The sequence below is a fragment of the Rhizobium sp. AN5 genome (genome assembly GCF_900215255.1).
Taxonomy (GTDB): Bacteria; Pseudomonadota; Alphaproteobacteria; order Rhizobiales; family Rhizobiaceae; genus Agrobacterium; species Agrobacterium tumefaciens.
On the sequence record NZ_OCMJ01000003.1, the window covers coordinates 1686076 to 1743565 of the forward strand.

Annotated in this window: 48 protein-coding genes and 1 pseudogene (1 of these 49 cut by a window edge); 29 read left to right on the forward strand and 20 right to left on the reverse strand. The window is 59.4% G+C overall.

Translation table 11 applies throughout. From position 1 onward, the window contains the following. Positions 1-1192: the 5' portion of an ATP-dependent helicase gene (locus CRP02_RS11160; protein WP_097171091.1), read on the reverse strand. The gene continues 875 nt to the left of window position 1, outside the view; the window shows 1192 of its 2067 coding nt (coding positions 1-1192); its start codon is at positions 1190-1192; the stop codon falls past the left edge of the window. Between the two features lie 287 nt (positions 1193-1479). Between CRP02_RS11160 and CRP02_RS11165 the strand changes: the two genes are divergently transcribed. From CRP02_RS11165 to CRP02_RS11195, 7 genes are all read left to right on the forward strand, one after another. Next, entirely contained in the window at positions 1480-2217 is a 738-nt protein-coding gene (locus CRP02_RS11165; RefSeq protein ID WP_097171092.1) for a prolyl oligopeptidase family serine peptidase, read from the forward strand. Between the two features lie 212 nt (positions 2218-2429). Beyond that, the gene (locus tag CRP02_RS11170; protein ID WP_097171093.1) at positions 2430-3500 is read left to right on the forward strand and encodes a LacI family DNA-binding transcriptional regulator; all 1071 of its coding nucleotides are present in this window, start codon (positions 2430-2432) and stop codon (positions 3498-3500) included. 5 nt (positions 3501-3505) lie between these two features. Then, positions 3506-5107, forward strand: a complete 1602-nt coding sequence (locus CRP02_RS11175) for an FAD-dependent oxidoreductase (RefSeq protein ID WP_097171094.1) — start codon at positions 3506-3508, stop codon at positions 5105-5107. 49 nt (positions 5108-5156) lie between these two features. Next, entirely contained in the window at positions 5157-6428 is a 1272-nt protein-coding gene (locus CRP02_RS11180) for an ABC transporter substrate-binding protein (RefSeq protein WP_097171095.1), read from the forward strand. 10 nt (positions 6429-6438) lie between these two features. After that, positions 6439-7371 (forward strand): carbohydrate ABC transporter permease, encoded by a 933-nt coding sequence (locus CRP02_RS11185; RefSeq protein WP_004431155.1) that lies wholly within the window; start codon positions 6439-6441, stop codon positions 7369-7371. After that, complete coding sequence (locus CRP02_RS11190; RefSeq protein ID WP_060642606.1) at positions 7361-8203, forward strand: carbohydrate ABC transporter permease; 843 nt, start codon at positions 7361-7363, stop codon at positions 8201-8203. The genes CRP02_RS11185 and CRP02_RS11190 overlap by 11 nt, the downstream gene beginning before the upstream one ends. An 18-nt stretch (positions 8204-8221) precedes the next feature. Next, on the forward strand, positions 8222-9274 hold the full coding sequence (locus CRP02_RS11195) for an ABC transporter ATP-binding protein (protein WP_097171096.1): 1053 nt from the start codon (positions 8222-8224) through the stop codon (positions 9272-9274). A gap of 108 nt (positions 9275-9382) precedes the next feature. On the opposite strand, the gene CRP02_RS11200 is transcribed toward CRP02_RS11195, so the two are convergent. The 4 genes from CRP02_RS11200 to CRP02_RS11215 are packed head-to-tail and all read right to left on the reverse strand — an operon-like array spanning position 9383 to position 12873. Beyond that, positions 9383-10120: an ABC transporter ATP-binding protein gene (locus tag CRP02_RS11200; RefSeq protein WP_025594968.1), complete on the reverse strand. Its 738-nt coding sequence runs from the start codon at positions 10118-10120 to the stop codon at positions 9383-9385. Further along, entirely contained in the window at positions 10117-10962 is an 846-nt protein-coding gene (locus CRP02_RS11205) for an ABC transporter ATP-binding protein (RefSeq protein WP_025594967.1), read from the reverse strand. The genes CRP02_RS11200 and CRP02_RS11205 overlap by 4 nt, the downstream gene beginning before the upstream one ends. Beyond that, positions 10949-11848, reverse strand: coding sequence for an ABC transporter permease (locus tag CRP02_RS11210; protein ID WP_038495294.1), 900 nt, complete (start codon positions 11846-11848; stop codon positions 10949-10951). Before CRP02_RS11210 ends, CRP02_RS11205 begins: the two co-directional genes overlap by 14 nt. After that, entirely contained in the window at positions 11845-12873 is a 1029-nt protein-coding gene (locus CRP02_RS11215; RefSeq protein WP_004431168.1) for an ABC transporter permease, read from the reverse strand. The genes CRP02_RS11210 and CRP02_RS11215 overlap by 4 nt, the downstream gene beginning before the upstream one ends. A gap of 205 nt (positions 12874-13078) precedes the next feature. Between CRP02_RS11215 and CRP02_RS11220 the strand changes: the two genes are divergently transcribed. From CRP02_RS11220 to ligD, 9 genes are all read left to right on the forward strand, one after another. Continuing rightward, positions 13079-13792: a FadR/GntR family transcriptional regulator gene (locus tag CRP02_RS11220; protein WP_097171097.1), complete on the forward strand. Its 714-nt coding sequence runs from the start codon at positions 13079-13081 to the stop codon at positions 13790-13792. A gap of 67 nt (positions 13793-13859) precedes the next feature. After that, a complete protein-coding gene (locus tag CRP02_RS11225) occupies positions 13860-14840 on the forward strand; it encodes a mannonate dehydratase (RefSeq protein WP_013761138.1) in 981 nt (326 codons plus the stop codon). 117 nt (positions 14841-14957) lie between these two features. After that, on the forward strand, positions 14958-16496 hold the full coding sequence (locus tag CRP02_RS11230) for an ABC transporter substrate-binding protein (protein WP_370953851.1): 1539 nt from the start codon (positions 14958-14960) through the stop codon (positions 16494-16496). A gap of 245 nt (positions 16497-16741) precedes the next feature. Continuing rightward, complete coding sequence (locus CRP02_RS11235; protein ID WP_097171098.1) at positions 16742-17845, forward strand: hypothetical protein; 1104 nt, start codon at positions 16742-16744, stop codon at positions 17843-17845. Between the two features lie 185 nt (positions 17846-18030). Then, positions 18031-20370, forward strand: a complete 2340-nt coding sequence (locus CRP02_RS11240) for an EAL domain-containing protein (RefSeq protein WP_097171099.1) — start codon at positions 18031-18033, stop codon at positions 20368-20370. Between the two features lie 206 nt (positions 20371-20576). Then, a complete protein-coding gene (locus tag CRP02_RS11245; RefSeq protein ID WP_097171332.1) occupies positions 20577-21470 on the forward strand; it encodes an SDR family oxidoreductase in 894 nt (297 codons plus the stop codon). A 19-nt stretch (positions 21471-21489) separates the two neighbouring features. Continuing rightward, complete coding sequence (locus CRP02_RS11250) at positions 21490-21774, forward strand: hypothetical protein (protein ID WP_097171100.1); 285 nt, start codon at positions 21490-21492, stop codon at positions 21772-21774. Further along, positions 21771-22601 carry a Ku protein gene (locus CRP02_RS11255; RefSeq protein ID WP_097099399.1) on the forward strand — a complete coding sequence of 277 codons (831 nt, stop codon included), beginning with the start codon at positions 21771-21773 and terminating at the stop codon, positions 22599-22601. Before CRP02_RS11250 ends, CRP02_RS11255 begins: the two co-directional genes overlap by 4 nt. Before the next feature lie 3 nt (positions 22602-22604). Then, complete coding sequence (gene ligD, locus CRP02_RS11260) at positions 22605-25097, forward strand: DNA ligase D (RefSeq protein WP_097171101.1); 2493 nt, start codon at positions 22605-22607, stop codon at positions 25095-25097. A gap of 3 nt (positions 25098-25100) precedes the next feature. Here the strand turns inward: ligD and CRP02_RS11265 are convergent, their stop codons facing one another. The 3 genes from CRP02_RS11265 to CRP02_RS11275 form a co-directional block, all read right to left on the reverse strand. Next, positions 25101-25892 carry a Ku protein gene (locus CRP02_RS11265; protein ID WP_097171102.1) on the reverse strand — a complete coding sequence of 264 codons (792 nt, stop codon included), beginning with the start codon at positions 25890-25892 and terminating at the stop codon, positions 25101-25103. A 97-nt stretch (positions 25893-25989) separates the two neighbouring features. Next, positions 25990-26994: an inorganic phosphate transporter gene (locus tag CRP02_RS11270; protein WP_004431194.1), complete on the reverse strand. Its 1005-nt coding sequence runs from the start codon at positions 26992-26994 to the stop codon at positions 25990-25992. Beyond that, positions 26994-27638: a DUF47 domain-containing protein gene (locus tag CRP02_RS11275; RefSeq protein ID WP_004431197.1), complete on the reverse strand. Its 645-nt coding sequence runs from the start codon at positions 27636-27638 to the stop codon at positions 26994-26996. Before CRP02_RS11275 ends, CRP02_RS11270 begins: the two co-directional genes overlap by 1 nt. A 114-nt stretch (positions 27639-27752) precedes the next feature. Between CRP02_RS11275 and CRP02_RS11280 the strand changes: the two genes are divergently transcribed. Further along, the gene (locus CRP02_RS11280) at positions 27753-28295 is read left to right on the forward strand and encodes an NUDIX hydrolase (RefSeq protein ID WP_097171103.1); all 543 of its coding nucleotides are present in this window, start codon (positions 27753-27755) and stop codon (positions 28293-28295) included. A gap of 7 nt (positions 28296-28302) precedes the next feature. Here CRP02_RS11280 and CRP02_RS11285 read toward each other — a convergent pair whose 3' ends face one another. Continuing rightward, positions 28303-31449 carry an efflux RND transporter permease subunit gene (locus CRP02_RS11285; RefSeq protein WP_097171104.1) on the reverse strand — a complete coding sequence of 1049 codons (3147 nt, stop codon included), beginning with the start codon at positions 31447-31449 and terminating at the stop codon, positions 28303-28305. A gap of 1 nt (position 31450) precedes the next feature. Next, positions 31451-32599 carry an efflux RND transporter periplasmic adaptor subunit gene (locus tag CRP02_RS11290; RefSeq protein ID WP_097171333.1) on the reverse strand — a complete coding sequence of 383 codons (1149 nt, stop codon included), beginning with the start codon at positions 32597-32599 and terminating at the stop codon, positions 31451-31453. A gap of 189 nt (positions 32600-32788) precedes the next feature. On the opposite strand from CRP02_RS11290, the gene CRP02_RS11295 reads away from it, so the two are divergent. The 3 genes from CRP02_RS11295 to CRP02_RS11305 all read left to right on the forward strand — a co-directional run bounded on the left by CRP02_RS11295 (position 32789) and on the right by CRP02_RS11305 (position 36101). Then, positions 32789-33463 carry a response regulator transcription factor gene (locus tag CRP02_RS11295; protein WP_097171334.1) on the forward strand — a complete coding sequence of 225 codons (675 nt, stop codon included), beginning with the start codon at positions 32789-32791 and terminating at the stop codon, positions 33461-33463. After that, positions 33460-34794 (forward strand): sensor histidine kinase, encoded by a 1335-nt coding sequence (locus CRP02_RS11300; RefSeq protein WP_097171105.1) that lies wholly within the window; start codon positions 33460-33462, stop codon positions 34792-34794. The genes CRP02_RS11295 and CRP02_RS11300 overlap by 4 nt, the downstream gene beginning before the upstream one ends. A 326-nt stretch (positions 34795-35120) precedes the next feature. Continuing rightward, positions 35121-36101: a DUF535 family protein gene (locus CRP02_RS11305; protein ID WP_097171106.1), complete on the forward strand. Its 981-nt coding sequence runs from the start codon at positions 35121-35123 to the stop codon at positions 36099-36101. Positions 36102-36132: 31 nt separating this feature from the next. Here the strand turns inward: CRP02_RS11305 and CRP02_RS11310 are convergent, their stop codons facing one another. Continuing rightward, the gene (locus CRP02_RS11310) at positions 36133-37053 is read right to left on the reverse strand and encodes a hydrogen peroxide-inducible genes activator (protein WP_097171107.1); all 921 of its coding nucleotides are present in this window, start codon (positions 37051-37053) and stop codon (positions 36133-36135) included. Positions 37054-37269: 216 nt separating this feature from the next. On the opposite strand from CRP02_RS11310, the gene katG reads away from it, so the two are divergent. Continuing rightward, entirely contained in the window at positions 37270-39441 is a 2172-nt protein-coding gene (gene katG / locus CRP02_RS11315; protein WP_097171108.1) for a catalase/peroxidase HPI, read from the forward strand. 56 nt (positions 39442-39497) lie between these two features. Here katG and CRP02_RS11320 read toward each other — a convergent pair whose 3' ends face one another. Continuing rightward, positions 39498-39674: a hypothetical protein gene (locus CRP02_RS11320; RefSeq protein WP_097171109.1), complete on the reverse strand. Its 177-nt coding sequence runs from the start codon at positions 39672-39674 to the stop codon at positions 39498-39500. Between the two features lie 251 nt (positions 39675-39925). On the opposite strand from CRP02_RS11320, the gene CRP02_RS11325 reads away from it, so the two are divergent. Beyond that, positions 39926-40819 (forward strand): helix-turn-helix domain-containing protein, encoded by an 894-nt coding sequence (locus tag CRP02_RS11325; protein WP_210200298.1) that lies wholly within the window; start codon positions 39926-39928, stop codon positions 40817-40819. A gap of 141 nt (positions 40820-40960) precedes the next feature. On the opposite strand, the gene CRP02_RS11330 is transcribed toward CRP02_RS11325, so the two are convergent. Next, on the reverse strand, positions 40961-43081 hold the full coding sequence (locus CRP02_RS11330; protein ID WP_097171111.1) for a TonB-dependent siderophore receptor: 2121 nt from the start codon (positions 43079-43081) through the stop codon (positions 40961-40963). Between the two features lie 222 nt (positions 43082-43303). Here CRP02_RS11330 and CRP02_RS11335 point away from each other — a divergent pair, with 222 nt between their 5' ends. The 5 genes and pseudogenes from CRP02_RS11335 to CRP02_RS11355 form a co-directional block, all read left to right on the forward strand. Beyond that, on the forward strand, positions 43304-44314 hold the full coding sequence (locus CRP02_RS11335) for an iron-siderophore ABC transporter substrate-binding protein (RefSeq protein ID WP_097171112.1): 1011 nt from the start codon (positions 43304-43306) through the stop codon (positions 44312-44314). Next, the gene (locus tag CRP02_RS11340) at positions 44311-45354 is read left to right on the forward strand and encodes a FecCD family ABC transporter permease (RefSeq protein WP_097171113.1); all 1044 of its coding nucleotides are present in this window, start codon (positions 44311-44313) and stop codon (positions 45352-45354) included. Before CRP02_RS11335 ends, CRP02_RS11340 begins: the two co-directional genes overlap by 4 nt. A 2-nt stretch (positions 45355-45356) precedes the next feature. Continuing rightward, positions 45357-46391 (forward strand): FecCD family ABC transporter permease, encoded by a 1035-nt coding sequence (locus tag CRP02_RS11345; protein WP_097171114.1) that lies wholly within the window; start codon positions 45357-45359, stop codon positions 46389-46391. After that, the gene (locus CRP02_RS11350; protein WP_097171115.1) at positions 46388-47200 is read left to right on the forward strand and encodes an ABC transporter ATP-binding protein; all 813 of its coding nucleotides are present in this window, start codon (positions 46388-46390) and stop codon (positions 47198-47200) included. Before CRP02_RS11345 ends, CRP02_RS11350 begins: the two co-directional genes overlap by 4 nt. A 33-nt stretch (positions 47201-47233) precedes the next feature. Beyond that, positions 47234-47434, forward strand: a pseudogene (locus CRP02_RS11355) (aldehyde dehydrogenase family protein); the annotation flags it as partial. A 30-nt stretch (positions 47435-47464) separates the two neighbouring features. Here CRP02_RS11355 and CRP02_RS11360 read toward each other — a convergent pair. Beyond that, positions 47465-48361, reverse strand: coding sequence for a choline sulfate utilization transcriptional regulator (locus CRP02_RS11360; protein ID WP_097099383.1), 897 nt, complete (start codon positions 48359-48361; stop codon positions 47465-47467). Positions 48362-48455: 94 nt separating this feature from the next. On the opposite strand from CRP02_RS11360, the gene CRP02_RS11365 reads away from it, so the two are divergent. Both CRP02_RS11365 and betC read left to right on the forward strand, forming a co-directional pair. Next, a complete protein-coding gene (locus CRP02_RS11365) occupies positions 48456-49409 on the forward strand; it encodes a choline ABC transporter substrate-binding protein (RefSeq protein WP_097171116.1) in 954 nt (317 codons plus the stop codon). A 14-nt stretch (positions 49410-49423) separates the two neighbouring features. After that, complete coding sequence (gene betC / locus CRP02_RS11370; RefSeq protein WP_097171117.1) at positions 49424-50938, forward strand: choline-sulfatase; 1515 nt, start codon at positions 49424-49426, stop codon at positions 50936-50938. Between the two features lie 12 nt (positions 50939-50950). On the opposite strand, the gene CRP02_RS11375 is transcribed toward betC, so the two are convergent. From CRP02_RS11375 to CRP02_RS11400, 6 genes are read right to left on the reverse strand one after another with little or no spacing between them, the layout of a single operon-like run. Beyond that, a complete protein-coding gene (locus CRP02_RS11375) occupies positions 50951-51850 on the reverse strand; it encodes a carbohydrate kinase family protein (protein WP_097171118.1) in 900 nt (299 codons plus the stop codon). Continuing rightward, positions 51847-52887 carry an ABC transporter ATP-binding protein gene (locus CRP02_RS11380; RefSeq protein ID WP_097171119.1) on the reverse strand — a complete coding sequence of 347 codons (1041 nt, stop codon included), beginning with the start codon at positions 52885-52887 and terminating at the stop codon, positions 51847-51849. Before CRP02_RS11380 ends, CRP02_RS11375 begins: the two co-directional genes overlap by 4 nt. After that, positions 52887-54401, reverse strand: a complete 1515-nt coding sequence (gene argH / locus CRP02_RS11385; protein WP_097171120.1) for an argininosuccinate lyase — start codon at positions 54399-54401, stop codon at positions 52887-52889. The genes CRP02_RS11380 and argH overlap by 1 nt, the downstream gene beginning before the upstream one ends. 4 nt (positions 54402-54405) lie before the next feature. After that, positions 54406-55248, reverse strand: a complete 843-nt coding sequence (locus CRP02_RS11390) for a carbohydrate ABC transporter permease (protein ID WP_097171121.1) — start codon at positions 55246-55248, stop codon at positions 54406-54408. Further along, positions 55245-56186 carry a carbohydrate ABC transporter permease gene (locus CRP02_RS11395; RefSeq protein WP_004431252.1) on the reverse strand — a complete coding sequence of 314 codons (942 nt, stop codon included), beginning with the start codon at positions 56184-56186 and terminating at the stop codon, positions 55245-55247. Before CRP02_RS11395 ends, CRP02_RS11390 begins: the two co-directional genes overlap by 4 nt. Before the next feature lie 16 nt (positions 56187-56202). Next, entirely contained in the window at positions 56203-57468 is a 1266-nt protein-coding gene (locus tag CRP02_RS11400) for an extracellular solute-binding protein (RefSeq protein ID WP_019566690.1), read from the reverse strand. Positions 57469-57490: the final 22 nt, after the last annotated feature.

Below are 57490 nucleotides of genomic sequence, written 5' to 3' on the forward strand. Positions count from 1 at the left end.
TTACGAAGGGAATGTTGCGGCGTGTAAGTTCAACTTCAAGCGGCCCGCTATGACTGGAGGTGCGAAACAGCACCGCCTGTTGCTTCAGCGTCATGCCGGTCTCACGATTGGCCAGCACCTGGTCGATAATGAAGTTCGCCTGCTCGGTTTCGCTTTTTACAGTCACGAGCTTCGGCCGCTCGAGTGACTGTCGTTCGGTCCAGAGGTTTTTGGTGAACCGCTCACGGGCAAGGTCGATGACACCATTGGCGGCAGCCAGTATCGGCTGTGTCGAGCGATAGTTGCGATCAAGGGTGATAATATCGGCAGCCGGGCTGAAAGATGCCGGAAAATCAAGGATATTGCGCACCGTTGCTGCCCGGAAGGAATAGATCGACTGGGCATCGTCACCCACCACGGTCAAGCCGCGACCGCCCGGCTTCAGTGCCATCAGCACCGCGGCCTGCAGCCGGTTGGTATCCTGATATTCGTCGACCATCACGTGGTCGAAACGATTGCCGATATCGCCTGCAAGGTCGGGATCGCTGACCATCTGGGCCCAGTAGAGCAGAAGATCGTCGTAATCGAGAACGTTCTGGGCCTGCTTGGCCTCGACATAGGCGGCGAATAATTGCTTGAGCTCTTCTTCCCAGCTGGACACCCATGGATAGTGCTGGCGCAGGATTTCTTTCAGCGGCGTTTGTGAATTGACGGCGCGCGAATAGATCGCAATGCAGGTGCCCTTTGTCGGAAAACGGCTCTCGGTCTTGGAAAAACCCAGCTCGTGTCGGGCAAGGTTCATCAGATCAGCGCTGTCTTCGCGGTCGTGGATCGTGAAATCCACGTCCAGTCCAATCTGTTCCGCATAGATTCGCAAGAGGCGCGCGCCGATTCCGTGAAACGTGCCGGACCAGGCCATCGCATCCGTGAGGGCTCCGGCGTTAGTGCCGATGACCTGCTTGCAGATACGCTCGACACGACACGACATTTCGGAAGCGGCACGCCGTGAAAACGTCATCAGCAGGATGCGGCGAGGATCGGCGCCATTGACGATCAGATGCGCCACCCGGTGCGCCAGCGTATTGGTCTTGCCGGAACCGGCACCGGCGATAATCAGCAACGGTCCAGCCGTGTGTCCGCCTGAAAGCCCAACGCCATGTTCCACGGCCTTGCGTTGCTGCTCGTTGAGTTTGTCCAGATAGGCAACCGCCATGCCTGCATCCTTGATATTTGCCTATCCGCACGACGACGGCATTTTTCAAAAGCACTCTTGTTGCAATGATTAGCAAAAACTCAAACAGCAGGCCAGAACAAATAATGAACGCATGTCTCTGTCCTCCACACTGCGGTGGACAAACCTGGCTGATCTATATTCGCAGCCTCAATCGGGTTCCGCATGGCGTGTCGACCGGCATGCTTTTCAAACCACTGAACCAACCCGACGGCTGATGAGTTCACCAGTCGCGTCTTGGAAGACGTGGTTGTTGGGAGGACAAAAGCATGAAGCATCTGAAACTATGCCTGATCGCTGTTGCAGCACTGGCCACATCGACATTTGCGTTTGCCGAGCAGAAGGCCATGAGGTCTGACGCAACGATCGCGTCGGACATCAATTATCTGCTTTACACGCCCAAAGACTATGCCGGTTCGGCCAAAACCTATCCTCTCGTGGTCTGGCTGCATGGCGGCGATCAGGGCGGAAGCGACGTCGAAAAGCTGCGCCGCAGCGGCCTGCCAAAACTGATCGAAGGGGGCCGTGATTTTCCTTTCATGGTGTTTTCGCCACAAAATCCGAGTGAGGAACTGCTTTATCCGATCGAGCGTGTCGCAAGCGTCCTGGCTTCCGTTGTGGGGGATCATCGGGTGGACCGCAGCCGTATCTATCTGATCGGATATAGCCGGGGAGGGTTCGGCGCCTGGTCAATGGCCGAGCAGTTTCCGCAAACTTTTGCTGCGGTCGTCCCAATTGCCGGTGGCGGCATCCGCCATTACCTCAACCGCACCAATGAAAAGACAGCCTTCTGGGCCTTTCACGGCTCAAGGGACGAGGTGATTCCTTTGTCCGATACTGTTGTCCTCGTTCAACGTCTCCAGGAACTGAAACGCAATGTGCGGCTGACGGTTTTTGAGGATACGAACCATGAAGAGGTGGAGGCAAAAGTGCTCGGCGATGAGGCGATGTGGACTTGGCTTCTCCAGCAAAAGCTTGCCGACGCAAAGACGCCTTCGGCACCCTGAACCCGCAGCGGGCACCATTTTACCGCTGGTATGAAAGCCCATAGCCCAGCGCGGCCGTCATAAGGCCGGGCTGGCCGCCTTCATACGCCTTCGTCAAAACATCTCTCCGCAAGCGTGTCTTTCCCCTCTTGACACCGAGTAGGGAAGTCGTGCTAATACGCATTAACAGCTAATACGTATTAGCAGTCAGCGAATGTCGGGGAGGGCATTGCGTGACCAGCCATAAACGCCTTACTCAGAACGATATTGCGAAGCTTGCTGGCGTCAGTCAGGCCACGGTATCGCTTGTTCTCAACGGCGCGCCGACCGCGATTGCACGTATCCCGGCTGAAACACGCGAACGCGTACAGGCGGTCATTCGCAAGACGGGTTATGTCGCGGACCCTATCGCGCGCCGCATGGCCAAGGGGCTCAATCGCATCCTCGGCGTCTTCACCTACGAGCCTGCTTTTCCAAGCGCACAGGCGGACTTCTTCACGCCGTTCCTGTTGGGCATCGAGGAAGAGGCGCAACAGCAGGCGTACGATCTTCTGCTGCTGACCAGTGCCGGCGTCGGCAACAACCGCAAGATTTTTTCCGAGGGCAACAGGCTCCGGATCGCCGATGGCTGCCTGGTCCTGGGCCGTGAATTCGACCGCAAGGAGCTTACCCGGTTGGTCTCGGAAGATTATCCATTCGTGGCGATCGGCCGACGCGACGATGCTGGCGGGCCCGTGCCCTATGTTGGCGGCGACTATGCCGCGGGCACACGGCAGCTTGTTGAAGATGCCATGATGCTCGGGCATTCCAAGCTCGCCTATATCGGCCCTGCGGGTCCGGCGGAATCGATTGCCGACCGCTGGCGAGGTTTCAGTGATGCGCTCGGCACGGCGGCGACGCTTGCATTGCACATAAAGGCGGTAAACCGGCCTGCCGAAAAGATCCTCGACGCGATCATCGAAAGCGGCGCGACGGTGGCATTTTTCATAGAACTGGCGGATGCGGTGCGCGTCGAGACTTTGGCACGGGAGCGCGGAATTGGGGTGCCCGACGTGTTTTCGATGGTCGTGCTTGGCAGCCATATTCGTGCCGGCCGCAGCCCGGTGCGTTTCACATCCTATGAAATTCCCCGTGAAGAGATGGGCCGGCAGGCGACTGCAATGCTGGTGAACCGCATCGAGACCGGCAGCCCGGGAAGTCAGATTCTACTCAAGTGCCAACCCGTCAAGGGTGAAACATTGGGGCCGGCTCCAGTGGCCTCCCCAGATAAGTTCCCAGTCAACAAAACGGATGAGACGACGTGAAAGAGATGCAAGCAGACATTCTTGTGGTCGGTGGTGGCCTTGGCGGCGTGGCGGCGGCGCTCGGTGCCGCACGCGCCGGAAAGCGCGTGATCATGACCGAGGAATATGACTGGATCGGCGGTCAGCTGACCAGTCAGGCCGTTCCATCGGACGAACATAGCTGGGTCGAGCAGTTCGGCATCACCCGCTCTTATCGCGCGCTACGCAACGGCGTGCGCCAATATTACCGCGACCATTATCCGTTGACGGAAGGCGCCCGCTCCTGGAGTGACCTCAATCCGGGCGGCGGCTGGGTCAGCCGCATCTGCGCCGAGCCGCGCGTCAGCCTTGCGGTGATGGAATGCATGCTTATGCCCTATATCGGCGCCGACCGGCTGACGGTGCTCAAGCCCTATCGGCCGGTTGCTGCCGATGTGGATGGCGATAGGGTCCGCGCGATCACCGTGCGCCATCGCGACAGCGGAGCCGAGATCGTCATTTCCGCCGACTACACTCTTGATGCCACCGAGCTTGGCGATCTGTTGCCGATGACGGGCACGGAATATGCCAAGGGGTTCGAGGCGCAATCGGACACGGGTGAGCCCAGTGCGCCGGCAAGCGCCCAGCCTGATAATGTGCAGGCCGTGTCGATCTGCTTTGCAATCGATCATGTCGACGGCGATCAGACGATCGACAAGCCCGATAATTATGACTACTGGCGCAAGTACCAGCCGCATTTCTGGGGTGGGCCGATGCTCGGTTTCACCGCGCCGCATCCGCGCACGCTGGAACACACGACCCGCTCCTTCACGCCCAATCCGGACGACGATCCGCTGCTGGTCGATGCCGACCAGCGCAAGGGCGGTGGCGATGAAAACCTCTGGATTTTCCGTCGGATCGCGGCGCGGAAGAACTTTGCGACGGGTTTTTATAAATCCGACATCTGCCTCGTGAACTGGCCGATGATCGACTATATGGACGGCACCATCATCGATGTGTCGGAAGAAGAAAAGGCGCGGCATCTGAAGGCGGCGGCCGATCTTTCCTATTCGGTGTTTTACTGGTTGCAGACAGAAGCGCCGCGCCTTGATGGCGGACAGGGTTTTCGCGGCCTGCGCCTCAGAGGCGATATTACCGGCACCGAACACGGCCTTGCCATGGCGCCCTATATCCGGGAAAGCCGCCGCATCAAACCGGTCACGCGCATCGTCGAACAGGATCTTTCCTACACGGTTCGCGGCGACAGGGGGGCCGTCCGCTATCGCGACAGCATCGGCATTGGCATGTACCGCATCGATCTGCACCCATCGACCGGTGGCGACAACTATATCGATGTGCCTTCCTGCCCGTTCGAGATTCCGCTTGGCGCACTCATACCCGAGCGCGTGAAGAACCTTATTCCGGCAGGCAAGAACATCGGCACGACGCATATCACCAATGGCTGCTACCGCCTGCATCCAGTCGAATGGAATATCGGCGAAGTGGCTGGAATGCTTGCGGCCCACTGCCTGGAAAAAGGTCTCACACCGCATCAGGTGCAGGAAGACGATGACCATCTTCATGCCTTCCAGACGGCGCTGACCCGCGAGGGCATCGAAATACGCTGGCCGGATATCGCGGCCTACTAGGACGACGAACTGTCGTTTGATCGAACCCATCTTTGGAGGAGGACTGGGAATGAATAGTCATTGGAAAATGCAAACCACAGCCTGCGCGCTGGCCCTTATCGGCTCGTTTGCGCTGGCAGGGGCAGCGGCGGCGCAGGATGCGGTCAAGCTGCGCATGACGATCTGGAGTGCCAACGAGGCGCATCTGAAGCTGTTCAACGACATCGCAGCCGGCTTCAAAAAGGACCATCCAAATGTCAGCGTGACCTATGAGTCCCTGCCGTTCGACACCTATACCACCGCGTTGACGACCCAGATCGCCGGTGGCAACGCCCCTGACATGGCCTGGATTTTCGAGACCTCGGCCTATGATTTCGTGAAGTCAGGCGCGCTCTATCCGCTCACCGACACGCTGAAGGCCGCGCAGGGTTACAATCTCGACGAAGTCAGCGCCGGGGCCACGGAACGCTGGTCGCAGGACGGAAAGCTCTTCGCCTATCCGTTCTCGACCTCGCCCTTTGCGGTCTTCGTCAACAATGATCTCATCAAGGCGGCAGGTGCAAAGACGCCGGCGGAGATGATCGTTGCCGGCGAATGGACCTGGGAAAACGCCATCGCCACCGCCTCGGCGGTCTCGAAATCCGGCAAGGGCGGGCTTGTCGTCCGCGACTTCAATTACCAGAGCTGGCAATATCTGACCTCGGTGTGGAACGGCTGGGGCGCATCGCCCTGGAGCGCGGATGGCGCAACCTGCACCATGTCGGAAAAACCGATGGCGGATGCGGTGTCGTTCATCCATGATGCCATCTTCAGCAAGAAGGCCATGCCCGGCCCCGGCGAGACAGTCGATTTCTTCGCCGGTAATGCCGCGATGACCATTACCCAGATCAGCCGTGCCTCGCTTTTGCCGAAGGACAAGCCTTTCGGCTGGGACCTCGTGCCGCTGCCGAAAGGACCGGCCGGTGAATACGCGCTGATCGGACAGGCCGGCATCGGCGTCATGCAGTCCGGCAAGAATGCGCAGACGGCGGCCGAATTCGTGGCTTACATGACCAATCCGGAAAATTCGGCAAAGCTCAGCCAGTTCTTCCCCTCGGCACGCAAGGCGCTGTTGAATGCGGAGGTGTTGAAAAAAACCAATCCGCTGCTCAGCCAGGAACAGATCGAAAAGGTGGTCATATCAGGCATCGCCACCGGCAAGGTCATGCCCGGCCACACCGGCTTTGCCCAGATCCAGCAGATCGTGCGCTCAAACCTCGATGCGGTCTGGCGGCCGGAGGCCGATGTCGCGGGAGCGCTTCAAAAAATCTGCGGTCAGATCGCGCCGCTCCTGAAGCGCTGAGGAGAAAGCCATGGCTGTCGCGCAGGAGATTACCCGTCCCCGGCATCGCCCTGCATCGGCGTTCTGGACCATCGCGCGGCGCGACAGTCTCGCTGGCTTTCTGTTCATCGCCCCGCAACTGATCGGGATCATAATCTTCGTGCTGATCCCGCTGGGGCTGGTGTTCTGGTATTCGCTGCATGAGTGGAACGTGCTCGCCAATACCTTCACCTATACCGGTGCGCAGAACTACCGGATGCTCATCGAAGACGGCAATCTTCTGGAGGTGTTGGGCGCGACCGGGATATTCTCCGCCGGACTGGTGGTGTTCAACCTGTCGCTGGCGCTGCTGCTTGCCGTGCTGCTCAACCAGAAGCTTGCCGGCATTGCGATATTCAGAACGCTGTTCTTCTCGCCGGTCGTCGTGTCGCTGGTTGCCTGGACGATCGTCTGGGGTTTCCTGCTGCAGAAGAACGGCGGCATCAACGGCATGTTGCTGATGGTCGGCATCGAAGGCCCCAACTGGCTGCGCGAGGAGACGACAGCGATGATTTCGGTCATCGTCGTGCAGGTCTTCAAGAATGTCGGGCTCAACATGATCCTGTTTCTGGCGGCACTTCAGGGCGTGCCGAAGGAACTCTACGAGGCCGCCCGCATCGACGGCGCGCCAGCCTTCAAACAGTTCCGTCGCATCACCCTGCCGCTGATCAGCCCGACGATCCTGTTGACCTCGATCATCACCATTGTCGGCTCGTTACAGGTTTTTGCTCAGATTGCGGTTTTGACCCAGGGCGGGCCGGGTCTGTCGACCACGGTGCTGGTCTACTACCTCTATCAGCAGGCCTTCCAGTTCCATTTCTTCGGTTACGGCTCGACGCTGTCCATCCTGCTGTTTCTGATTGTTGCAGTGCTGACCTTTGCCCAGTGGCAGATGCGCAAGAGGATCGTCTTTTATGAAAGCTGACCTTTCCCCCCGCATGCAGGTGGCGCTCTACGGGTTGCTGTGCGTGCTGCTTATCCCCTTCGTCTTTCCGACCTGGTGGATGGTTACCTCGTCCATCAAGCCCATCAGCGACATCTTCGCCTTCCCACCGCAGCTCATCCCGCAGAGCCACGACTGGACGACCTATGCGAAGGTGTTCGAGTTGCAGCCCTTCGTGCGGCAATATTGGAACTCCGCCTACATTGCCGCTGTGGTGACGATCGGCACGATGATCATCTCCTCAATGGCAGGCTATGCCTTCGCACGGATCCGGTTTCCGGGCGCCAATGTGATCTTCATGATCGTGCTGCTTGGCCTGCTGATCCCGTCCGAAGTGACGATCGTGCCGCTTTTCCAAATGTTCCTGAAGGCAGGCATGGTCAACACCCACTGGCCGCTGATCCTCGTGCCGATTTTCGGGGCGCCAAGCGTGTTTGCCACCTTCGTCATGCGGCAGTTTTTTGTGACACTGCCGGGGGAGCTGGAGGAGGCGGCACGCGTCGACGGTCTTGGACGTTTCAAGATATTTCGCAAGATTGCCTTGCCCCTGGCAAAGCCGGCGCTTGCTTCGGTCGCGATCTTTACGTTCCTGCATTCCTGGAACCTGTTCCTCGAACCCATCGTCTTTCTCTCCAGCGCCGAGATGTTCACGCTGCCGCAGGCGCTGACGCAATATACCGACGCCTATGGCGGGCCGATGTGGAACATCCAGCTTGCCGCAGCGACGCTTACAGCGCTGCCCGTGCTCATCGTCTTCGTGATTGCCCAGAAGCAGTTTGTCGAAGGCCTCGCCCATACCGGCCTCAAGGGCTGAAGAACCGGAAACCGATTGATGGCTCACGTTACTCTCTCTGACATCCGCAAAAGCTATGGCGCGGTGAAAACCATTCACGGCGTCGATCTCGCCATTAAGGACGGCGAGTTTGTTGTGCTTGTCGGGCCTTCCGGCTGCGGCAAGTCGACCCTGCTGCGGATGATAGCCGGTCTCGAAACCATTACCGGCGGAGAGCTCAGGATCGGCGAACGGGTCGTCAACGATCTCGATCCCAAGGACCGCGATATTGCCATGGTGTTCCAGTCCTATGCCCTATATCCGCATATGACCGTGGCCAGCAATATGGGCTTTTCGCTGGAGCACCGCGGTTCGAGCAAGCAGGAAATTGCTGAAAAGGTGAACTGGGCAGCGGATATTCTTGGCCTTGCGCAGCTGCTCGACCGTTATCCGCGCCAGCTCTCCGGCGGCCAGCGCCAGCGCGTTGCGATGGGCCGCGCCATCGTGCGCAATCCGCAGGTGTTCCTGTTCGATGAGCCCCTGTCCAACCTTGATGCGAAGTTGCGCGTTGTCATGCGCGGCGAGATCAAGGCGCTGCACCAGAAGCTGAAGACCACCACGATCTATGTGACGCACGACCAGGTCGAGGCGATGACGATGGCCGACAGGGTCGTGGTTCTCAATGGCGGCAGGGTCGAGCAGATCGGCACGCCGCTCGAACTTTACGACCGCCCGGCAAATCAGTTCGTTGCGGGCTTCATCGGTTCGCCATCGATGAACTTCCTGTCCGGCACGATAACGGAAAGAGGTTTTGAAACCGCAGGTATCGTGTTGCCCCTGCCAGTTTCCGCGGCCGGCTTTGCCGGCAAACAGGCCGTTTACGGCATCCGCCCGGAACACTTCCTGCTTGATGCCGGCGGCGTGCCTGCCGAGATAATGCTGGTTGAACCATTAGGATCGGAAACGCAGGTCACCATGAAATTCGGCGATTCCAAGGTGCTCGGCGTCTTTCGGGAACGCATAGGGCAGGCAGTCGGCGACAGCATCATGGTCTCGCCGACGCTGAACGGCGTCCATCTGTTTTCGAGTGAAGACGGAGCACGGCTGAACTGATCACGAGGCCCTCCGCCTCTTGCGCGGGCCGACGGCCTGATCGACTACTGGACTGCCAGGGAACACCTTGCAGTCCAGCTGTTCCAATGGCTCACCCCATGACGGCTTTCAAAGGAAGCTGCTCTCGAAGAGCTCGCCTGAATAGGCCGCGTGGGTGATGCCCGCTTCAAGATCGGCCTTGGTCAACTCATCGACAAAAACACCATTCTGCATGACCAGAACGCGGTCGCACATATGGGCTATAACCGACAGGTCGTGGCTGACGAGAACGAAGGTGAGGTTCTGCTCGTCGCGCTGATCGGCCAGCAGGTTCAGGATTTCCGCCTGAATGGAGACGTCGAGAGCGGATGTCGGCTCGTCGAGAAGCAGTATCGGCGGCTCGAGGATAAGCGCGCGGGCGATCGCAACACGCTGACGCTGGCCTCCGGACAGTTCGTGTGGGAAGCGCTCGGCAAAATGCGCGGGCAGGCCAACCTGCTGCAGCGCGGCCGGAACCTTCGACCAGCCGTCACCAAGCCCCATGGAGCGGATCGGTTCGGCAAGAGCCCGGCCGATGCGGTGGCGTGGATGCAGGGAACCATAGGGGTCCTGGAACACCATCTGCGCCAGCTTCAGCTCGTCGCGGCTGCGGACTTTGCCTACAGGCTTGCCTTCGAAAGAGATCGATCCGGTCCAGCCGGATTCCAGGCCGGCAAGCGATCGCAGCAATGTCGACTTGCCGCAACCGCTTTCGCCAACAATGCCGAGTGTCTCGCCTCGGTTGACCCGAAAGCTGACGTCGCGCACGACGTGATTGCGGTTTTCCTTCGTGCCGTAGACGACATCAAGCTTGTCTACCGTGATCATCGCATCACCTCCGCATCGATTGCCTGGCGATCCAGCACCTTGAGGCGCCGGACCGGATTGCGGGGATCGGGCATGGCCGCGATCAGGCCCCGCGTATAGGGGTGTTGCGCATCTTCGAGCTTGGAAAGCGTCTCCACGACGCGTCCGCCATACATGACCAGCACGCGTTCGCAAAAGGCCGCGACCATGCGGATATCGTGACTGATGAGGATGAGGCCCGAATTGTTTTCGCGCACCATCTCGTCCAGAAGCAGAAGGACATCCTTGCGGACGCTGACATCGAGTGCTGAGGTCGGTTCGTCGGCGATGACCAGCTTGGGTTTGGCAAGCAGCATCATGGCGATCATCACGCGCTGTCCCATGCCGCCTGAGATCTGGTGGGGATAAAGCCCCATCACGCGGTCAGGATCGTTGATGCGCACGCGCAGCAGCATGTCGCGCGCGGCATTTCTGGCGGCCTTGCCCTTGAGGGCCAGATGCAGCTCGGCCGCTTCCGCCACCTGCTTTCCGATCGGCAGGACAGGATTGAGGGAATAACGCGGGTCCTGCATGATGAGCGCCATCTCGCTGCCGCGGATCGCACCCATCTGGCGCTCGGATTTTTCAAGCAGGGGTTCGGAGAGGAAATCCATCCGTTCTGCCGTCACCGTGGCGCTCTTGGGCAGAAGGCGCATGGCGGCACGGCCGGTCGTGGACTTTCCGGACCCGGATTCGCCGACGATACCGACACGCTCGCGTCCGACGTCGAAGTTGACATTGGAGACGGCGGGGATGGCGTTGCGGCCAAAGCGAACGTTAAGATCGCGGACCGAAAGAATGGGAGAGCTATCAGGAACGGGCATGACGCGGATCCAGTAGGTCGCGCAGCGTATCGCCAGCGATGTTGAAGGCAAGGCTCGTCAAAAGGATCGCGATGCCGGGCATGACGGCGACCCACCAGTAATCGAGCATGAATTTACGGCCGCTGGAAATCATCGCCCCCCATTCAGGAAGCGGCGGCTGCGCGCCAAGACCGAGGAAGCCAAGCGAGGCGGCCGTCAGGATGATACCGGCCATATTCAACGTCAGTCTGACGATAACCGAAGGAATGCACATCGGCGCGATATAAAGAAACAGGATGCGCATCGGCGAGGCCCCATAGAGGCGTGCGGCCGCAACATAGTCGGTGTTGCGCACGACCAGCGCTTCGGCCCGCGCCAGACGCGCGATGGGCGGCCAGGCGGTCAGCGAGATCGCGATGATTGCGGTACCAAGACCGGCTCCCATTGCAGCAGCAAAGGCAAGTGCCAGAACGAGCGAAGGGAAGGAAAGGACAATATCGGTCGCACGCATCAGAATGGCGTCGGTTCGGCCGCCGAAGAAACCGGCCATAACCCCGATTGCAAGCCCGATAGGGCCGACGATGATCGAGACCGACAAGACGGTCTGGATCGTGATGCGGGTGCCATAGACGAGGCGGCTGAAAATGTCGCGGCCAAATTCGTCGGTCCCCGCCAGATGCGCCCAGCTGGGAGGCTGAAGCGCATTGTCGAGCACCTGGCGCACCGGATCATATGGCGCAATCAGGGGAGCGAAAATGGCAACCACGACCAGAATGGCGAGAATGGCAAAGCCGAACATTCCAAGCGGCTCGTCGCCAAGCTTCCGCAGCGTCCGCGCCGTCGTTGTGGATATCCGAGACAACGCGCTGCGGCTCCGCACGGGAGTGTTCTGAGTTATATCGGTCATCGAGCGACCTCCCGTGTCCGCGGGTCAAGCGTGGTGTAGGCCACGTCTGCGAGGAAGTTGAGCATCATGAAGATGAAGCCGATGACGATCGTGGCTGCGAGGATCGCATTCATGTCACCGATAAGCAGTGCATTCGTCATGTATTGTCCGATGCCGGGCCAGGAAAAGACGATTTCGGTCACAACGGCGCCTTCCAGCAGGTTGCCATAGGAGATGGCGAGAACGGTGATCAGCTGCACCGCGATATTCGGCAGTACATGGCGGGTTACGGTGCGCGCCGGGCTGACGCCTTTCGCACGCGCCGCAATCACATAATCCTGGCTAAGCTGTTCGAGGGTGAAGGCGCGGGTCATGCGGGTAATGTAGGCCATTGCCATATAGGCAAGGATGATCGCCGGCAGCATGATATGCGCGAGCGCGTTCCAGAAAATCTCTGTCTCACCTGCGAGAAGAGTGTCGACCAGCATCAGCCCTGTTCTCGGCTCCACGAGGCCTTCGTAAAAGACGTCCACGCGACCGGGCCCGGCGACAAGGTTGAGATTGGCATAAAAAATCACGAGCCCGACGATACCGAACCAGAATACGGGTATCGAATGCCCCACCAGCGCAAAGACACGTGCGAACTTGTCGATGAACGTGTCGCGAAACAGGGCCGCGGCGAGACCGAGTGGGACGCCGATGACGGTGGAGATGATGATTGCCAGCGTTGCAAGCTCAAGCGTCGCCGGGAAGGCTTGCGCCAAGTCCCGCGTTACCGGGTTTCCGGTCAGAATAGCTATACCGAAATCGCCGTGCAGCAAGCCGCGGAGATAGATGAAAAACTGCTGGTAAAGAGGGAGATCAAGCCCAAGACGAGCCCGCATGGCTTCATAGGCCTTGGGATCTGCAAGCTCACCGACGATTGCCCCGACCGGATCGGTCGGCATCACCCGGCCAATGATGAAGGTGATGCAGAGCAGGATGAAGAGGCTGACGACAAGTTGCAGGAAGCGATGTCCAAGCCCGCGTAATGAAATTTCAGTCATCGCAAATCGCACTTCCACGGGAAGACGCTGTCAGCGATGCCACTTTTTGAACGGCTCGCCGCAGACGAGCAATTCTACCCTGCAAAAACTTTTGATGGTACTTCATCCCAACTCCTCCCTGAGCTAACATGAAAACATATGACGTAACGCCACGTCATCATATGAGTAACGAAGGGATTCGTTTTCTGCAAGAGGGAAGAGTGGCATGATGGGCGATAGGGAAAAGCCGCGGGAGCGGCGGGCACAACAGATCATCGATAATCTCAGTGCAGAAATTCGCAGTGGAAAACTGAAGAACGGCGATCAGCTTCCCACGGAACCGCAGCTTGAGCGCACCTACGGCGTGAGCCGCACAGTGGTTCGCGAGGCGATCGCGGATCTGCGCTCTTCCGGCTATGTCATTCCCATCCACGGCAAGGGCGTGTTCGTCAGCAATGTCAGCGAGTGGGCGGGTGTGAAGCTGACGCAATCCGAAGTTGGCACAATTGCAGAAACGCTGGAAATGCTTGAGTTTCGGCTCGCAACCGAAGGCGAAGCAGCGGCAATTGCCGCCTATCGCCGCACAGCCCAGCAAGAAGCGGCGATTTCCGCAGCCCATCGGAAAATGGGCCGGGCCATCGATGCGGGCGAAAGCACCGTCGGTGCCGATTACGAGTTTCACACGGCCATTGCGATAGCGACCAACAACCGGTTCTATCTCGAGGCACTGCGCCAGTTCGGGTCACGCTCGATACCGCGCGGTCAGTTTCCCACCCTGCCGGAGACGGGCAACGCGGATTATCTTCGCAAAGTGCAGGCCGAGCATGAGGCAATCTTGCGCGCCATCGTAGAGCAGGATCCGGATGCCGCGCGGAAAGCCATGCGCGATCATATGCTTGCGAGCCAGCGTCGATACAGGTTGCTTTCCGAGGCGCAATAGCATCTCGACACTCATCTTATTTCGTGCGATGTCATATGATGACTAGCATGGAGTGAGGAGAGAATCGATGTATGTCGGCACCCAGGTGACAGCGCGCGATGACGAGGATTTCAAGGTTTGGGCGCAGCTTGGCGTCAAGAATATCAACGCCGATCCGCCTGGTGCACCCGCAAGCTGGACCTTTGAGGATTTTGAGCGCCACCGTGACAAGGTCGAGAGCTTTGGCCTCGTGCTCGACATGGTGCAATTGCCGTTGCCATCAAGGCCGATCGAACAGGCATCGTTTCCCGATATCCTGCTTGCCGGGCCAGAACGCGACCGGCAGATTGATGCCGTCTGCAGAATGATTGAGGATATCGCCAGGGCCGGCATCCCGGCGGCGAAATACAACCTCAATCTCATCGGCATCCCGCGCACTGAAATGGAGCGTGGGCGCGGTGGTTCGCTCAATGAAGCCTGGCGATGGGACAAGGCGGACCATGACGCGGCTCCGGGCCTTGCCGGTGTTCTATCCGAGGACGAAAACTGGGAACGCATCGACTATTTCCTCGAACGCGTGGTGCCGGTTGCCGAAAGCAACAAGGTCCGGCTGGCCTGCCATCCGCATGACCCCTACACCCCGCCCGGCTACAAGGGTGTCACCCGGGTGCTCGGCACCGTCGAAGGCCTGAAGAAATTCGTGCAGATGCGGGAAAGCCCCTATCACGGCCTGAATTTCTGCCAGGGATCGATCGGCGAGATGCTCGACAATCCGCGCGAGGAGATCGACGAGATCATCCGCTGGTTTGGCAGCCGCGACAAGATCTTCAACGTCCATTTCCGCAACATCAGCGGCGGCAAGCTGTCGTTCATGGAAACGTTTCCCGACGAGGGTGACATGGACATGGTCCGTTCGCTGAAGCTCTACCATGAACTCGGCTATCGTTACATGATCATGCCCGATCATGTGCCGACGATTGCGGGCCGCGATCCAGTCGGTGTCGCATTTGCGTTTTGCTACGGCTACATCGCCGCGCTCATCGAGGCGCTTAATAACAACCATCTTTGACTGTTTCAGGTCGGTGGGCGCGTCATGGCGTTGCCGGCTTGCAATTACCGATCTGTAGGAGGAGCAGGTATGAAAAAATCAATGATCCGTCTCGCATTCACCACCGTTCTCGGCGCCATGCTGGTGCAGGCGTCGCCGGTGGCGGCCAAGACCCCCAACGACCAGCTCGTCGTCGGGACATCGCTGGCCCAGGTGCTCTCGCTAGACCCCCATCAGGCTACCGAAGCGAAAGCCAACGAAATCATGGCCAATCTTTATGATCGGCTAATCTCGGTCGATGGCTCGGGGAAGGTTTCGCCGCAGCTGGCAGAGCGCTGGGAGACAGATGACAAGGGCATCACGTTTCATCTTCGCGCCGCCAACTTTGCGTCGGGCAATCCCGTTACCTCTGCGGATGTGGTTTATTCGTTCAGCCGCCTTTTGAAGATGAATCAGGCGGCGGCCGCCAACCTCAAGCGCGTCGGTTACAACGCGGAAAATGTCGACAAGCTGGTGAGCGCCCCGGACGAAAAGACGGTCCGAATCGAACTGTCAGGGCAAACGACCTCCGAACTGCTGCTCTATCGCTTGGCGATGGTCATTGCCAGCGTCGTTGACAGCAAGGAACTCAAGTCCCATGAAGTTGACGGCGATTGGGGCAATGCGTGGCTGAGAACAAATTCCGCCGGTTCAGGACCCTTCACCCTCAACCGGTGGTCGCCGAACGAAATCATCATACTCGAGGCCAACAAGGACTATGTGGCCGGCAGCCCGAAAATGCGCCGCGTTATCGTGCGGCATGTACCGGAAAGCCAGGTTGAGCGCCTGATGCTGGAGCGAGGCGACATCGACATTGCCAGCGCGCTGACGGCATCCGACCTTGCGACCTTCAACAACAAGGAAGGTTTTCAGATCCAGCGTGTGCCGACGGGTGGTTTCTACGTCCTGTCGATGAATGCCGGCAAGGAGCCTCTTTCCAACCCCAAGGTTCGCGAAGCGATTGCTTACGGCATCGACTACAAGGGAATGGAAAAGACCATCATGGGGCCCTATGGCAGGGCGCGCACGGTGCCGGTTCCGGAGAATTTCGAATATGCCATTCCAAGCCCCGACTGGAAGCTTGATGTCGAGAAAGCGAAATCTCTTCTGAAGGAAGCCGGTTATGAGAATGGCTTCACACTTAATCTGAAGACAATTGCCCAAACGCCGCGTATCGATCTTGCTACCGCCATCCAGGCATCGCTCAGCCAGGTCGGTATCAAGGTGAACATTCAGCAGGGTAACGGTTCGGACGTGATTGCCGCTCACCGTGCGCGGGACTTCGATCTGCTCATTCCGCAGACGGGCGCATATATGCCCAACGTCCTCGGCTCGATGGAGCAGTTCTCCAGTAACCCCGACAACTCGCTTGCTGCCAACAATGCCGGCAATTTCGTCTGGCGCTCTGCCTGGGACATTCCGGAACTGACGGCTCTGACCGCAAAGGCTTCCCTTGAGCCCGATGCCAAGAAACGTGGGGAAATCTACACCCAGATGCAGGAAATGTTCGTCGCGCAGAAGCCGGCGGTTCTGCCTCTCTTCGAAAGATACGAGCCGATCGTTTTGACGTCGCGCGTCAAGGACTATGTCGGTCACCCCAGCCAGACGACGCGACTGGAAAACGTGACGAAGCAGTGACTGCAAACCACTAGACGGAAAACATGTGACGGGCGGTGAATTTACCGCCCGTTTTTTTGTGGGTCCCCCGACGGCTTGCTGGCTAATTAAGACAGGGCCGCTGTGCGAACTATTACACCCGCATCCTTGAATTCTTGGGGTTTTCGCGATGGCTTTAGCGGTTTAGACCGTGCAGCGATCGACCCTTTCCCAGAGCGCGATTCCCAAACCCCGCTCGCTCACATTCCACTAAATGCGTTGGCACCATGAGCTTCCCACAGATAAAACTTCCCGCAATGCCGCTCAGTTTGAAGCGCGGTGTCATTTCGGTACCGGCGGCCTATTATTTTTCCATCCCCGTGCTGCTGGTGATTACGGTCGTCCTGCTCGTGGCCGAAGGCCCGGGTGTGTTGCGCGACTATCAGATCAGCCGCGACCCGCTGGAGATCGAAAGCGGCGATATCAACGGCAGTTGCAAGACCCGCAAGGCGATCTTCACGAATTGCGAAGCGGAGCTTTCCTACGACCATGGCGGTGTGAGCTACAAGAAGGATGTCGAGGTCATGTTCGTCGATTTCCATTCAGGTGACTACGAAACCGGTCTGGTCATTTCGGCGAAGAATCCCGAACTTGCAACGATTTCACTTGGCCTCGATATGCTCTGGAACCGGATCATAACCCTGGGCGTGTTCGTTGCCCTGCTCGGTTTCGGCTGTATCGCACTGCTGTTTACACTTATCCGCACCTTGCGGGCTCGTCTGCGTCTGCGGCACCCGGCGCTATTGACCGTTATTCCGGTGGCGCTGACGGCGGTCGCCGAAAAACGCAGCCGTCTTTTCGTGACCTATTCCGATACGGTCAGGGAAGGGAAGACGAAGAGGCAATCCTTTACCTATCTGGAGAGGGGGCGAATTCCGGTCGTCATCGGCCACACCGGGAAACACGATGTCGCACTGGCGGTCTGGCACGGTGAAACCCCGCTGCCTGTTCTGCTTGACGATCAGCTGGAGCGAATTGACCTATCGGAACAGGAAAGAGCGGCAGCACTTGCTTCGCTCGAACCGGCGCTTGCAAACCGTGGGCAGGAGGGCGTATCCGCCCCCGGCGCGGCGGCGGCAAAAGCCCCGAGCCTTGCGCGACGGCTGGCAACGTTCCTTGCAATTGTCGCCTTTATCGTCGTCGCAGCCTTGGGATACTGGCTGTGGTACGTCACCAGCGCGCCTTCGCAATTCAACTCTCCGGGCATGGACCTCAACAACATGATGCCCGCGGCGCTCAACGAGTGGGGCTGCGCGCGTCTGCAGGAGCGTTTTGCTGATGGTCCGGCACCTTTCGGTTGTGCCGGGGACGATTTTCGAAGCTGGAAATAAAGGCTTTTTCTCTTGGTGTTTATAGGGCCGGTCGCAAGAGCTTTATGGGCTGGCGCGTCGGCCCGGCGTATCCCGGCTCTTTGTCGATGAGATCGATCAATTATCCAAAGTTGCATTAGAGATTTATAAATAAACCAACTCCATAGTGCGATCGTGGGCGGTTCTCGAGGCTGGGAGAGTGCATCATGTTCACGGTTCTGGAATGCGTTGCGGTACAACACGATCATGCGATCGTGCTGCTTGCAGCGGTTATTTGCCTGCTTGGCATGCATGCTTTTTTCCATTTGTTGTTGCGTGCGGAAGAAAGCCCGGCTGGCCGCAAGCCTTATTGGGTGCTGGTTGCCGCCTTTGCAGCGGGGCTCAGCGTCTGGGCTACGCATTTCGTTGCCATGCTTGCTTATAAGGGTTCAGTCCCGATCGGCTTTGATTTCCAGTTCACGGCGCTGTCGGCGGTTCTGGCCGTTCTGGGGTTCTGGCTGGCGCTCAGGGCGCGCTCGAAGGCGAGCTACAGTCCCGTTATCGTCGGAACGCTGGTTACCCTTTCGGTTGCCGTAATGCATTTCGTCGGCATGGCGGGCATGGATGTGGCCGCCACGATCAGCTATCGCTGGGGCCCCGTTTTCGGTGGCTTTGCCGTTGCCTGGGTATTTTTTCTGCTGGCCTTTTTCCTGTTCCTTCGTTCCGCCGCATGGAAACGCATCGTCATTCCGGCCGGATGTTCGATCGTGGCAATCTGCGCTTTGCATTTCACCGCCATGTCGGCCACGATCCTATCGCCGGATCCGTCCGTCGCTGGCCCGGATCCCGACAATCTCGCCAGGGTGATCATGATCGGTGCCGTTTCGGGCGTGACTTTCCTGGTCCTCGCAGCCACTGCCACCGCCGCTCTCGTTGACCGTTACCTTGTCGACCTCAAGGGACTTGTGGATGCGACGCTGGATGGTCTTGCCGTGGTCCGTGATGGCCGCATTGTTGAGCTGAACACCCGTTTTGCCGGGCTTCTCGGCAGCGATGAGGCATCGCTGATGGGTAAAAATCCCGATGATCTCTTCAAGGCCATGGACGGGCAGCCCACCTATCTGCCGCGCCACGCGCCGGTTGAGGCAATCCGCGAACGCACCGACCGGCCGCAGGTGTTCGAGCTTGCCGTGCGCACCATCGAGTATCGCGGCCATCCTTGCGAAGTGCTGGCCATTCGCGACCTGACGGAAAAGCGGGAGGCGCAACGGGAGATCGAATATCTGGCCCGCCACGATGTGTTGACCGGTCTTTCGAACCGCACCATGTTCCAGACACGGCTGCACCAGCAGATCGAACATTGCGACGCGGAGGATGAGTTTGCCTTGCTGGCGCTCGATCTCGACCGGTTCAAGGCGGTCAACGACATTTTCGGCCATGCCGAGGGCGACCGGGTGCTGAAAAAAGTTGCGACCATCCTCGATGAATGCGCAAGGCCGGGAGATATCGTTGCCCGTCTCGGCGGCGATGAATTCGTTATCCTGACTGCCCGCCACACCAAATCGGAGGAGGCACGTCTGCTTGCCGAGACGATCCTTGCCATGTTCGGGTTGAAAATGAATGCCGCCAACGACCCGACCGCTGTCGGCGTCAGCATCGGCATCGCCGTCTTTCCGCGGGACGGCAACAGCAACGAAAGCATCTTGCACGCCGCCGACCTGGCGCTTTACCGCGCCAAGATGGGTGGGCGCGGAATATTGTCCTTTTATGATCCCCTGATGGATCAGGAGGCCCGCGAGCGCCGCCAGCTCGAAACGGATCTGCGGCTCGCCATCAACCGCAACGAATTGCTGTTGAACTATCAACCTGTCCTTTCCGTCGAATGTGGTCAGGTCGTAGGTTATGAGGCGCTGGTGCGCTGGCAGCATCCGACAAGGGGTGTCGTACCTCCGGACGTCTTCATTCCGATTGCAGAAGAAAGCGGGATCATCATCTCGCTCGGCGAATGGGTGCTGCGCGAGGCCTGCCGCCAGGCGAGCACCTGGGCGCCGCACCTGAAAATCGCAGTCAATGTTTCACCATTGCAGTTTTCGCTCGCAAATCTCGGCCATGTCGTCTGCACGGTTCTCATGCAGTCCGGCCTTTCGCCGAACCGGCTGGAACTCGAGATCACCGAAGCCGCGTTGTTGAAGGACCGCAAGGCGACGCTGATCATCCTCAACCAGTTGAAGGCGCTGGGTGTGGCCATCGTCATGGATGATTTCGGCACCGGTTATTCCTCGCTCAGCAACTTGCAGAGCTTCCCCTTCGACAAGATCAAGATCGACCGCAGCTTCATCGCCGCCATGAGCGAGGATGATAATGCCCGCGCCATCGTGCGCGCGGTGATCGGCCTCGGTCGCAGCCTCGATCTGCCGGTGACGGCGGAGGGTATCGAAACCGACGCGCAATATCGCATGGTTGTCGATGAAGGTTGCGCGCAGGCGCAGGGTTATCTCTTCGGCAGGCCGGATGTGGCTCCTGCCTCGGCGGCAAGTACCGGCAAGCGGAAGAAACATTCCGTCTGAAAGAGGAGTGCGGCGGCGTGATGCCGTCGTAATTCCATTCTCCTACGCCAATGGAACGAGAGCGAACGCAGATCGTTAGGATTGTGTGTGGTGCGTCCGTGTCGCCACCGCCGTAGCCGGCGGCAGACGACAGACCTGACCTTCCGATAATGAATTCGCTGGTCATGAGACGCACCAAGATGGAATTCTATCTCTGGGAGAAACCAATGACAGACCGCCTTGAGCCGCAGGACCCGCGCAACCAGTATCCGCGCCCGCCCTTTTCAACGCCGACTCAGGAAATGCCGGGGCTGGTCACGAACATGATGCCTTTCCCTGATCATGGTGAAAAGACCTATCGCGGCAGCGGCAAGCTTGCCGGGCGCAAGGCGCTCATAACCGGCGGTGATTCCGGCATCGGGCGCGCCGTGGCAATCGCCTTTGCGCGAGAGGGTGCAGATATCGCGATATCCTATCTGCCGGAGGAAGAATCGGACGCAGAAGAGGTGGTGGCGCTTGTCGAAGCGGAAGGCCGCGTGGCGGTCGCCTTACCCGGAGATATCACCGATGAGGCATGGTGCCGCGAACTGGTTGAAAAAGCGGTAGGCGATCTCAACGGCCTCGACATTCTGGTGATCAACGCCGCAAGACAACAATATCGCGAGGGTATCGCCGAGCTGTCGACTGAAGATTTCGACCGCACGATGAAGACCAATCTCTACGCGCTGCACTGGATTGCGCAGGCAGCCGTTCCTTATCTGGAACCCGGATCGTCGGTGATTACCACCGCATCTATCCAGGCCTATGAGCCGTCTCCCATTCTTCTTGACTATGCCACCACGAAAGCCGGCATCGTTGCCTATACGAAAGCGCTCGCCAAACAGCTTATCGAAAAGGGCGTGCGGGCAAATGTCGTCGCGCCTGGTCCGTTCTGGACGGTTTTGCAGCCAAGCGGCGGGCAGCCGGACGAAAAGGTCAGGAATTTCGGCAAGGACAGCGATTTCGGCCGTCCAGGCCAGCCTGTGGAACTGGCACCGGTCTATGTGCTGCTGGCTTCGCAGGATGGCAGCTTCATCAATGGCGAGGTCTATGGTGTGACCGGAGGCCGGGGCATTGCCTGATCGGCTTTGAGGATTTGACATGAAACGACAGACAGAACGTTCAGACAGAGATGTGAAGCCCTTCGATGTCCGCGACCGGCTGATACTGGCGCTTTATGCGCAGCTGAAGGCCGAGCGGCAAACGCGCGAGGCCATGGAATGGGTCATCCGCAATGGCGGGCTTTCGCCGGAGGTGCTGGAGGCGATGGCATCCGACCCTGTGCCGGTGCTGGCGGAGGCGGACGTTCCCGCTATCGAGCGTATCCTTGCTGCGGACCGGGGCAGAGGGCAATCCCCTCACAACGACCATGGGCGGCGATCATGAACCGGAGAGCGAGCTGGAAGGGTCATCTGATATTCGGCGATTTCAACTGTGAAATCGGCCTCTATTCCGCGCTCACCTCATCGGACAAGATCTCCTTCAACATCGTCAACCGAAAGACCGGCCATCGCGTCGAACGGCAATATGTCGATAGCGATACCGGCGATGCTGTCGACCGCGAGGATCAGGTCAAGGGATATGAACTCGACAATGGCGACCATATCGTCATCGAGGGAGATGAGATCGCAACGCTGATGCCGGAAAACGACAAGGTCATTCGCGTCAGGCATTTTCTGAGCCACGACGAGATCGACAAGCTCTATTTCGATAGATCCTATTATCTGGCGCCGACACAGGAGGGTGGCGAAGAGGCTTTGACGCTGCTGGCAAAAGCCATGGACGACGAGAAGGTCTCGGCACTTGGCGAAGCGGTACTCTTTCGCCGAAACCGCGTGCTGTTGATCCGTCCAAGCGGCAAGGCGCTCGTGGCGACTACTTTGAATTTCGGCTACGAGGTTCGCTCGCAAACCACCGTTTTCAAGTCCATTCCCGATATTCAGTTCGATGAAGAGATGCTGGAACTCGCCGGTCACATCATCGGTAAACGGGCAGGCACATTCGATCCGGCGGAATATACCGATCGTTACAATGATGCGCTGGCGGAACTGGTGAAGGCGAAGATCGAGGGCAGGGAAATCAGCAAACAGCCGCCGCGCAAGCAAGATAACATCATCGACTTGAAAGAGGCTTTGCGCCGCAGCGCCGGTGACGGCGACAGCGGAAAATCTACCGCTGGTGCGGGGCGCAAATCCTCCCGGAAAGCGAGCTGATCCATGGGTTTGCAGAGCTATAACGCCAAGCGCAGTTTCGACAAGACGCCGGAGCCGAAGGGCGACAAGGTCGATGCGCAGGGCTCTAGTTTCGTCATACAGAAGCACGATGCCCGCCGGCTGCATTACGATTTCCGGCTGGAGATGGATGGCGTCCTTAAAAGCTGGGCGGTAACCCGCGGGCCGAGCCTTGACCCGGAGGACAAGCGCCTTGCGGTGCATGTCGAGGACCACCCTTTAAGCTACGGCGACTTCGAAGGCGTAATCCCGAAAGGTCAATATGGCGGCGGCACCGTCATTCTTTGGGATCGTGGTGTCTGGCGCCCGATTGGCGACGCGAAGAAAGGCTACCGAAAAGGCCATCTCGAATTCGAACTGGAGGGCGAAAAGCTTAAAGGCCGCTGGCATCTTGTGCGTATGCATGGAAAGCCCGGTGAAAGCCGTGAAAACTGGCTGCTGATCAAGGGCGACGACGAAGAGGCAAGGCATGATGGCAGCGCCGATATTCTGGAGGAACGGCCGGAATCTGTGAAGACTGGCCGAAGTGTTGAAGAAGTTGCCGCCAAGCCGAAGGACACCTGGAATTCGAAGCCCGTATCGAAAAAGACCGTTAGTTCCTCCTCAGGCCAAAAACAGGCGCATGCCCTGCCGAAAGGTGCCCGCAAACAGGCGCTGCCATCCTTCGTGCCGCCGGCACTTGCGACGCTGAAACCCAAGCCACCGGAAGGCTCCCGCTGGCTGCATGAGATCAAGTTCGACGGCTATCGGCTGCAGGTCCGTATCGACCACGGTAAACTCCAGCTTCTGACCCGTAGCGGACTGGACTGGACCGAAAAGTTCGGTGATGCCGTGGCGGAAGCGCTCAAGTCGCTGCCGGCCGAAACGCTGATGATCGACGGCGAAATCGTGGTGGAACGGGACAGCGGCGCGTCGGATTTCTCCGCCTTGCAGCAGGACTTGAGCGAAGGGCGCAGCGACCGCTTCGTTTTTTATGCCTTCGATCTCCTGTATCTGGATGGCACGGATTTGCGCGGGGCGGCGCTGACGGATCGCAAGGCGCTACTGGAAAAGCTGCTGCCCGCCAGCAACCCGCATCTTCGCTACAGCGAACATTTCGAGGAAAGCGGCGGGCTTGTTCTCGATCATGCCTGCCGCCTCAGCCTCGAGGGCGTTATCTCCAAGGTCAAGGACAGCAAATATGTCTCGGGCCGCAAGGGAAACTGGGTGAAATCCAAGTGCTCGATGCGGCAGGAGTTCGTCATCGGCGGCTACACGCTGTCATCCGCTTCGGACCATGCCATCGGCTCGCTGGCGCTCGGCGTTTATGAGGAAGGCAAGCTGCGTCATGTCGGCCGCGTCGGCACCGGCTATACCGCTGATGTTGCCGAAATGCTGCTTGGCCGCCTGAAACCGCTGGGCATCGATGATAGCCCTTTCGGCGAAAAGCTCACGGCACTTGCGCGCCGCGACCTCTATTTCGTCAAGCCGGAACTGGTTGCAGAAGTGGAGTTTCGTGCCTGGTCCGGAGATGGCAATCTGCGCCATGCATCATTCCGGGGCTTGCGGGAAGACAAGCCGGCGGACGAAATCGAACGCGAGGATAAAGCAGTGTCGGAACAAGGGACGCCGCAGTCAAAGATCAAGTTCACCCATCCGGAACGGCTTTACTGGCCGGACGACGGCGTGACCAAGGAAGGGCTTGCCGATTATTACACGCAGGTCTGGCGCTATATGGCCCCCTTTGTCGTCAACCGGCCTCTGGCGCTGCTGCGTTGTCCTGAAGGGATCGATGGTCAGCGTTTCTTCCAGAAACACGCCTGGCGCGGTGTGAACAAGGCGATAGAACAGATCAAGGATCCGAAGGACAAGGGCGGGGAACCGCTGATCCGGATTACGGATTTCGATGGCATGATGGCCCTGGTCCAGTCCGCTGCGCTTGAAATCCACCCATGGGGGGCGACAACCGCGAACTGGGAAAAGCCCGACATGATCACCATGGATATAGACCCCGGCGAGGACGTGTCATGGCAGGAGGTAATCGATGCGGCACTGGAACTGAAGCGGCGTTTCGAAGATGCCGGTCTGGCCGCTTTCGTGAAAACCTCCGGCGGAAAGGGGTTGCATGTCGTGGCACCCTTGAAACCGGAAGCGGGATGGCCAGCCTTGAAGGCCTTTGCAAAGGCCATGGCGGATGACATGGCCAAGGCGGAGCCGGAGAAATATCTTGCGGTGGCAACCAAAGCGAAACGCCAGGGCCGCATCTTCCTCGACTATCTGCGTAATGGCAGGGGCAATACGGCTGTTGCGCCATATTCCACACGTGCCCGACCCGGAGCCGCCATTTCAGCGCCGATCGAATGGGCGGAACTCTCAGATGAGATAGGTCCGGCACACTTCACGGTCAGCAATATCGGCGCGCGCCTTTCTGCCCTGAAGAAGGATCCATGGGACGGCTTTTTCGCTGCCGCGCGACCCCTGCCGAAAAAGGCCCGATGAGCGTCAGCCTTTCTTGTCCGAGGCAAGGCTTTTCTTCAAGGCATCCATGATGTTGATGACGTTGCCGCCTGTCCGGGTTTTCGTGCCGGTCTTCTTTTCCGGGGAAGAGACGGTCTTGCTCTTGGTTTTCAGCAAAGCGCTGATCTTTTTCTGGATCGGATCCTGCACCAGCGCCGGTTTCCATCCCGTCATCTGTTTGCCGATGCGTTTTTCCATCGCGTCCAGCAGCGGCTTTTCGATTTTCATCTTCGGGTCCAGCGCGTCGATGCTTTTGCGCACTTCCTCGCCATAGTGCAGGGTCCACAGAATGATGCCCTTGCCAGACGGTTCCAGCAGAACCGCTCTTTCGCGGCGATAGAGAACAAGCCGCGCAATGCCGACAACGCCGTTTGCCCGCATGGCTTCCCGGATCACGCTGAAGGCTTCCGTGCCGATCTTGTCTTCCGGGCGTAGGAAGTGCGGCCGGTCGTACCATATCCAGTCGATAGAGCCTGTGGGTACGAAGGTCTGGATGTCGATGGTGCGGGTGCTTTCGAGCGCGACCGCATCGATCTCGTCATCCTCCAGCAACACATAATCGTCTTCGCCGCGGGGAAACCCCTTTACCTGGTTCTTTGCGGCCACCGGCTTGTGGGTAACGCTGTCGACATAGCGGCTTTCGACGCGATTGCCGGTTTTGCGGTTGAGAACGTGGAAGCGGTATTTGTTGCTTTCGGTTGTGGCAGGAGTCAGCGAAACTGCGGCCGTCACCAGCGACAGCTTCAGATAGCCCTTCCAGAAAACCTGCCGTGCCATGATCCGCGATCCGCCTTGTCGCCTGTTGTCTCCCGGATCAACAACCACAGGGTGGCTTTTGTTCCGGGAGCTTTGGCAGAGAGGACGGGTCTCTGTCTCAGCCGAACAGCGATGTAAGACCATAGACAGATGCGGATATCAGGGCAGCGGCCGGCATGGTCACGACCCAGGCAATGACGATATTGCCCGCAAGGCCCCAACGCACCGCCGAGACGCGACGCGCGGCACCGACGCCGATGATGGCGCCGGTGATCGTGTGGGTGGTGGACACCGGAATGCCGAGCCACGTCGCGCCGAAAAGTGTCAGCGCACCGCCGGTTTCGGCGCAAAACCCCTGCATCGGGTTCAGCCTGGTGATTTTTGACCCCATGGTGTGCACGATGCGCCAGCCGCCGAACAGCGTGCCGAGCGCCATCGCCGACTGGCACGAGATCACCACCCAGAACGGCACGTAGAAGCTCTCTCCAAGATGCCCCTGGCTGAACAGCAGCACGGCGATGATGCCCATGGTCTTCTGTGCATCATTGCCGCCGTGGCCGAGCGAATAGAGCGAGGCGGAAATGAACTGCATGATGCGGAAGGTGCGATCCACGGCGAAGGGTGTCTGGCGCACGAATAGCCAGGAGACGGCAAGCACCAGCAGCAGTGCCAGGAAAAAGCCGATGGCCGGCGACATGAAGATCGCGCCCACGGTTTTCAGAAGACCCGACCAGACGATGGAGTTGAAACCGACCTTCGCAAAGCCCGCACCGACGAGACCGCCGATCAAGGCATGTGACGAGCTGGAGGGAATGCCGAAAATCCAGGTGACGATATTCCAGACGATGGCGCCCATCAATGCCGCGAAGATGACCTGCGGGGAAACGATGGCCGGATCGATGATGCCGGTGCCGAGCGTTTCGGCCACATGCAGGCCGAAGAACAGGAAGGCGATGAAATTGAAAAAGGCCGCCCATGCCACCGCGTATTGCGGGCGCAATACACGGGTGGAGACGATGGTGGCGATGGAATTTGCGGCGTCGTGGAGACCGTTCAGAAAATCGAAGAACAGCGCGATGGCGATAAGGCCGACAAGCAGCGGCAGTGCGAGCGCTACATCCATCAGACGTTCTCGATAACGATGCCGCTGATCTCGTTCGCCACGTCCTCGAAGCGGTCGACGACCTTTTCGAGTTCGCCGTAGATCTCGCTGCCGATCATATAGGCCATGGCATTGCCGGTCGCACCATGGCGCCGGAAGAGGTCCTTCAGGCCCTGGTCATGAAGCTCGTCGGAGCGCCCTTCAACGCGGGTGACCTCTTCGGCAATCACCGACAGGCGCTGGGCATTGGTGCCGACCTTTTCCAGAAGCGGGATGGCTTCGGCGACGAGGCTTGCCGCACGCACGATCTCGTGGCCCATCTCGCGCATCAGCGGGTCGAATTCGGTTTGCTCGAACAGCCGGATCGTCTTGACGGTCTTGTGCATCATGTCGATGGCGTCATCCATGGACTGGATGAGGTCCTTGATATCGCCACGATCAAAGGGCGTTATGAAGCTGCGGCGCACCGCAAGCAGAACGTCGCGGGTAATATCATCCGCCTGGTCTTCGAGGGCGACGATAAGGTCGCAGTTTTTCTCGACGTCGACGCCGCTCAGAAGGTGGTCCAGAGCTGCGGCGGCTTTGACGACCGTTTCCGAATGTTTGCTAAACATGTCGAAGAAACGGTCCTCGCGCGGCATCAGCTTGCGAAAAATGCTCATCATGCGAATTGGCCCTCAATGGCGCTTTATTAGTTGTGGGGCGGTGATTGTCATAAAACTGTCATAAATGCACGCGGGGCATTGATGCAACCCGGAAAATCGGCAGTATCAACGGATATGAAATCCACGAAGAAAAGCCGGAAAGCCCGTCCGGCGCGTTCCCTGACATTGCTCCAGCAACTTGCTGCTGTTCCCGAAAAGCTGTTCACCGGCTCTTTCCGGCAGCAATATGCCGCCTTATGCTTCCGTTATACCGGAAGCGGTGAAGAGATCGAAATCCTCGTCGTCACCTCTCGCACCAGCGCACGCTGGATCATTCCGCGCGGCTGGCCGATGAAACGCAAGAAGCCGCATGAGGCTGCCGCGATCGAAGCGTGGGAGGAAGCGGGCGTTCGTGGCCGCGTGAGGAAGGACGCCGTTGGCCGCTACACCTATCTCAAGATGCTCGACAGTGGCGATGTCGTTCCCTGCGTTGTCGATGTCTTCCAGATCGAGATCACCGGGGAGGAAACGAGTTTCAAGGAGCGCGGCGAACGCCTTCTGGAATGGGTTCGCCCGGACGAGGCAGCAAGGCGCGTCCGGGAGATCGAACTGAAATCGCTTCTGGTCGACTTCCGCCCGAGGGGGAAGAGGAAACGCCTGACCGAGGAAAAGTCCTAACGCGAACCTAGGATGGTGATGCTGGTCGTTCGACCGATCCGGCCTCTCCCATCTCGTCCGGTGCCTTCGGTAGCAGGCGGGCGAAACGCCGGGTGATGCTGTCGATGTAAGACAGGATTGTCGGCACGACGATCAGGGTGAGCAGGGTGGAGCTGATGAGGCCGCCGATTACTGCGTGCGCCATTGGCGCGCGCTGCGCCCCGCCACCGCCCACGGCCAGCCCGAGCGGAATCATGCCGAAGATCATTGCAAGCGTCGTCATGATGATCGGGCGGAAGCGGATGATGCCGGCGCTTGCCAGCGCTTCGTTGAGTGGAAGTCCACGCTTCCTTTCGCGGTTGGCGAAATCGACAAGCAGGATGCCGTTTTTGGTAACGAGGCCCATCAGCATGATGAAGCCTATCAGCGAGAACATGTTGATCGTGCTGCCGGCAACCAAGAGCCCGACGAGGACGCCGATGAGAGACAGCGGCAGCGACGCCATGATGGCGAGCGGTTGCAGGAAGCTGCCGAATTGCGAGGCGAGCACGATGTAGATAAAGATGACCGCCATTGCGAGCGCGGTGACCATGTGGCCGACCGTCTCCTCCATGGTTTCGGCGTCGCCGCCGAAGCGGATACGGTAGCCGTCCGGCAGGTCGCGGGCGGCGGTGAGGGTCTTCAACACGTCTGACACTTCGCCAAGCGCTCGTCCTGATATGTTGGCCGAAACCAGCACCTCGCGGCGATTGTCGATGCGGCGGATTTCGGCGGGTGCTTCCACGGTGGTGATATCGGCGACCTGATCCAGACGTACCATCAGGGGCGAGCCGTTGGATCCCGTGCTGCCGGTGGCGATCATCAACTCACTGATCCTTGTCGTGTCGGCACGCCGCTCGCCGGGCAGGCGCACGACGATGTCGTAGCTGTTACCGCCCGCATCCGTCCATTTCGACACGTCCTCACCGGCGATGAGCGGCGAGAGCGCTGCGGCAAGATCGGATCGGGAAATGCCGAGATCGCTTGCCGCCTCGCGTTTCAGGCGTACCGAAAGGACGGAGGTCACGTCGCGGGTGCTTGAGGTCACATCCACGAGGCCGGGGATTTTTTTCATGTCTTCCATCAGACCGTCGGCGATCTTTTCAAGGATCGCCCGGTCGTCGCCAAGAATGCTGAGCTGTGCGGGGCTTTCGCCACCGCCGAGACCGTTTTGCAGGATCGCGACCTCTATGCCCGATATGGCCGACAGGCGCTTGCGGATTGGATCGGCCAGCGTGACCGGAGTTCGGGTGCGCATCTCCAGCGGGACCAGTCCCACCAAAACGGCGGCGCGATGTTTACCGACGGTGCCGCCGGTATTGACGGTGGAATAGAGCATCTCGACCTCCGGGAATTCCTGGAGTGCCTTCTCGACCTGCCGCACTTTCTCCGTGGTGTAATCCAGCGAGGAGCCTACCGGTGCCGTGACATTGATCTGGAAGCGGCCTTCATCCGTATTCGGGACGAACTCCGCACCGACCAACGGCACCATGAGCAGGCTACCGACAAAAATGCCTGATGTGACGAGCAGGGTGACGAGCCGGTGGCGCAATGTCCAGCCGATCACGTGCCGATATTGATCGGCGAGCCATTCGAAGGCGTGATCGAAACGGGCGATCAGCCGGCCCACCGGCCCGCGCCGGGCGTTGGGTTGCGCATCCGGATCGTACCAGACGCTCGACAGCATCGGATCGAGCGTGAAGGCGACGAAAAGCGAGATCAGCACGGCAGCTGAAACGGTGATGCCGAATTCGTAGAAGAACCGGCCGACGATGCCGTCCATGAAAGCGACGGGTAGGAAGACCGCCACGATTGTCGCCGTTGTCGCGATAACCGCAAGTCCGATTTCGTTCGTGCCGTCGAGTGCTGCGCGGATATGGGATTTCCCCATGTGAAGGTGACGGGTGATGTTTTCGCGCACGACGATGGCGTCATCCACCAGAATGCCGATGGAAAGCGTTAGCGCCAGGAGGCTCAGTGTATTGAGCGTGAAGCCCATAACATCAATGACCGCCAGCGTGCCGATGATTGCAATCGGCAGCGTCAGTCCGGTGATGACGGTGCTGCGCCAGGAATTGAGGAACAGGAAGACGATGGCTACGGCAAGTGCCGCCCCTTCTATCAACGTCGTCTGCACCTGCGTGACGGATTCCCGGATGGGAATGGATGTGTCCGTAATGACTCGCAATTGCACGTTTTGCGGAACAAGGTCGGCATTGAGGGCGTCCAGGCGCTTTCTCACATCCGCGACGACCTGAACCGTGTTGGCATCCTGAACCTTGACGATGTCGATCGCCAGCGCAGTCTGGCCATTATAGAGGGCACGGTTTTCGGGGTCGGCAGCCCCTTCGGAGAGCGCGGCGATGTCGCGAAGATAAATGGCTGTGCCACCGCGCCGGGCGACGACCATGTCCAGCAGCGCCTGCGGTTCTGCGATGCGGCCCTGCACCTGGATCGTGCGTTCGGAAACGGTATCGACAAGGCTTCCAGCCGGGCTGTTGCTGTTGCCGGTGCGTAGCGCGCTCACCACCTCGTTGATGCCGATCCCAAGCGCGCGCATGCGGGTGTCGTCGATCACAATGTCGATCTGCCGCTTGCGGGCGCCAACCAGCGTTGCCTGCCCGACACCGGGAACAGTCGTCAGTTGCCGCAGCACCTTCTGGTCGGCAAGGGTGGTGAGTGCGGGTACGTCGAGCGACGTCGAGCTTATCGCCACCGACAGGATAGGTTCGGCGGCGGGATCGAACCGGGATATGACCGGCTTTTTGGCCTCTTGCGGGAAATTCGCGTCGATGGCGGCGATCTTGTCGCGCACGTCCTGTGCCGCGGTTGCGCTCTTAACCTCGAGCTTGAATTTTGCGACGACGACAGAGCGTCCCTCGTAGGAGGTTGACGTGATCTCGTCCAGACCGCCGATGGCGTTCAGCGCATCCTCGACCGGGCGCGTCAATTCTGTCTCCACCGTTTCCGGCGTGGCGCCCGGATAAGCGGTGGACACCACAACGACCGGAACGTCGACATTGGGGTAGAGGTCGAGCCCCAGCCGCTGCAACGAGAAAAGACCCATGACCAGAAGCGCCACCATCATCATGGTGGCGAAAACGGGATGGGAGACGGATATGCGGGTCAGAAACATCTTAGCCTGCCTTGTCGACCGTAACAGCCATGTCGGGCTGCAATTCGGGAAGCGGTGCGGTCAGGATCGTTTCGCCATCCTGGAGACCGGCGCCTATCTCGATCAGGCTGCCATCGTTCCAGCGCGATCCCACCGCCACCGTCTGGCGGCGAAGATGGCCGTTCAGGACTTTAAGGACGTGGTAGCCGGTTTCGTCTTTGCGAAGTGCGATTGCAGGAACGACAAGCGCATCGTTTTTTTCGCGCACGAGGATGGACCCGCTGGCGAACATTCCTCCCCACAGCCGGCCGTCGCGGTTGGCGAGCCGCAGATAGACGGCGACAAAGCGCGTCCCGTCTTCGGCAACCGGGCTGATGCGGTCAACGGTGCTTCTGAGAGGCTGGCCGCCGATGCCGTCAATATCGAGTTCGGCGGTCTGGCCAACGGCGACACGTGGGATGTCGCGCGTGGCAACGAGAACCTTCGCCTCAAGCATGCTTGTATCGACCAGCGTCATGAGTTCACCATCGGCACTGACGCGGGAGCCGGCTTCTGCCTGCCGGCGGGTAATGGTGCCATCAAAAGGCGCGCGGATTTCGGCATTGCGAAGGGCAAGGCGGGCGATATCCACCTGCGCCGAAAGGCTCTGCAGCCTTGCCGTTTTCACAACGACATCGCTCTTCGCCTTGTCGAGCTGTTCAGCCGATGCGATGTTTTTTGACGCTAGCTGTTCGGTTCGGGTGAGGGCCTGCATCGCCAGTGTCAGTTCGGCCTCGGCCGCATCCCGGTCACTCTGCCGCAGCAGAAGCGTCGATTGCAGTTCCTCGGTTTCGAACCGCACGAGCAGGTCGCCCGCCCGCACCGCCTGTCCGTCCCGGACGTTCATATCCAGAATTTTTCCAGCCTCGCGGGCGCGGATCACGACACGGCTGACCGGCTGAAGTTCGCCGCTGATGCTGATCCGCTCCGCCATCGCTCGTGTGCCGATCCTTGCGATTTCCGCAGCCGTCAGTTCGAACGGGATACCGGCCGGGCTCATCGAGGTTGACGCCACGATCCCCTTCACGCGCTCGTTCGCATCGACGCTTCCGCGCGCCGGATCGAGAGCCGTGACGACGAGAGCGCAGCCCGCAAGCGCGATCCCCGCCTTGATCGTTCTTTTCACCCACATAACATAATCCTTCCAGGCAAAACTCATCCTGTGACCGCCGATCAAGCGGTCATGTCGCCTGTCGTGCAGGCTGATGTCTTCTGGATAAGTGTTCATAATTGCAGCAGCATTACCCGCCCGCATCTTCTGCGCCGCAATACTGCCGCAACCTTTCTGGCAGACAAGGAGGGGGCGAAGGGACGGTGGCAAATGAGACTTCTGTTGATTGAGGACGAAAAGGAAATGGCTGATGCGCTGTCGACGACGCTCGGCAAGCAGGGGATCGTCATCGACCATACGATGCGGCTCGGCGATGCGATGGAGCTAGCGCGCCAGCATGTCTATGATGCCATTCTGCTGGACCGTCGTCTGCCGGACGGGGAGGGGCTTACCTTCATTCCAAAGCTACGCCGCGCCGGTATCGATACGCCTATCATCTTATTGACGGCGATGAATGAACCGGAGGAGCGGATCGAGGGGCTGAATGGCGGCGCCGACGACTATCTCGGCAAGCCGTTTCTCGTTGGCGAACTGCTGGCGCGGCTGCGCGCGGTTTTGAGACGACCGGCAAGCATCGCCCCGTCGCAGATTTCCGCAGGCCGCATCGTGATCGATCCGCTTCATCTCAGTGTCACGATCAACTCGCTTCCCTTCGATCTGCCACGGCGCGAGCTGATGGTCCTCATCACGCTGGCGAAACGAAAAGGCAAATCCGTGCTGCGCTCGACGCTTGAGGCCGCCGTCTACAATTACGAGGAGGAAATCCAGTCCAATGCGCTTGATGCGCATATATCGCGACTGCGCAAACGCCTGCTCGACGCTTCGGCCGGGGTCAGCGTGCATAATATTCGCGGCATCGGTTATCTGCTCAGGGAAGACACATGAAAGCGCAGGGCAAGTCCAATCCGTCCTTGTGGTGGCAATTGAGCTGGCAGCTCAGCATTGTCGTCTCCTCCATGATCGCTGTCGTCATTGTCGGGCTTTGCGTTTACGGGGTGATGAAGCTCTCGCCCAATATCGGGCTCTGGAACGATTTGTCGGCGACGCTTGACGAGTCGCTTTCGCTTGATCCGCAAAAGGGTCTGGTCATTACGGAAGGACCGGCATTACGCGCCTTGAAGGCGAAGAATGAGACGTTGTGGTTCGTGGTCTCGACGCCTGACGGTCACGCGGCGACCTTCGGAACCGTGCCCGCCGTTTATGCCGAACTGGCGCGTTACGTTCATCTGATGACGGACGCCGATATTCGCGGCGGCAGCGGCGTATCCGAGGTTGCTTCGGCTGAAAGTATCGAGACGGCATCGGGACCCGTCAGGATCATGTTTGGCGGAACCTCAAATGCACGAGCGTCGTTTCTGACGCTTCTCGCCGGCACCTATCCGATTTATGTCCCCCTGCTGGCGGTTCTTTTGCCTGCGGTGTTTTTCTCCGTGCCGCACATTGTGCGCCGGGCGCTTGCCGGCCTGAGCTCCGTCGTCAGAAAAGCACCGGAGATCGACCCGCGACGACCGGGTTCGAAGCTTCCCGTCGAAGATGTGCCGCGCGAAGTCGTTCCGTTGATCGTTTCCTTCAACAGCATTCTCGAGCGGCTCGAAGAGCAGTTCCAGGCGCGGCAACGCTTTCTGATCGATGCCGCGCACGAATTGAGGACGCCGATTGCAATCATGCAGACCCGGATAGAGGGCCTGCCCGGACCGGACCAGCAGCGCCTGATGGGGGATGTCGCGCGGCTCGGTGAAACCGCCGAACAGCTTCTGGCCTTTGAGCGAAACGACCAGGTGAACGACCGGCGCGAGGTGGTGGACCTTGTCGATATCGCCCGCACGGTGGTGGCAGAGCTCGCGCCGCTTGCGCTTTCGGCAGGTTATGACATCTCCTTCGAAACGCAGATCGAAAAATACGATATGCAAGGCAACCCCTTCGCCCTGCCGCGCGCCATCAGCAATATCGTGCGCAACGCCATCGACCATGGTGGAAACAAGGGGCTGATCCATGTCTCGGTTCTCGCAAACGGCGAAATCGCGATTTCCGACGAGGGGCAGGGCATACCCGAGGACCAGCAGGAGCGGATATTCGAACCTTTCTATCGGGTCACGCCGAAAAGCACGGGTGCCGGACTTGGCCTCAGCCTCGTCAAGAAGATCGTCGCCAATCATAACGGCCGTATCGTGCTGGAAAGCAACCCCTCTGGAAGCACGTTCCGAGTTCGATTCTAATTGCGCTTTGCGTGCTGTAGACCGGTCGCGGCGATTGTAATGCTGCCGCAACGTTCGCAGTCATAATGTGTGGGCACGGGATCAACCGTGCCAACCGGAGTACACACAGTGACGCATGCACCGGATCGTTTTCTTCCGGATTTCCGGCGAGAAGACGGCGCGTAGAAACCGGCTCGACGGCCCCGAACCTCGCGCAATGCTACAGCGCCATTGATCGAAGCAGAGCACCAATCCGATTTCATATTCGGTTCAGCCTGGGCGCGCACAGTTCCGGCCAAATCACTACACGCCTCAGACCAAACAGTCATACTCCCCGGAATTTTACGATGTCGCATACTGAAATCGCCGCATTCGCTGCGGAAAGAAACTCGGCGAAACCCGAGCCGGTCATCGCTGCGCAAACCATGGCTGGCGATGGCCTGGAACTCCTCCGTTTTCCCCTGGCCTGGAGTGTCGCGACTTTCGTTCTGCGCGCCCACTGGAAACGGGGCTTCCTTTTCTGGATGCGTTTTTTGGCTCATCCGCTTGTAACGCTGCGGTGGTGGCGGTTTCTGTCCCGATTCTCGGCGACGCAAAAACTGCCGCCACCGCATGACGGGCTTCTTCAGAAACCCCTGTCGAAATTCCTCGTCGGCAAAATCTCCTATGGCAGGCGGCTGGAGTTTCTCATGGAGAATTTCGTCATCGCCAGCGGTTGTTTTTCCGGAGAGGTTATGGCTGCGCTCTGGAGTGGAAAAACGATCGTAATCGGCACCATAGGCGGCCGTGCTAACGAATATCGCTGCACGCTTGCTCTTGCGGATTTATGTGGCGGCCGCCACGAAGGCGCTCTCGCGGTTCGGTTGATCAGAACCCGTGACGACGTCACCTTGTGGACGACGAAGTTTATTTTCGTGACGCAGGATGAGGGCGGGCACAGGACGATTGCCGTTGGCGGCATGCAGGGGCCACGCGCCGCCAAGCAGGAGATGGTGGCAGTAACGCGCGACCTTGCGGGTCTTCGCCCGAAGGATGCCGTTTTGATGCTGCTGCAAGGCCTAATCGAGACGGAAGCGGGTTCCTATTTCGCAGTCTCCCACGCCAGACATCCGATCAATTATCGTCGCGCGCGGCGGCAGAAAATGTTGCTTTCCGACATAGACGCTTTTTGGCGGGAACGTTCCGCCGAGCCGGACGACATGTTCGGTTTTCAGGTGCCGGTTTCAAGCCTCGAGGGCGCGGACAAGCGCAGCAAGATGAAGCTTGCCTTCTTTGCGATGGCTGCCCGGCTTTGCGAGGGCAACGCTGGGAGTGCTGCGAAGAGTTGAGGCCGCAGATCCCAGTTGGCCCTCGACACCGTCACGCCGCTGCATCGGCAACGCGGCCGAGTTTTTGCAGGCCGCATTCGCGGACGATCTCGGCAATGTGGGTAAACTGCGCCGAGAGCGGATTGCTCTTGCGCCACACCATGCCGATGGTGCGGGATGGTCTTGGCTCTGCCAGCCGAAATACCGAGACGGTGGATTGCCGCGTTTCCATTTCGACGGCCATCTGCGGAATGAGCGTGACGCCGATGCCGGCGCCGACCATCTGGACCAGCGTCGAGAGCGAACTGCCCTCCATCAGCACGCGCGGCGGCGCGTTCGTCGTACTGCAGAAAGACAGTGCCTGATTGCGGAAACAATGGCCTTCCTCGAGTAGCAGCAGGCGCATTTCACCGAGCTTGCCGGCGCTCGGCACCGGCATCCCCGCATCCTCCATCGGCCGGACCAGAATGAATTCCTCGGAAAACAGCGGAACCTCTTCCAGCGACGCTTCAGACACCGGAAGCGCGACGATTGCCATGTCCAGCCGGGCTTCCAGGAGGTCCTCGATCAGTTTCTGTGTTACCGCCTCGCGCGGGCGCGTTTCCAGTCCCGGATAATGCCGGGCGAGCGTCTTGATGACTTGCGGTAAAAGATAGGGTGCGACGGTAGGAATGACGCCGATGCGCAGGCGACCGCTGAGCGGGCCGTGCCTTGCCCTCGCCAAATCCTGCAATTCGTCCACCGAACGCAGGATCAGGCGGGTGCGTTCGGCGAATTCATCGCCGAGAGCGGTCAGCCTGATCTGGCGGCTGCCGCGTTCGACGAGCGGTGCGCCGATCAGCTCTTCCAGTTCCCTGATCTGTAGCGAAAGTGCTGGCTGGGAAATGGAGCACGCCTCCGCTGCCCGCCCGAAATGGCCGATCTTCGCCAAGGCGTCGAAATAACGCAGGTGTTTCATCGATAGTCCAATCATAAGCTCAGCATATCGCAGCCTTTAGAATATACAATTGGAAATTATGGAACCCGGCTGTTAGTCATCGTCATGACAGAAAGAGGATGTAGCTGTTCGGGATCACCAGCGTCACTGCGCGGTTTCCATAAGGGTGACCCGCTGTGGGCTGTGGCTCCAACATGCTGCACATGTCGAATTGATTATTTCGTTTAATTACTAAACCCATCGGAGGGCGAAATGGACGCAACTTCAAAACCGGCTGGCAAGTGTCCCGTCATGCATGGAGGCAATACGGCCTCCGGTAAATCGGTGACCGAATGGTGGCCGAACGCGCTGAACCTCGATATCCTGCATCAGCACGACACCAAGACCAATCCGCTCGGCACCTCCTTCAATTACCGCGAAGCGCTAAAGACGCTCGACGTCGAGGCACTTAAGGCCGATCTGCGCGCCCTGATGACGGAAAGCCAGGACTGGTGGCCGGCCGACTGGGGTAGCTATGTGGGCATGATGGCCCGCGTGACCTGGCATGCGGCCGGTTCCTACCGCGTGACGGACGGACGCGGCGGCGCCAACACCGGCAACCAGCGCTTTGCACCGCTCAATTCCTGGCCTGATAATGTGAACACCGACAAGGGCCGCCGCCTGCTGTGGCCGATCAAGAAAAAATACGGCAATAAGATTTCCTGGGCCGATCTCATCGCGCTCGCCGGAACGATCGCTTATGATGTCGCGGGTCTGAAGACATTCGGTTTCGCCTTCGGCCGCGAGGATATCTGGGCTCCCGAAAAGGACACCTATTGGGGTGACGAAAAGGAATGGCTGGCGCCGAGCGATGGTCGTTACGGCGACGTGACCAAGCCCGAGACGCTCGAAAATCCACTTGCCGCCGTGCAGATGGGTCTCATCTACGTCAATCCGGAAGGCGTCAACGGCAAGTCCGATCCGCTTGCGACAGCCGCGCAGATGCGCGAAACCTTTGCCCGCATGGGCATGGATGACGAAGAAACCGTCGCGCTCACCGCAGGCGGCCACACCATCGGCAAGTCGCACGGCAATGGCAGCGCCGCCAACCTCAGCCCCGATCCGGAAGCAGCAGGCCCCGAATATCAGGGTCTCGGCTGGATCAACACCAAGGGCCGTGGCATCGGCCGCGACACCGTGGTGTCGGGTATTGAAGGTGCGTGGACGAGCGAACCGACCAAGTGGGACAACGGCTTCTTCGACATGCTGTTCAAGCATGAGTGGACATTGACGCATAGCCCGGCTGGCGCGTCCCAGTGGGCGCCGATCACGATTGCCGAAGAGGACAAGCCTGTTGACGTCGAGGATCCCTCGATCCGCACCATCCCGATGATGACCGATGCCGACATGGCCCTGAAGGTCGATCCGATCTACCGCGAGATTTCGCTGAAGTTCAAGGATGACCAGGACCACTTCTCCGAGGTCTTTGCCCGCGCCTGGTTTAAGCTGACCCACCGCGACATGGGCCCGAAGTCCCGCTACTTCGGCCCGGACGTTCCCGCAGAAGACCTGATCTGGCAGGATCCCATCCCGGCAGGTTCCACGAGCTACGATGTCGCTGCCGTAAAGGCAAAGATCGCCGCTTCCGGTCTGCCGGTCGCCGATCTGGTCTCGACCGCATGGGACAGCGCCCGTACCTTCCGTGGTTCGGACAAGCGCGGCGGCGCCAATGGTGCGCGCATTCGCCTTGCGCCGCAGAGGGACTGGGAAGGCAACGAGCCCGCCCGTTTGGCCCATGTGCTTTCGGTGCTGGAGCCGATTGCCCGTGAAACCGGCGCCAGCATCGCTGATGTCATTATTCTCGCCGGCAATTACGGTGTTGAGCAGGCGGCGAAATCAGCCGGCTTCGATGTCGCCGTGCCTTTTGCACCCGGTCGTGGCGATGCCTCAGCCGAGCAGACTGATGCAGACAGCTTTGCGCCGCTCGAGCCGCTGGCAGATGGTTTCCGCAACTGGGTAAAGAAGGACTATGTCGTCAGCCCCGAAGAACTGCTGCTGGACCGCGCTCAGCTTCTGGGCCTCACGGCGCCGGAACTGACGGTTCTCATCGGCGGCCTGCGCGTCATTGGCGCCAATTACGGCGGGGCAGCGCATGGCGTGTTCACGCAGACCCCCGGTGCGCTGACCACCGACTTCTTCGCAACGCTGACGGATATGGCCTATTCCTGGGTTCCGACCGGCGGCAATCTCTATGAGATTCGCGATCGCAAGTCCGGAGCAACGCGCTATACGGCGACCCGCGTGGACCTCGTTATCGGCTCCAACTCCATCCTGCGTGCCTATGCGGAAGTTTACGCGCAGGACGACAACAAGGAAAAGTTCGTGCGTGATTTCGTCGCCGCCTGGACGAAGGTCATGAACGCCGACCGTTTCGACCTTGTCTGATAAGGCTGACTAATCGAAAAAAGCCCCTCCCTGAGCTATCAGGGAGGGGCAATGTTCTATCTGCGATCTGAGGATAGAACCGGTTTTTCGGATGATGGCTTCTCGCCACTATCCCCCGGCGCCTTGCCGCCCTTTTCATTCTCATGCGCATCTGGCCCAGCGACGATAACGCCGCGGCCCTGCTCTTCGCGCTTCTTGTCGGCGAAATCGCCGGGTTCCTTTTTGTCGTTCATAGTGATCTCCCTTCGTGATTTCATTTGTCTGCAGATCAACGGCTGGTCGAGGCAGAGGTTCCAAGGCTCACATTGTTGCGGGATCGACTGCCAGCACAGCAATGTTTTGCATTACAACCATCTTTGCTATTAACATGAATTGATAAGTCATGTTATTTCGGCCGCATATGGTGGAGCGTGCGGTGCCGTTATCGTGACGCGCATGTGTTACATGGCTTCAACCTCGGCTCGACAACTGAACGGTACCTGCATTGAGTTTCTGGCACTCCATGACCTGGCACACGGAAGGGATCAGCGTCACTGCGCCGGTCAAATGGCGCCAGCTGGACGGGCTCGTCAGCGCTTTCTGGGAGGCCGAGAGCCAGATGGGCGCGAAGGGTTATTACCTTGCCGCCGATCCGCGTATCATGATATTTTTCAACGATGTCTCGTCGCGCATCAGCATTTCCAACCGCGACGGCGAGTTCACGCAGCATTCCCGCCCCATGACGCGGGCGGTCTATGTGCCGGCCGGTGTCCCGATGTGGACGAGCAGCAATGCTACGCACCGGTTTTCGCATCTCAATCTGCATATCCACAAGGACCGCCTGCTGCGTTTCCTGTCGCCATCGGTCGGCAGTTCGGCGGCGATGACTGCCTTGCGCCGCCCGGTCGAGATACAGGATATCGGTTCGGTCGAAACACTGGCTGGACTGCTTGTCGATGAACTCGCCGAGCCTTCGAAACATGCGGTCTATGCGGAAAGCCTTGTTGGCAGCATCGTTGCCGGTCTTCTCGATATTCCCGGATCTTCGCCCGAACAGGTAAATGGCAGGCTGACGCAGGCGCAGATGAACAAGCTGCTTGCCCGTGTCGAAAGCCGCGGCGACGACCGCATGACGGTTGCAGAAATGGCCGACATCGTCGGGCTTTCGGAAAGCTGGTTCGCAACCGTGTTCCGCCAGACAACGGGCAAGACGCCGCTGCAATGGCAACTGGAGAGGCGGATAAGCCTTGCCCAGAAACTGTTGCTGGGCGGCGATCTCACCGTGGCCGATATCGCCGCCCAGCTCGGCTTTTCCGATCAGGCCCATTTGACCAAGGCCTTCCGCCAGTCCGTGGGCAATACGCCAGCCGCCTGGCGGCGCATGCACAGGCTGCTTTGAACGGGCGCCTTGCCGTCTACTCAGAGCGGGTTTGACACACGCATCGAGCCGCGCTCAACTCATCCTCGGTACAAACCCGAGGATGACGTAGAACGTTAGGGTGGTTACGTAATAGTTTGAAAAGTAAGGATATAATTATCCTCACCATGTCTTGCGCAGCGTAGCCGAGAACGCCCGGCCGGGGTTGTAGAAGTCTGCGCCGAAACCGCCGTAAGAGACGTGCTTCTCGTTGAAGAGGTTGGAAACATTCACCTCCAGCGAGGTGGTTTCCTGGATTTTGTAGCTGAATGCTGCGTCCATGGTCACGCTGCTGCCGGTCGAAACCTTGTTCGCATCATCAAAATAATACGCGCCGGTGAAGCGTCCGCCGAGCCCGAAGGTCATGTCGCCGCGTTTGTCGTTGCCGGCCAGCGTGTAGTTCACCCAAAGCGAGGCCTGATGTTCCGGCACGAATTGCGGTCGGTTGCCGACATTGCCGGCGGTGCCGTTTTCGGTGATTTCCGCGTTGAGATAGGAATAGGCCGCCGTCAGGCTCAACTCGTCGGTAACCTCCGCCTTGGCCTCGAGGTCGAGACCGCGCACGCGCACCTCGCCGATGGTGGTGGGCAGGCTGGTGATCGGGCTGGTGACGGTAATATTGTTTTTCTTCAGGTCGTAGATCGATGCCGTGAACAGGGCAGGGAAGGCATCCGGGCGATACTTCACGCCAAGCTCGATCTGCTCGCCGCGTTCGGGCTCGACGGTCAGGCCCGAGGCCGGCACCACGGATTCGGCGTAGCTGATATAGGGCGCGATCTCATTCGTAACCTTGTAGGACACGCCGACGCGCTTTGTCAGTTCGCTGATGTCACCGCTTGCCGTCGTTCCGTTCAGTCTGTTGGTCTGGTCGGTGTCGATCCAGTCATTGCGCAGACCGGCGCTGACGGTAAGCCTGTCGAAGAAGGTCAGGTCCTGCTGGAGGTAGAGTGCCCTTGTCTTTTGATCCGTCAGCGAGCTGGCGTAGAGCGGCACTGAGGCAGGTGCACCGGTATAGACCGGGTTCAGCCAGTTGATGCCTGGCGCAGAACCGAAGTAGCTTTTGCTGCCGGACGAGTAGTCGTTATAAAAAACGCCGACAAGGCTGCGGCTTTCGACGCTTTCGAACGTCGTGTCATATTGCAGCCGGGTGTCGATCAGGAAATTCTCGGTTTCGGTCTCGTTGCCGAAATAGGAACGGTTGGCGATGGTCGAGCCATTGGTCGGTGTGGACGAGATATACGCATAACCGAAATCGGTATTTGCCTTGCTGTAGCGCGCGTTCGAACTCAGCGTCAGGCCAGAGCCGAAATCATGGTCGAACATCACGTTCAGCGAATTGCGGTTGGTGCCGCGGTAATTATAGTCCGGTTCACCGAAGAAACGGCTCCTGTCGAAATGCGAGCCGACCGGATGGCCGCCGCCGCCGGGAACGCCATCCTTGTTGAGATGATCGTAAACGACGGTGAGACTGGTGGCATCAGTGGGCCGCCATGTCAGGCCGCCCATGAAGAATTTTTCATCGTCACGGGAATAGTCATATTCCGCGTCGGCATTTCTGAGCTTGCCGGTCAGGCGGTATGAGAGGGTGTCGTCGCTGGTGATATTGTCGCCGAAATCGAAGCCGGTTTCGGCGCGGCTATAGGAACCGCCTGTCACATAGGCCTCACCAAAGCGGCTGCGTTTGGGGACCTTGGTCGAGTAGTTCACCGAACCGCCGGGATCGGATACGCCAAAGGTCGTGGAATTGCCGCCCTTCAGGACTTCCACGCGCTCATAGGCATAGGTCTCTTCGCGCAGCGCGCCGAAGGGCCGGCCGAGCGTCAGCCCGTCGCGATAGGTGTAGGCGTCGAAGCCGCGAATCTTGAAATAGTCGAAACGGTCGTCCGAGCCGTAGAAATCCGTGGTCACACCTGCCGTGTATTGCAAGGCTTCTTCCACGGTCTGCACACCGCGCTGCTGCATTTCCTTGGCGGTGATGACGGAAACGGCGGCCGGCGTATCGAGAATGTCGGTTGCCATCTTGCTGCCGCTTGTCGTGCGGGTGGCGACGATCGACTTCTGGTCATTGTCGCCGCTGTCGATGGTGATGCGCTCGAGAACCGTGCTACCGCCCGTACTGGCTGCCTCCTGCGCCAGCGAACGAGCGGGCAGTACCGTCACAAGCGCCGTGCAGGCAAGAAGGGCTGCCTGCCCGTAGCGCAGTCGCGCGGTCCTGCCGTTGACGCCATTCATTTCAGTGTTCATTGCTAAATTCCAGAAGTTGATGCCCCAATCGCCGCTTCCACGGCCCGCTCTCGAAGCGCCCAATAACTTGAGAAAGTTTGTCCGGTATTGTAACTTTTTGCGGTTTTGTACAAAACCCCGGAAATTTCACCACTGTTGTGGCGGCATTTCCTCACCGGGGTTGACGGGGGCATGTGAAGCTGAGAGTTCAAGTCCACTTTTGAACCGTTGAGAGCTTCGCCCATGCTTTTCCTGTTTCGCTGCCTCGCGCCGGCATTCGTGTTTTTCCTGTCGATGATCGCGCCGACCATTGCCTCGGCGGAAGAGGCGACGCGCTATCCCGTCGTCATCAAACACGCCTTCGGCACGACCACGATTGCGAGGAAGCCTGAGCGTGTCGCGACCGTCGCCTGGGCAAACCACGAGGTGCCGCTGGCGCTCGGCATCGTACCCGTCGGTTTTGCCGCGGCCAATTTCGGCGATGATGACGGTGATGGATTGCTGCCGTGGGTGGCGAAGCAGCTTTCTGAATTGGGTGCTGCAAAGCCTGTTCTGTTCGACGAGGGTGATGGTATCGATTTCGAGGCCGTGGCGGCAACGCAGCCGGATGTCATCCTCGCCGCCTATTCCGGCCTCAGCCAGTCCGACTACGATACGCTAAGCCAGATCGCACCGGTCGTTGCCTATCCCGTGTCACCGTGGGCAACCGACTGGCGCGAGATGATCCGGCTGAACAGTGCCGGGCTTGGCATGGCGGCGGAAGGTGAGGCGCTGATCAAACGCATCGAGGGTGAGATCGCGCAGGTGGTTGCCGGCCATCCGCAGCTGAAGGGCAAGTCAGCGATGTTCGTCACCCATCTCGATGCCACCAATCTCAGCGTCGTCAATTTTTATACCGCCAATGACAGCCGGGTGAAATTTTTCACCGATCTTGGGCTGACCTCGCCGAAGAGCGTGGCGGAGGCGACGAAACCGGGGCAATTCGCCGCCGGCGTCAGCGCCGAGCGCGTCGATGCCTTTGACGATGTCGATATCGTCGTGACCTATGGCAGCCAGCCATTGCTCAAGGCGATGCGGGCCGATCCGCTGCTTGCCCGCATGCCCGCCGTTGCCCATGACGCCATCGTCATGCTGGGGCGTGATCCGCTCGGCACCGCATCCAATCCCACACCGCTGTCGATTTCCTGGGTTTTGAAGGATTACGCCGATCTTCTGGCGAAAGCAGCGGATAAGTCCTCCGGTAAAGCGAAATGACAATGGAAGGGTCTGCCAAAGGTCCGGACGTGCTGCCAGGTGGCCGCTCCAACCGCATGCGGACCGCATGGCTCGGCGCCGTGCTGGCGCTTCTGGCGCTGCTGTGTGCGCTTTCCGTCGCGATTGGCACCCGTGACGTCACGTTCGCTGATATCACGGCAGCGCTTGCCGGTCGCGTGGAGACGGTGGCGGAAGCGGCTGTTGCGGTTCGCCTGCCGCGAACGCTGCTTGCCCTGCTGTCCGGGGCAGCGCTCGGGCTCGCTGGCGCCATCATGCAGGGTGTTACGCGCAATCCGCTTGCCGATCCCGGTATCCTTGGCGTCAATATGGGCGCTTCACTTGCCGTCGTTATCGCCATCGTCTGGTTCGGCATTGCCTCGGCGCAGGCCTTTATCATCACGGCGATTGTCGGGGCAGGTGCGGCTGCAGTTTTCGTTTATGTCGTCGGCTCGCTCGGACGCGGTGGGGCAACGCCGCTGAAACTCGCTCTGGCCGGTGCCGCCACCTCCGTCGCCTTCTCCTCACTCGTCATTGCCGTCGTGCTGCCGCGCAGCGACATTGCCGGCGGCATCCGTTCCTGGCAGATCGGCGGTGTCGGTGGTGCGACCTTTGAGCGGATTGAGACCGTGCTGCCGTTTCTCGCCGCCGGTTTTGCCATCAGCCTTCTTTCGGCACGCAAGCTGAATTCTCTGGCGCTTGGTGATGAGTTGGCTGCCGGTCTTGGCGAGAATGTCGTGGTCGCGAGAGCCATTGCATCCTTTGGCGCTATTCTCCTCTGCGGCGCGGCGACTGCCATCTGCGGGCCAATCGGTTTCGTCGGGCTGGTCGTTCCGCATCTCTGCCGCCTGCTCGTTGGCGTCGACAATCGCTGGCTTCTGCCATTTTCCGCGCTCGGCGGCGCCTGTCTGCTGCTTGCGGCCGATATTGTCGGGCGCATCGTGGCGCGGCCGTCCGAACTCGATGTCGGTATCGTCACCGCTCTTGTCGGCGCACCTTTCTTCATCTGGATCGTCAGACGTCAGCGGGTACGCGAACTGTGAACATGCACACGTCCGTCATGGAAACATTGGTTTCCAACCGTAACGCCCGCCAGCGCCGGCGTCGCCTTGTCATTGCAGCCCTTTCGGCTCTTTTGATTGCCGTTTTCGCATTGACGCTGATGCTGGGACAATCCTTCACGCCGCCCGGCGACGTCCTGCGGGTGCTGCTCGGAGAGGACATTGCCGGGGTCACTTTCACGGTCGGGCAGTTGCGCCTGCCACGCGCGCTGCTCTCCGTTCTCGCGGGTCTGAGCTTCGGGCTGGGTGGTGTCGCCTTCCAGATCATGCTGCGCAACCCGCTTGCCAGCCCTGACATTATCGGCATCAGTTCCGGCGCAAGCGTGGCAGCGGTGTTTGCCATCGTCGTCCTGCATCTGAGCGGACCGCTCGTTTCGGTTTTTGCCGTCGTCGCCGGGCTTGGCGTCGCATTGCTGGTCTATCTACTGTCCTTCCGCAACGGGGTGGCCGGAGCGCGGCTGATCCTTGTCGGCATCGGCGTTTCGGCCATGCTCGAAAGTTTCATCGCCTATATCCTGTCCGTTGCACCGGCCTGGACGCTGCAGGAAGCGATGCGCTGGCTGACGGGCAGCGTCAACGGCGCAAAACTTGCCCAGACGCTGCCGCTCTTCATTGCGCTCATCCTCTTTGGCGGCCTGCTGCTCAGTCGCGCGCGCGATCTCGAGGCATTGAGGCTTGGCGATGATACGGCCGCGGCGCTTGGGGTCCAGGTGGGGAGAACGCGCATCATCGTGATCATCGCCGCCGTGGGCATGATCGCCTTTGCCACGGCAGTGTCGGGGCCGATTGCTTTCGTCGCCTTTCTGTCCGGGCCGATTGCCGCGCGCATCGTTGGCAGCAAGGGGTCGCTGCTCATTCCGGCCGCGCTGGTTGGGGCAGCCTTGGTGCTGGTGGGCGATTATTGCGGCCAGTTCCTGCTGCCGGGCCGTTACCCGGTCGGCGTCGTCACCGGCGCGCTCGGCGCGCCCTATCTGATCTACCTTATCGTGCGGGTAAACCGCAGCGGAGGCTCGTTATGACCAGCCACTCCCTTTCCGTGAACCGTCTTTCGGCCGGATACGGTGAAAGCCTCATCATCGAAGGGCTGGATCTTGTCGTTCCGCGCGGCCAGATCACCGTCATCGTCGGTGCCAATGCCTGCGGCAAGTCCACGCTTCTTCGCAGCATGTCGCGGCTTATCTCTCCCCGCGCCGGTCAGGTCCTGCTCGACGGAAAGTCGATCCACCGTCTTCCCTCGCGCGAACTTGCAAGACGGATGGGCCTTTTGCCGCAGTCACCGATTGCGCCCGAGGGCATTGTCGTTGCCGATCTGGTCAGCCGCGGCCGGCATCCGCATCACGGCCTTTTCGCGCGCTGGTCGCGCCAGGACGATGAGGCCGTGGCCGCAGCCCTCGTCGCCACCGATACGGTCGAACTTGCCGAGCGGCCGGTGGACGAACTCTCCGGCGGGCAACGGCAACGCGTATGGATCGCCATGGCGCTCGCCCAGGAGACCGAGATATTGCTGCTCGACGAACCCACCACCTTCCTCGACATCAGCCATCAGGTGGAAGTGCTGGATCTTCTGACGGACCTCAACCATGCCCGTCAGACCACCATCGTCATGGTGCTGCACGATCTCAATCTCGCGGCGCGCTACGCCGATCATCTGGTCGCCATGACCGGTGGAAAGCTGCATGTCTGCGGCACGCCGGAGGAGGTGCTGACGGAAGAAAACGTGCGGCACGTCTTCGGCATAGAAAGCCGTGTCATCGAAGACCCGACGTCGGGCAAACCAATGATGCTGCCGATCGGGCGGCACAGGACGGCGGCGCCACGGCCGCAATAATCCATCTATTTTTGCGGTGACCGTCTGCGTCCACGGGTGGTGGTTTTAACCGGACGCATCGAAAGCGGTATTTGCCACATCAACGGCCCCACCGTTCGCGACGAGGCGCAGATGCCGTTCGGTGGGGTGAAGGCCTCCGGTTACGGCCGTTTCGGCGGCACGGCGGGCATTGCGGAGTTCACCGAACTGCGATGGGTCACGCTGCAGGACGGACCGTTGGATTACCCGATTTAACCCGGAAGCATCACCGGCTGGCTGGTCACGTCAACGCTTCTCGTCGATCAGCCAGCCGGTGAGTTTTCTGACCGCACTGTCGCTGCTTTTCGGCCTCAGCAACCAGTAGCCGCGACCCGGCGCATCCAGACTCGGGCCTGCGGTCACCAGCACGCCTGCCTCGACCAGCGGATCGACCAGTCCCGCCCAGCCGAGGGCAAAACCCTGTTCGCCGATCGTCGCCTGAACCACCATGGTGTAATTGTTGAAACTGATGTCTCCGCTTTCGTTTTCCGCGCCTCTCAGCACGCCGAAATGCTTGAAATAGGAGGCCCAGTCGAACCAGTGCGCCTGTGAGGTATTTTCGAGGTGGATGAGTTTCAGCCGTGAAAAATCACTGACGGTTTCGGGTGCCGACTGCTCCGCCAAAAGCGCCGGCGAACAGACGGGCGTGACCTTCTCCGAAAGCAGCAGCACCGCGCCGTCGCCGGCATCCTGCCGCGTGCCGAAGATGATCATCACGTCGCTGTCGTGTTTGCCCTGTCCGAGCGGATCCTGCGTGGCGACGATCTGGATGTTGATGTCAGGATTGAGCGCGCGAAAACCATGCATGCGCGGGATCAGCCAGAGAGAGGAGAAGGCATAGTCCGTGTGCAGGCGGATCGTCTGCCGTTCCTCCGTTCGGCGAAGTTGCTGGGCCAGAAGGTCGATGGCATCGACATTGCGCGAGACGATCTCGAACAGCTTTTGCCCCTCGGCCGTCAACTCGATGCCGCGATGTTTACGCCGGACCAGCGCAACACCCAGATCGTCTTCCAGCCGGCGGATCTGATAGCTGACGGCTGGCTGGGTCAGCCGCAGGGATGCCGCCGCTGCCGTCAGGCTGCCGCGACGGGCGACCTCGGTAAAAATGCGCATCCATCCAAGATCGAGCGGCCGCTCTGTCATAGAAATTCCTTATATCAGTCATCGAAAAATACCCGCTTCACAGGCAAAAACAATGTGGTGTTCAATAAACTGGACTAATAAAAGGGGAGCCGCAATGAAAACCGTTTCTCGCATGCACCGCATCGCCGCCGGTCTGTTTTTGTCCGTGGCGGCCTTCTCCAGCCCGCTTTATGCCGCCGATGATGCGGCCTGCAAGACCATTCGCCTCAGCGATCCCGGCTGGACCGACATCACCGCCACCAATGGCGTCGCCTCGGTTCTGCTCGATGCTTTGGGGTATGAGGCCGACGTCAAGACGCTATCGGTGCCGATCGGTTATCAGGCCATGAAAAACGGCGAGATCGACGTCTTTCTCGGCAACTGGATGCCCGCCCAGAAATCCTTCGTTGACGACCTCAACGCCGCCAAGGCGGCCGACGTGATGACGAAAAACCTTGAAGGCGCCAAGTTCACCCTGGCAGTGCCTTCCTATATGGCCGAAAAGGGCGTGAAGGATTTTTCGGATCTTGCCAAACACGCTGACGAATTTGAAAGCAAGATTTACGGCATCGAGCCGGGCGCACCTGCCAACCAGAACATTCAAAAGATTATCGATGCCAATGATTTCGGTCTGAAGGGCTGGCAGCTTGTCGAATCCGGCGAGCAGGCGATGCTGGCGCAGGTGGAACGGGCCGGAAGAGACAAAAAGGCGGTCGTCTTCCTCGCATGGGCGCCGCACCCGATGAACGAGAAGATCGATATCGCCTATCTTTCGGGTGGCGACGCCTATTTCGGCCCGAATTTCGGTGGCGCCGAGGTCTATACGCTTGCCCGTACCGGCTGGCCGCAGCAATGCCCGAATGCGGCGACGCTTTTCAAGAACCTCAAATTCGATATCGGCATGGAAAATGCCCTGATGGGTTCCATTCTCGGTGGCGAAGATTCCAAGGCGGCGGCAGCGACGTGGCTGAAGGCCAATCCGAAAGTGCTGGATGGCTGGCTACAGGGCGTTACCACGCTGGACGGCAAGCCGGGTGCGGATGCCGTCAAAGGCAAGCTTGGCCTCTGAGACTGTAGGGTGAAATGCCGCGTCCCAATATCCTGATCCTCATGGCCGACCAGTTCAACGGGACGTTTTTTCCCGATGGCCCGGCCGATTTTCTCCACGCGCCACATCTGAAAGCGTTGGCGGAGCGGTCTGTCCGTTTCGCCAATACCTATACGGCTAGCCCGCTTTGCGCGCCGGCCCGGGCTTCGTTCATGTCCGGTCAATTGCCCAGCCGGACGCGGGTTTACGACAATGCCGCCGAATTCGCGTCGGATATTCCGACCTATGCGCATCACCTGCGGGCGGCGGGTTATTACACCGGCCTTTCCGGAAAGATGCATTTTGTCGGACCGGACCAGTTGCACGGCTTCGAAGAGCGTCTGACGACGGATATTTATCCGGCGGATTTCGGCTGGACGCCTGATTATACCAAGCCGGGCGAACGGATCGACTGGTGGTATCACAATCTCGGTTCGGTCACCGGCGCGGGCGTTGCCGAAATCACCAATCAGATGGAATATGACGATGAGGTTGCCTATCACGCAACCCGCAAGCTCTACGATCTGTCGCGCCAGCTCGATGACCGCCCGTGGTGCCTGACCGTCAGCTTCACCCATCCGCACGACCCGTATGTGGCGCGGCGGAAATTCTGGGATCTCTATGAGGATTGCCCGGCACTCGATCCGCAGATACAGGCGCTTCCCTTCGAGGAGCAGGATTCGCATTCAAAACGGTTGCTGGAAGCCTGTGATCATCAGGCCTTCGATATTTCGCCCGACGAGATACGCCGGGCGCGGCGCGGTTATTTCGCCAACATCTCCTATATCGATGAGAAGGTCGGCGAAATTCTCGACGTATTGAAGGCGACGCGGATGGAGGAGGACACGATCATCCTGTTCCTCTCCGATCATGGCGACATGCTGGGCGAGCGCGGCCTGTGGTTCAAGATGTGCTTTTTCGAGGGTTCGGCCCGCGTGCCCTTGATGATCGCAGCACCCGGCTGGCAACCGGCGCTTATCGACGCGCCGGTTTCGACGCTGGATGTCACACCGACGCTATGCGGTCTGGCAGGCCTCGATATTACCTCTCTGAAACGCTGGACGGATGGCGAAGACCTTTCGGCTTTGGCTGCGGGAACAGGCGAGCGCGGGCCGGTGCCGATGGAATATGCCGCCGAAGGTTCGATCGCGCCACTCGTCGCCATCAGGGATGGCCGTTACAAGCTCTCGGTCTGCGAGGTCGATCCGCCGCTGCTCTATGATCTCGAGACTGATCCTGACGAGCGGATAAACCTTGCCGGCAATCCTGAATTCGCTGATGTGCTGTCATCGCTTTCGGCTGAAATCGGCCGACGCTGGCAGCTGCCCGTTTTCGACGCATCGGTGCGGGAAAGTCAGGCGCGGCGCTGGGTGGTCTACAAGGCGCTGCGAAACGGCGCCTATTTCCCGTGGGATTATCAGCCGTTGCAGAAAGCCTCGGAACGCTACATGCGCAACCACATGGACTTGAACGTGCTGGAGGAAAACCAGCGTTTTCCACGCGGGGAATAACGCTGGCAGGGACTATGCGGCGGCGGTCGTTCTCGGCGCGCCGCCCGTGGCCTGCACGGCAAGGCTACCCGCCGCAACGCCTGCCTCAAGGCATTGCTTCTCGTCCGCCCGCCGAAGCCACGCATCGATGAAGCCGGCATTGAAGGCATCACCCGCGCCCGTCGTGTCTACCACGGGTACCTTCTTCGCCGCCGCATGGTGTAGGCCTGTCTGCGAGGACACCCAGGCGCCCTCTGCGCCGCCTTTCAGGGCGACAACAGGAAACGACCCGGACAAGGCTCTTGCCGCCGCCTCAGGGTCAGAATGGCCTGTGATCGCCTCGGCTTCTTCGAGGTTGGGCAAAAACACGTCGACGCCATCGCACGCCTTGAGCAGGCCCTTGTCATAAATCAGCGAGGCATCCCAGCTGGGATCGAGCGAGACGGACAGTCCGCTGTCCCTGGCGCGGGCGACGAGATCGGGGATTTCGTGCAGCGTGGCGAATTCTGCGATGTGCAGATGGCACGCCCCGTTCCACGAAAAGGCGGCATCAAGGGTCGATGGCCGGGCGATACCGGCACGCCGTGTCAAAAACGCCCTGTCATGGCCAACCACCGTCGCGACGGTGACCTGCGGGCCCGCATCTGCCGAGTGTTCCAGAAATTGCAGGTCTACACCGCTTTGCTGCATTTTCTCGCCGATGGCGCGTGAGAAGGTGTCGGTGCCGAGCCGTGCCAGCAGCGTGGCCGTGCGGCCGATATGGGCGAAATGCGCAGCCGCAATGAAAGCCCCGCCACCGGCGGCGATTTCCATGTCGCTGGCAAACAGTTCCCGGCCGAGCACCGGCAATTCGTCAAGCCCGGTGAAAATGAGGTCGCAATAGATCCGGCCGATGCTGATGACCGCTGACTTTTCCGTGTCTGTCGTCATCATGCGCGGCCCAGAAGCTTTTCCGTCTTGGCATCGAAAAGATAGAGCGCGCCTGCCTGCGCCTCGCATTGCAAGCGGCTACCCACCGTGGGAATGGCCTTGCCCCTTGCTGTCGCGATCACCGAGGTCGTGGGCGTGTCCAGATGAACCAGCGTTTCCGGGCCGAGCGGCTCCACGGCTGTCACTGTACCCTCCAGCGAGAAGGACCCTTGAGTTGTCTCGCCTTCTCCAACCAGCAGATCATGAGGGCGAATGCCAATCAGCAGATCGCCATCGGCAGACTGTGTAACGCTATTCGTCGTTCTTTTGCCCCGCAGCAGGTTCATCGACGGGCTGCCGATGAAACGCGCAGTGAAGACGTCCACCGGCGTCTCGTAAAGTTCCGAGGGCGTGCCGACCTGCAGGATATGCCCGTCCTTCATCACGACAATCCGGTCGGCCATGGTCATGGCTTCCACCTGATCGTGAGTGACGTAGACGGTGGTTGTCTTAAGACGTTGGTGCAAGCGCTTGATTTCAATGCGCATCTGCGATCTCAACTGGGCGTCGAGATTGGAGAGCGGCTCATCGAAAAGGAAGGCTGACGGATCGCGAACCATGGCGCGGCCGATGGCGACGCGCTGCCTCTGTCCGCCGGACAAAGCCGCGGGCCGACGGTCGAGCAATGCCTCAAGTCCGAGCACCCGACCGGCCTCTTCGATACGCCGGTTCTTTTCCGCCTTGTCGAGCTTTGAGGTATAGAGCCCGAAGCCGATGTTCTGGCGAACCGTCATATGCGGGTAGATCGCATAGTTCTGGAAGACCATGGCAATGTTGCGCTGTTTCGGTTCTTTCTCATTGACGACGTTTCCGGCGATTTTCAGCGTTCCGCCCGAAATCTCTTCCAGACCCGCGATCATTCTGAGTGTCGTGGATTTGCCGCAGCCGGAAGGGCCGACGAATACGATGAATTCGCCGTCTTCAATGGCAAGGTCGATGCCTTTGACTGCCTCCACCTTGCCGTAGCGCTTTACGAGTTGATTGAGTTCGATTGTCGCCATTATCGCGCTCCCGTCAGGGCGGTAAATTTCTCTGCAAGCTCAGCGGCCTTCGCCGCTTCGTAATCTGCGGATCGCTGTGCTTCGGCTTCAAACGCAGCAAGCTTGTCGCGATAGGCCGCAATCGCCTCACGCATCGGCTCAGGGGCAGGGCCGCCGAAGCGGCTGCGCACGGCGACAAAGTGCTCGGGCGAGACGACCTGCCTGAACTTTTCCTCATCGACACTGGTCTCGCGTCCTGCCAGTTCCTCGAACGCCTTGCGGAATGGCTGGTAACCGTCGTTCGGCAGGTCGCCCTTCAGCGCGACAACGCTTTTGGCGACGGTTGCGGCAATTTCATGGGCCTGGCGGAATGACAGGTCTTCGATGCGGACAAGCGAGTCTGCCAGTTCCGTGATGGTGATGCAGGAACGGCGAATATTCTGGTCGACCCTTTCCGGATCGATACTGATCTTGCCGACGAGGCTGGCAAGGAGATCGAGCACCCGGCCGGCAGAGGCGAAGGCTTCGTAACCCACGCCCTGGGTTTCGCCCTCGCTGTCGTTCATGTCGGTGAAGGGTGTGTTGTGCATCACGTCAAGCATGGTCCGTGCCCGCCCGAATGTCTGGCTAGCAAGGTGGCGCAGATGTTCGATCGGGACCGGGTTTCGTTTCTGCGGCATGATCGACGAAATCTGCACCAGCGAATTCGGTACGTAGATCTGCCCGACTTCGAAACTCGTCCAGAACTGGAAGTCCTGAATGAGCCTGCCGAGATGCAGGAACATCAATTCGATGGCGCCATAGGTCGCTGTCGTATAGTCGACGGCGGCGATGCAGGAATAGGAATTGCGCAAGGGTGCCGCAAAGCCGAGAAGTTCGGCGACACGTGCCCGGTCGATGGGAAAGCCAGACGTGGTGATGGCCGCAGCGCCCATCGGTGAGAGATCGACGATGCGCCGGGCCTCAGTGAAGCGGTCAATATCCCGGATCAGCACTTCGATGGCGGCGGAAAGATAGTGGCCGAAGGTGGTGGGCTGGGCCGGTTGTCCATGGGTATAGGCGACGATCAACGTTTTTTCATTGCGCTCGGCGGCGTTGATCAGGGCGGCCAGCAGAACCCGCGCCTTGGCAGTGAGCGTATCGATCTTGTCTTTCAGGCCGATTTTGAAAAGCGTGTGATCTATGTCGTTGCGCGAGCGTGCCGTGTGCAGGCGGCCGGCCACATCGACACCGATGCGGGCTTTCAGCTCCTTTTCGATCAGGAAGAAGAAATCCTCGACCTCGCCGGTATAGACCAGCTCCGACGGATTGATGGTCCTGTCGATGTCATCAAGCGCTCCGGCGATTTTCGCCGCCGTGTCCGCATCGAGAATGCCGGTTTCGCGCAGCATGACCAGATGGGCGCGGTCGATGCGGCGGAAACCGTCGACATGGTGGTTCTTGGCGCCATCGAAAAGCGGACGCAGCACGGTTTCCTTGTAGACTGGGTCGGGAAACTTGCTGGTATCCGACAGGCGCGGGTTCATATCGGCCATGGTGTTATCCTTTCAGGCCTGCCAGCATCACACCGCGAACGATGTAGCGTTGCAGGACGATGAAGACGATAAGGGTTGGGATGGTCGCAATGGCAGCGCCGGTCATGATCATTTCCCACTGGATCTGCTGTTCCACCGCAAAACTCGATAGGCCGACCGGCAGCGTGTACAGTTCCTTGCTGGTAGTCACGATCAGGGGCCAGAAGAATGCTGTCCAGTTGCCGAGGAAGGTGAAGATCGCAAGCGCCGAAAGGGCAGGCGTCACCAGCGGCAGGGCTACCTTCCACCAGATCTGGAATTCGTTCAGCCCGTCGACACGCGCTGCCTCCAGGAAGTCGTTCGGAACCGTCTCAAAGAACTGCTTCATCAGGAAGGTGCCGAAGGCCGTCATCATTCCCGGGAACATGATGCCCCAGTAGCTGTCGAGCCAGCCAAGCTGGCTGGACATCAGATACCAGGGGATAACAAGCATTTCGGTCGGGATCATCAGCGTGGAAAGGATCGCGAGGAAGATGAAGTAGCGACCGCGAAACTCGAATTTGGCCAGCGTATAACCGACCAGACTGTCGAAGAAGCAGTTGGAAACGGTGACGATGACCGCAACGAACATCGAGTTGAAGAACCAGCGGAGAAAACGGCCGTCGGCCATGACAGTCATGTAATTCGCAAGCGTCGGTGCTGCGGGAATGAGCCTGAGATCATAGACCTGATCCGCGGTCTTGAACGAGGTGGAAAACATGAAGAGCAGCGGCGAGACCATAATCAGGCCGCCGATGAACAGCAGCGTCCAGGCAAGGATGCGGCCGGGACGGATGCGGGCGTGGGAGAGTGGCAACGCTTCGCTCATTTCTTTTCCCTCAGGACCCAGAGCTGGACCAGCGACACAACAAGAAGAATGGTGAACAGGACAACCGTCTGCGCGGCGGCATAACCCATCGCATAGGAATTGAACGCCGTCTGGTAGATCATCAGCACCAGCGGTTTGGTTGAGCCGAGCGGTCCACCCGGATCGTTGGTGGTCATGTTGTAGACCTGATCGAAAATGCGCAGGAAACCGATTGAGGAGAAGACTACCAGGAAAACGGTAGTTGGTTTCAGGAGCGGGAGCGTGATCTTTCGAAGGATCGCCCATTCGCCAAGTCCGTCGATGCGCGCGGCCTCATAGAATGTCGTCGGAATGGAGCGCAGGCCCGCCATGAAGATGATGATCTGGAAACCAAGCCCCGCCCAGATGGACGTCACCATAACAGAATAAAGCGCCTGATCGGTGGAACGGATGAATGGCTGCTGCGGAATTCCGATCATGCCAAGCACGTCGTTGATGATGCCGATCGGCGGCGGCTGATAGAACCAGCGCCAGACCCATGCCATTGCTGCTGCCGTTGTCAGATAGGGCAGGAAATAAAGCGCTCGGATGAAACCGTGCAGGATGCGCACCCGATCCAGATAAAAGGCGATGACGAAAGCCAGAACCAGACTGATGGGCGTGCCGACGATGAGATAGGTGAAGGTGTTCTTGAAAACCTTCCAGAATTGCGGGTCCTTGAACAGCTTGACGTAATTGGCAACGCCGATGAACTTTGCCGGGCGCAGCAGGTCCCAGTTGGTGAAGGACAACCAGAAGGCCTGCAACGTCGGGTAAAAACGGATGATGCTGTAAAACAGGATCGGGATAGCCAGAAAGCTCCAGATCCACACAAGCCGCTTCGTGCGCATGGAAAAGCGATCTCCGAAGGAGCCGCCGGGGCGGCCGGATGCCGCCCCCTGTTGATCGATCGCTGTCATGATTGGACCTGCGGTTTTACGGTTTGGCCGCGTCGATGATTTCCTGCTCGGCGCTGGCCGCCTGCTTGATGGACTCCTCGACGGATTGACCCTCGAGCAAAATCCGGTTCGTCATGTCGATGGCATTCTGCCGCTGGGCTGCCTCATCCATGAACCGTGTCGTATGGGCGTATTCGAGACCCTTCAGGAACGGTGCATAGATCGGGTCTTTCAGGTTCTCCTCGGTCAACGCCGCAGATCGCCGCGCCGGCAACTCGCCAACCGTCTTCAGCCAGATCGCCATGGCTTCCGGTGAGGAGATGTAAGCGAGGAATTTCTTCGACGCTTCCAGTTCTTCACCGGTTGTCTTGGCGCTGATGCCATTGGCGAAATAGCTGGCATAGTTGGAGCGGATATTCTTGTCGTTGGTGGGAAGCTCGGTCACGCCCCACTCGAAGTCCTTGATGGTTCTGAAAGATCCAAGCCTGAACGTGCCGTCGATGGTCATGCCTGCCTTGCCGGCACGGAAGGCAGCCTGGCCTTCGTCCATGAAGCCCACCTGACCGATCTTCTTTTCAAGCTGCAGGCTCGTATAGAACTTCAGCGCCTGGATGCCCGCCTCGCTGTCATAGGTGACTTTCTGGTCGTTGTCGGTGTAGGGCTCGCCGCCATATTGGCGGATAAGAACTTCGCGCCACCATTGGTGGTCCTGACCGCCCATATCGAGCGTGGAGCCTGCAACGGTCAGGTTTCCGGCGGCATCGTGCTTGGCGATCTTTTCCGCCGCGGCAACAAATTCGTCCAGCGTCTTCGGCGGATTGGCGGCGTCAAGACCGGCTTCCGTGAAGAGCTTCTTGTTGTAGAAAAGTGCGAGCGAGCGAACCGCCGTCGGCAGGCCGTAATAATCGTCGCCGCGCTTCATGGCGCCGACGATGGGGAAAAATTCGCTTTCGATCTTGTCATGCGGGAAAGCGTCGGTCGGCAGCGGCTGCAAGATGCCGCCGGCTGCAAACTTGTCGAGCCAGCCGTAGAAGAGCTGCATCACGTCAGGGCCTTTACCGGACATGTTGGCGGCAATCACTCGCGTCTGGTAGTCGGCATAAGGGAAGGTCACCTGTTTGACGGTGATATCCGGATTGGCCTTCTGAAACTCGGCGATAAGCTCGTCCATCGCTTTGACGCGTGTGTCGAAGACATATTGCCAATATTCGATTTCAACCGCCTGTGCGGCGTTGAATGCAAATGTGCTGAAACCGGCGACCAAGCCGGCGAACAAAGTTGCCCTGCGCATGTAAGCCTCCATTTTCTCCGTCCGGTCTTCCGGA

What these genes read in the sequence shown, in the direction of transcription:
- CRP02_RS11230 (WP_370953851.1), top strand. Translation starts at nt 14,958, where the DNA reads ATGCTGGTGCAGGCGTCGCCGGTGGCGGCCAAGACCCCCAACGACCAG.
- CRP02_RS11265 (WP_097171102.1), bottom strand. Translation starts at nt 25,892, where the DNA reads ATGGCACGGCAGGTTTTCTGGAAGGGCTATCTGAAGCTGTCGCTGGTG.
- CRP02_RS11400 (WP_019566690.1), bottom strand. Translation starts at nt 57,468, where the DNA reads ATGGAGGCTTACATGCGCAGGGCAACTTTGTTCGCCGGCTTGGTCGCC.
- CRP02_RS11220 (WP_097171097.1), top strand. Translation starts at nt 13,079, where the DNA reads ATGATGGGCGATAGGGAAAAGCCGCGGGAGCGGCGGGCACAACAGATC.
- CRP02_RS11200 (WP_025594968.1), bottom strand. Translation starts at nt 10,120, where the DNA reads ATGATCACGGTAGACAAGCTTGATGTCGTCTACGGCACGAAGGAAAAC.
- CRP02_RS11305 (WP_097171106.1), top strand. Translation starts at nt 35,121, where the DNA reads ATGTCGCATACTGAAATCGCCGCATTCGCTGCGGAAAGAAACTCGGCG.
- CRP02_RS11380 (WP_097171119.1), bottom strand. Translation starts at nt 52,887, where the DNA reads ATGGCGACAATCGAACTCAATCAACTCGTAAAGCGCTACGGCAAGGTG.
- CRP02_RS11195 (WP_097171096.1), top strand. Translation starts at nt 8,222, where the DNA reads ATGGCTCACGTTACTCTCTCTGACATCCGCAAAAGCTATGGCGCGGTG.
- CRP02_RS11365 (WP_097171116.1), top strand. Translation starts at nt 48,456, where the DNA reads ATGAAAACCGTTTCTCGCATGCACCGCATCGCCGCCGGTCTGTTTTTG.
- CRP02_RS11350 (WP_097171115.1), top strand. Translation starts at nt 46,388, where the DNA reads ATGACCAGCCACTCCCTTTCCGTGAACCGTCTTTCGGCCGGATACGGT.
- CRP02_RS11290 (WP_097171333.1), bottom strand. Translation starts at nt 32,599, where the DNA reads ATGTGGGTGAAAAGAACGATCAAGGCGGGGATCGCGCTTGCGGGCTGC.
- CRP02_RS11330 (WP_097171111.1), bottom strand. Translation starts at nt 43,081, where the DNA reads ATGAACACTGAAATGAATGGCGTCAACGGCAGGACCGCGCGACTGCGC.
- CRP02_RS11215 (WP_004431168.1), bottom strand. Translation starts at nt 12,873, where the DNA reads ATGACTGAAATTTCATTACGCGGGCTTGGACATCGCTTCCTGCAACTT.
- CRP02_RS11360 (WP_097099383.1), bottom strand. Translation starts at nt 48,361, where the DNA reads ATGACAGAGCGGCCGCTCGATCTTGGATGGATGCGCATTTTTACCGAG.
- CRP02_RS11310 (WP_097171107.1), bottom strand. Translation starts at nt 37,053, where the DNA reads ATGATTGGACTATCGATGAAACACCTGCGTTATTTCGACGCCTTGGCG.
- CRP02_RS11295 (WP_097171334.1), top strand. Translation starts at nt 32,789, where the DNA reads ATGAGACTTCTGTTGATTGAGGACGAAAAGGAAATGGCTGATGCGCTG.
- CRP02_RS11345 (WP_097171114.1), top strand. Translation starts at nt 45,357, where the DNA reads ATGCACACGTCCGTCATGGAAACATTGGTTTCCAACCGTAACGCCCGC.
- CRP02_RS11225 (WP_013761138.1), top strand. Translation starts at nt 13,860, where the DNA reads ATGTATGTCGGCACCCAGGTGACAGCGCGCGATGACGAGGATTTCAAG.
- CRP02_RS11335 (WP_097171112.1), top strand. Translation starts at nt 43,304, where the DNA reads ATGCTTTTCCTGTTTCGCTGCCTCGCGCCGGCATTCGTGTTTTTCCTG.
- CRP02_RS11180 (WP_097171095.1), top strand. Translation starts at nt 5,157, where the DNA reads ATGAATAGTCATTGGAAAATGCAAACCACAGCCTGCGCGCTGGCCCTT.
- CRP02_RS11210 (WP_038495294.1), bottom strand. Translation starts at nt 11,848, where the DNA reads ATGACCGATATAACTCAGAACACTCCCGTGCGGAGCCGCAGCGCGTTG.
- CRP02_RS11340 (WP_097171113.1), top strand. Translation starts at nt 44,311, where the DNA reads ATGACAATGGAAGGGTCTGCCAAAGGTCCGGACGTGCTGCCAGGTGGC.
- katG (WP_097171108.1), top strand. Translation starts at nt 37,270, where the DNA reads ATGGACGCAACTTCAAAACCGGCTGGCAAGTGTCCCGTCATGCATGGA.
- argH (WP_097171120.1), bottom strand. Translation starts at nt 54,401, where the DNA reads ATGGCCGATATGAACCCGCGCCTGTCGGATACCAGCAAGTTTCCCGAC.
- CRP02_RS11280 (WP_097171103.1), top strand. Translation starts at nt 27,753, where the DNA reads ATGAAATCCACGAAGAAAAGCCGGAAAGCCCGTCCGGCGCGTTCCCTG.
- CRP02_RS11275 (WP_004431197.1), bottom strand. Translation starts at nt 27,638, where the DNA reads ATGATGAGCATTTTTCGCAAGCTGATGCCGCGCGAGGACCGTTTCTTC.
- CRP02_RS11245 (WP_097171332.1), top strand. Translation starts at nt 20,577, where the DNA reads ATGACAGACCGCCTTGAGCCGCAGGACCCGCGCAACCAGTATCCGCGC.
- CRP02_RS11185 (WP_004431155.1), top strand. Translation starts at nt 6,439, where the DNA reads ATGGCTGTCGCGCAGGAGATTACCCGTCCCCGGCATCGCCCTGCATCG.
- CRP02_RS11285 (WP_097171104.1), bottom strand. Translation starts at nt 31,449, where the DNA reads ATGTTTCTGACCCGCATATCCGTCTCCCATCCCGTTTTCGCCACCATG.
- CRP02_RS11255 (WP_097099399.1), top strand. Translation starts at nt 21,771, where the DNA reads ATGAACCGGAGAGCGAGCTGGAAGGGTCATCTGATATTCGGCGATTTC.
- betC (WP_097171117.1), top strand. Translation starts at nt 49,424, where the DNA reads ATGCCGCGTCCCAATATCCTGATCCTCATGGCCGACCAGTTCAACGGG.
- CRP02_RS11390 (WP_097171121.1), bottom strand. Translation starts at nt 55,248, where the DNA reads ATGAGCGAAGCGTTGCCACTCTCCCACGCCCGCATCCGTCCCGGCCGC.
- CRP02_RS11395 (WP_004431252.1), bottom strand. Translation starts at nt 56,186, where the DNA reads ATGACAGCGATCGATCAACAGGGGGCGGCATCCGGCCGCCCCGGCGGC.
- CRP02_RS11165 (WP_097171092.1), top strand. Translation starts at nt 1,480, where the DNA reads ATGAAGCATCTGAAACTATGCCTGATCGCTGTTGCAGCACTGGCCACA.
- CRP02_RS11205 (WP_025594967.1), bottom strand. Translation starts at nt 10,962, where the DNA reads ATGCCCGTTCCTGATAGCTCTCCCATTCTTTCGGTCCGCGATCTTAAC.
- CRP02_RS11270 (WP_004431194.1), bottom strand. Translation starts at nt 26,994, where the DNA reads ATGGATGTAGCGCTCGCACTGCCGCTGCTTGTCGGCCTTATCGCCATC.
- ligD (WP_097171101.1), top strand. Translation starts at nt 22,605, where the DNA reads ATGGGTTTGCAGAGCTATAACGCCAAGCGCAGTTTCGACAAGACGCCG.
- CRP02_RS11235 (WP_097171098.1), top strand. Translation starts at nt 16,742, where the DNA reads ATGAGCTTCCCACAGATAAAACTTCCCGCAATGCCGCTCAGTTTGAAG.
- CRP02_RS11250 (WP_097171100.1), top strand. Translation starts at nt 21,490, where the DNA reads ATGAAACGACAGACAGAACGTTCAGACAGAGATGTGAAGCCCTTCGAT.
- CRP02_RS11375 (WP_097171118.1), bottom strand. Translation starts at nt 51,850, where the DNA reads ATGATGACGACAGACACGGAAAAGTCAGCGGTCATCAGCATCGGCCGG.
- CRP02_RS11320 (WP_097171109.1), bottom strand. Translation starts at nt 39,674, where the DNA reads ATGAACGACAAAAAGGAACCCGGCGATTTCGCCGACAAGAAGCGCGAA.
- CRP02_RS11240 (WP_097171099.1), top strand. Translation starts at nt 18,031, where the DNA reads ATGTTCACGGTTCTGGAATGCGTTGCGGTACAACACGATCATGCGATC.
- CRP02_RS11300 (WP_097171105.1), top strand. Translation starts at nt 33,460, where the DNA reads ATGAAAGCGCAGGGCAAGTCCAATCCGTCCTTGTGGTGGCAATTGAGC.
- CRP02_RS11175 (WP_097171094.1), top strand. Translation starts at nt 3,506, where the DNA reads ATGCAAGCAGACATTCTTGTGGTCGGTGGTGGCCTTGGCGGCGTGGCG.
- CRP02_RS11190 (WP_060642606.1), top strand. Translation starts at nt 7,361, where the DNA reads ATGAAAGCTGACCTTTCCCCCCGCATGCAGGTGGCGCTCTACGGGTTG.